The sequence below is a fragment of the Spiroplasma sp. SV19 genome, assembly GCF_030060925.1.
GTDB lineage: Bacteria > Bacillota_I > Bacilli_A > Mycoplasmatales > Mycoplasmataceae > Spiroplasma.
The window spans coordinates 346028-403698 of the sequence record NZ_CP045455.1 but is presented as its reverse complement, the minus strand read 5'-3'; the positions used below and the strand labels follow the sequence as shown (position 1 = coordinate 403698).

48 protein-coding genes, 7 tRNA genes, 3 rRNA genes, 4 pseudogenes and 1 riboswitch (2 of these 63 running past the window's edge) are annotated in these 57671 nt (G+C 29.1%); of the genes and pseudogenes, 53 read left to right on the top strand and 9 right to left on the bottom strand.

Annotation, left to right across the window (positions count from 1 at the left end; translation table 4 throughout):
- From E7Y35_RS01925 to E7Y35_RS01885, 9 genes are all read left to right on the top strand, one after another.
- Nucleotides 1-675 carry the 3' portion of a hypothetical protein gene (locus E7Y35_RS01925; RefSeq protein WP_283272661.1) on the top strand. 267 nt of this gene lie to the left of the window's left edge, so only the last 675 of its 942 coding nucleotides appear in the window; its start codon lies off the left edge, out of view; the stop codon is at nt 673-675.
- An 803-nt stretch (nt 676-1478) separates the two neighbouring features.
- Nucleotides 1479-1554 (top strand) — tRNA-Val (locus E7Y35_RS01920).
- Nucleotides 1555-1565: 11 nt separating this feature from the next.
- Nucleotides 1566-1641: transfer RNA gene (locus E7Y35_RS01915), tRNA-Thr, on the top strand.
- Nucleotides 1642-1646: 5 nt separating this feature from the next.
- A tRNA-Tyr gene (locus E7Y35_RS01910) sits at nt 1647-1730 on the top strand.
- Between the two features lie 15 nt (nt 1731-1745).
- Nucleotides 1746-1820 (top strand) — tRNA-Gln (locus E7Y35_RS01905).
- A gap of 7 nt (nt 1821-1827) precedes the next feature.
- Nucleotides 1828-1903: transfer RNA gene (locus E7Y35_RS01900), tRNA-Lys, on the top strand.
- A 16-nt stretch (nt 1904-1919) separates the two neighbouring features.
- Nucleotides 1920-2006: transfer RNA gene (locus tag E7Y35_RS01895), tRNA-Leu, on the top strand.
- 77 nt (nt 2007-2083) lie between these two features.
- Nucleotides 2084-2157: transfer RNA gene (locus E7Y35_RS01890), tRNA-Gly, on the top strand.
- 81 nt (nt 2158-2238) lie between these two features.
- Entirely contained in the window at nt 2239-2826 is a 588-nt protein-coding gene (locus tag E7Y35_RS01885) for a DxFTY motif-containing membrane protein (protein ID WP_283272660.1), read from the top strand.
- On the opposite strand, the gene E7Y35_RS01880 is transcribed toward E7Y35_RS01885, so the two are convergent.
- Nucleotides 2823-3626 (bottom strand): phosphotransferase, encoded by an 804-nt coding sequence (locus E7Y35_RS01880; RefSeq protein WP_283272659.1) that lies wholly within the window; start codon nt 3624-3626, stop codon nt 2823-2825. The genes E7Y35_RS01885 and E7Y35_RS01880 overlap by 4 nt on opposite strands.
- Nucleotides 3627-3687: 61 nt before the next feature.
- Between E7Y35_RS01880 and rdgB the strand changes: the two genes are divergently transcribed.
- From rdgB to rrf, 7 genes are all read left to right on the top strand, one after another.
- A complete protein-coding gene (rdgB, locus tag E7Y35_RS01875) occupies nt 3688-4278 on the top strand; it encodes an RdgB/HAM1 family non-canonical purine NTP pyrophosphatase (RefSeq protein ID WP_283272658.1) in 591 nt (196 codons plus the stop codon).
- 2 nt (nt 4279-4280) lie between these two features.
- Nucleotides 4281-4805, top strand: a complete 525-nt coding sequence (locus tag E7Y35_RS01870) for a tRNA (cytidine(34)-2'-O)-methyltransferase (protein WP_283272657.1) — start codon at nt 4281-4283, stop codon at nt 4803-4805.
- Nucleotides 4806-4904: 99 nt separating this feature from the next.
- Nucleotides 4905-5228, top strand: coding sequence for a single-stranded DNA-binding protein (locus E7Y35_RS01865; RefSeq protein ID WP_070406656.1), 324 nt, complete (start codon nt 4905-4907; stop codon nt 5226-5228).
- Nucleotides 5229-5511: 283 nt separating this feature from the next.
- On the top strand, nt 5512-7104 hold the full coding sequence (locus tag E7Y35_RS01860) for a Na+/H+ antiporter NhaC family protein (RefSeq protein WP_283272656.1): 1593 nt from the start codon (nt 5512-5514) through the stop codon (nt 7102-7104).
- Between the two features lie 327 nt (nt 7105-7431).
- Nucleotides 7432-8951, top strand: a 16S ribosomal RNA gene (locus tag E7Y35_RS01855).
- Nucleotides 8952-9228: 277 nt separating this feature from the next.
- Nucleotides 9229-12141, top strand: a 23S ribosomal RNA gene (locus E7Y35_RS01850).
- A 70-nt stretch (nt 12142-12211) separates the two neighbouring features.
- Nucleotides 12212-12318: ribosomal RNA gene (rrf, locus tag E7Y35_RS01845) — 5S ribosomal RNA — on the top strand.
- Together the 16S, 23S and 5S rRNA genes form the textbook arrangement of a ribosomal RNA operon.
- A gap of 74 nt (nt 12319-12392) precedes the next feature.
- Here the strand turns inward: rrf and E7Y35_RS01840 are convergent.
- On the bottom strand, nt 12393-13202 hold the full coding sequence (locus E7Y35_RS01840) for a GNAT family N-acetyltransferase (RefSeq protein ID WP_283272655.1): 810 nt from the start codon (nt 13200-13202) through the stop codon (nt 12393-12395).
- A gap of 198 nt (nt 13203-13400) precedes the next feature.
- On the opposite strand from E7Y35_RS01840, the gene E7Y35_RS01835 reads away from it, so the two are divergent.
- The gene (locus E7Y35_RS01835) at nt 13401-13874 is read left to right on the top strand and encodes a hypothetical protein (protein WP_283272654.1); all 474 of its coding nucleotides are present in this window, start codon (nt 13401-13403) and stop codon (nt 13872-13874) included.
- Between the two features lie 8 nt (nt 13875-13882).
- Here E7Y35_RS01835 and E7Y35_RS01830 read toward each other — a convergent pair whose 3' ends face one another.
- On the bottom strand, nt 13883-14518 hold the full coding sequence (locus E7Y35_RS01830; protein ID WP_283272653.1) for a hypothetical protein: 636 nt from the start codon (nt 14516-14518) through the stop codon (nt 13883-13885).
- A gap of 256 nt (nt 14519-14774) precedes the next feature.
- Between E7Y35_RS01830 and E7Y35_RS01825 the strand changes: the two genes are divergently transcribed.
- The 7 genes from E7Y35_RS01825 to E7Y35_RS01795 all read left to right on the top strand — a co-directional run bounded on the left by E7Y35_RS01825 (nt 14775) and on the right by E7Y35_RS01795 (nt 24891).
- Complete coding sequence (locus tag E7Y35_RS01825) at nt 14775-16382, top strand: hypothetical protein (RefSeq protein WP_283272652.1); 1608 nt, start codon at nt 14775-14777, stop codon at nt 16380-16382.
- Between the two features lie 141 nt (nt 16383-16523).
- Nucleotides 16524-16661 (top strand): hypothetical protein, encoded by a 138-nt coding sequence (locus E7Y35_RS01820; RefSeq protein WP_283272651.1) that lies wholly within the window; start codon nt 16524-16526, stop codon nt 16659-16661.
- A 137-nt stretch (nt 16662-16798) separates the two neighbouring features.
- Entirely contained in the window at nt 16799-18595 is a 1797-nt protein-coding gene (locus tag E7Y35_RS01815) for an ABC transporter permease (RefSeq protein WP_283272650.1), read from the top strand.
- Between the two features lie 81 nt (nt 18596-18676).
- Nucleotides 18677-19810 (top strand): tRNA 2-thiouridine(34) synthase MnmA, encoded by a 1134-nt coding sequence (mnmA, locus tag E7Y35_RS01810; RefSeq protein WP_283272649.1) that lies wholly within the window; start codon nt 18677-18679, stop codon nt 19808-19810.
- Nucleotides 19811-19825: 15 nt separating this feature from the next.
- Nucleotides 19826-21973 carry an SF1B family DNA helicase RecD2 gene (gene recD2 / locus E7Y35_RS01805; protein ID WP_283272648.1) on the top strand — a complete coding sequence of 716 codons (2148 nt, stop codon included), beginning with the start codon at nt 19826-19828 and terminating at the stop codon, nt 21971-21973.
- A 501-nt stretch (nt 21974-22474) separates the two neighbouring features.
- Nucleotides 22475-24028, top strand: coding sequence for a hypothetical protein (locus E7Y35_RS01800; protein ID WP_283272647.1), 1554 nt, complete (start codon nt 22475-22477; stop codon nt 24026-24028).
- Between the two features lie 107 nt (nt 24029-24135).
- On the top strand, nt 24136-24891 hold the full coding sequence (locus tag E7Y35_RS01795) for a hypothetical protein (RefSeq protein ID WP_283272646.1): 756 nt from the start codon (nt 24136-24138) through the stop codon (nt 24889-24891).
- 183 nt (nt 24892-25074) lie between these two features.
- Here E7Y35_RS01795 and E7Y35_RS01790 read toward each other — a convergent pair whose 3' ends face one another.
- The 3 genes from E7Y35_RS01790 to E7Y35_RS01780 form a co-directional block, all read right to left on the bottom strand.
- Complete coding sequence (locus tag E7Y35_RS01790; RefSeq protein WP_283272645.1) at nt 25075-25383, bottom strand: DDE-type integrase/transposase/recombinase; 309 nt, start codon at nt 25381-25383, stop codon at nt 25075-25077.
- On the bottom strand, nt 25338-25658 hold the full coding sequence (locus tag E7Y35_RS01785) for a hypothetical protein (RefSeq protein ID WP_283272644.1): 321 nt from the start codon (nt 25656-25658) through the stop codon (nt 25338-25340). Before E7Y35_RS01785 ends, E7Y35_RS01790 begins: the two co-directional genes overlap by 46 nt.
- Before the next feature lie 108 nt (nt 25659-25766).
- Entirely contained in the window at nt 25767-25982 is a 216-nt protein-coding gene (locus E7Y35_RS01780) for a hypothetical protein (protein WP_283272643.1), read from the bottom strand.
- A 119-nt stretch (nt 25983-26101) separates the two neighbouring features.
- Nucleotides 26102-26273, top strand: a riboswitch (cobalamin riboswitch).
- Nucleotides 26274-26674: 401 nt separating this feature from the next.
- On the opposite strand from E7Y35_RS01780, the gene deoD reads away from it, so the two are divergent.
- The 25 genes and pseudogenes from deoD to E7Y35_RS01655 all read left to right on the top strand — a co-directional run bounded on the left by deoD (nt 26675) and on the right by E7Y35_RS01655 (nt 50454).
- Nucleotides 26675-27385, top strand: coding sequence for a purine-nucleoside phosphorylase (gene deoD / locus E7Y35_RS01775; protein ID WP_283272642.1), 711 nt, complete (start codon nt 26675-26677; stop codon nt 27383-27385).
- Between the two features lie 19 nt (nt 27386-27404).
- Nucleotides 27405-28028 carry a deoxynucleoside kinase gene (locus E7Y35_RS01770; protein ID WP_283272641.1) on the top strand — a complete coding sequence of 208 codons (624 nt, stop codon included), beginning with the start codon at nt 27405-27407 and terminating at the stop codon, nt 28026-28028.
- Between the two features lie 45 nt (nt 28029-28073).
- Nucleotides 28074-30059: a transketolase gene (gene tkt / locus E7Y35_RS01765; protein ID WP_283272640.1), complete on the top strand. Its 1986-nt coding sequence runs from the start codon at nt 28074-28076 to the stop codon at nt 30057-30059.
- 3 nt (nt 30060-30062) lie between these two features.
- Complete coding sequence (locus E7Y35_RS01760) at nt 30063-30677, top strand: bifunctional 4-hydroxy-2-oxoglutarate aldolase/2-dehydro-3-deoxy-phosphogluconate aldolase (RefSeq protein ID WP_283272639.1); 615 nt, start codon at nt 30063-30065, stop codon at nt 30675-30677.
- 123 nt (nt 30678-30800) lie between these two features.
- On the top strand, nt 30801-31382 hold the full coding sequence (locus E7Y35_RS01755; protein ID WP_283272638.1) for a TIR domain-containing protein: 582 nt from the start codon (nt 30801-30803) through the stop codon (nt 31380-31382).
- Between the two features lie 271 nt (nt 31383-31653).
- Nucleotides 31654-32031 carry a hypothetical protein gene (locus E7Y35_RS01750; protein ID WP_283272637.1) on the top strand — a complete coding sequence of 126 codons (378 nt, stop codon included), beginning with the start codon at nt 31654-31656 and terminating at the stop codon, nt 32029-32031.
- Nucleotides 32032-32529: 498 nt separating this feature from the next.
- Nucleotides 32530-32916 (top strand): hypothetical protein, encoded by a 387-nt coding sequence (locus E7Y35_RS01745; RefSeq protein WP_283272636.1) that lies wholly within the window; start codon nt 32530-32532, stop codon nt 32914-32916.
- Nucleotides 32917-32941: 25 nt separating this feature from the next.
- Nucleotides 32942-37030 carry an FtsX-like permease family protein gene (locus E7Y35_RS01740; RefSeq protein WP_283272635.1) on the top strand — a complete coding sequence of 1363 codons (4089 nt, stop codon included), beginning with the start codon at nt 32942-32944 and terminating at the stop codon, nt 37028-37030.
- A 13-nt stretch (nt 37031-37043) separates the two neighbouring features.
- The gene (locus tag E7Y35_RS01735) at nt 37044-38006 is read left to right on the top strand and encodes a hypothetical protein (protein WP_283272634.1); all 963 of its coding nucleotides are present in this window, start codon (nt 37044-37046) and stop codon (nt 38004-38006) included.
- 175 nt (nt 38007-38181) lie between these two features.
- On the top strand, nt 38182-39627 hold the full coding sequence (locus tag E7Y35_RS01730; protein ID WP_283272633.1) for a hypothetical protein: 1446 nt from the start codon (nt 38182-38184) through the stop codon (nt 39625-39627).
- A gap of 127 nt (nt 39628-39754) precedes the next feature.
- Nucleotides 39755-41596 carry an ABC transporter permease gene (locus tag E7Y35_RS01725; protein ID WP_283272630.1) on the top strand — a complete coding sequence of 614 codons (1842 nt, stop codon included), beginning with the start codon at nt 39755-39757 and terminating at the stop codon, nt 41594-41596.
- A gap of 23 nt (nt 41597-41619) precedes the next feature.
- Nucleotides 41620-42666, top strand: coding sequence for an ABC transporter ATP-binding protein (locus tag E7Y35_RS01720; protein WP_283272629.1), 1047 nt, complete (start codon nt 41620-41622; stop codon nt 42664-42666).
- A gap of 351 nt (nt 42667-43017) precedes the next feature.
- Nucleotides 43018-43167: a hypothetical protein gene (locus E7Y35_RS01715; protein WP_283272514.1), complete on the top strand. Its 150-nt coding sequence runs from the start codon at nt 43018-43020 to the stop codon at nt 43165-43167.
- Nucleotides 43167-43415 (top strand): hypothetical protein, encoded by a 249-nt coding sequence (locus E7Y35_RS01710; protein WP_283272513.1) that lies wholly within the window; start codon nt 43167-43169, stop codon nt 43413-43415. The genes E7Y35_RS01715 and E7Y35_RS01710 overlap by 1 nt, the downstream gene beginning before the upstream one ends.
- A 216-nt stretch (nt 43416-43631) precedes the next feature.
- Complete coding sequence (locus tag E7Y35_RS01705) at nt 43632-43820, top strand: hypothetical protein (RefSeq protein ID WP_283272627.1); 189 nt, start codon at nt 43632-43634, stop codon at nt 43818-43820.
- Nucleotides 43821-44039: 219 nt separating this feature from the next.
- Nucleotides 44040-44204, top strand: a complete 165-nt coding sequence (locus E7Y35_RS01700) for a hypothetical protein (RefSeq protein WP_283272511.1) — start codon at nt 44040-44042, stop codon at nt 44202-44204.
- Between the two features lie 3 nt (nt 44205-44207).
- Nucleotides 44208-44501, top strand: coding sequence for a DNA adenine methylase (locus E7Y35_RS01695; protein ID WP_283272626.1), 294 nt, complete (start codon nt 44208-44210; stop codon nt 44499-44501).
- Nucleotides 44502-44536: 35 nt separating this feature from the next.
- On the top strand, nt 44537-45001 hold the full coding sequence (locus tag E7Y35_RS01690) for a DNA adenine methylase (RefSeq protein WP_283272625.1): 465 nt from the start codon (nt 44537-44539) through the stop codon (nt 44999-45001).
- Between the two features lie 278 nt (nt 45002-45279).
- On the top strand, nt 45280-45453 hold the full coding sequence (locus E7Y35_RS01685; protein ID WP_283272509.1) for a hypothetical protein: 174 nt from the start codon (nt 45280-45282) through the stop codon (nt 45451-45453).
- Nucleotides 45454-45462: 9 nt separating this feature from the next.
- The gene (locus tag E7Y35_RS01680) at nt 45463-45897 is read left to right on the top strand and encodes a DUF3627 domain-containing protein (RefSeq protein ID WP_283272624.1); all 435 of its coding nucleotides are present in this window, start codon (nt 45463-45465) and stop codon (nt 45895-45897) included.
- A gap of 153 nt (nt 45898-46050) precedes the next feature.
- The gene (locus E7Y35_RS01675; protein WP_283272623.1) at nt 46051-46254 is read left to right on the top strand and encodes a DUF2649 family protein; all 204 of its coding nucleotides are present in this window, start codon (nt 46051-46053) and stop codon (nt 46252-46254) included.
- A 356-nt stretch (nt 46255-46610) separates the two neighbouring features.
- A pseudogene (locus tag E7Y35_RS01670) lies at nt 46611-47622 on the top strand (hypothetical protein).
- A complete protein-coding gene (locus E7Y35_RS01665) occupies nt 47615-48013 on the top strand; it encodes a hypothetical protein (RefSeq protein WP_283272621.1) in 399 nt (132 codons plus the stop codon). Before E7Y35_RS01670 ends, E7Y35_RS01665 begins: the two are co-directional and overlap by 8 nt.
- Nucleotides 48013-48248: pseudogene (locus E7Y35_RS07130) on the top strand (hypothetical protein). The gene E7Y35_RS01665 and the pseudogene E7Y35_RS07130 overlap by 1 nt, the downstream one beginning before the upstream one ends.
- A gap of 12 nt (nt 48249-48260) precedes the next feature.
- Nucleotides 48261-50454 (top strand): annotated as a pseudogene (locus tag E7Y35_RS01655) (spiroplasma phage ORF1-like family protein).
- Between the two features lie 22 nt (nt 50455-50476).
- Here E7Y35_RS01655 and E7Y35_RS01650 read toward each other — a convergent pair.
- Nucleotides 50477-50677: a hypothetical protein gene (locus E7Y35_RS01650; RefSeq protein WP_283272619.1), complete on the bottom strand. Its 201-nt coding sequence runs from the start codon at nt 50675-50677 to the stop codon at nt 50477-50479.
- Between the two features lie 150 nt (nt 50678-50827).
- Nucleotides 50828-50908, bottom strand: coding sequence for a lipoprotein (locus tag E7Y35_RS07125; protein WP_502957513.1), 81 nt, complete (start codon nt 50906-50908; stop codon nt 50828-50830).
- A gap of 66 nt (nt 50909-50974) precedes the next feature.
- On the opposite strand from E7Y35_RS07125, the pseudogene E7Y35_RS07120 reads away from it, so the two are divergent.
- From E7Y35_RS07120 to E7Y35_RS01630, 4 genes and pseudogenes are all read left to right on the top strand, one after another.
- A pseudogene (locus E7Y35_RS07120) lies at nt 50975-51947 on the top strand (IS30 family transposase).
- Between the two features lie 551 nt (nt 51948-52498).
- The gene (locus tag E7Y35_RS01640; RefSeq protein ID WP_283272618.1) at nt 52499-55243 is read left to right on the top strand and encodes a glycoside hydrolase family 18 protein; all 2745 of its coding nucleotides are present in this window, start codon (nt 52499-52501) and stop codon (nt 55241-55243) included.
- Between the two features lie 67 nt (nt 55244-55310).
- Nucleotides 55311-56528, top strand: a complete 1218-nt coding sequence (locus E7Y35_RS01635; RefSeq protein ID WP_283272617.1) for a hypothetical protein — start codon at nt 55311-55313, stop codon at nt 56526-56528.
- Nucleotides 56529-56594: 66 nt separating this feature from the next.
- Nucleotides 56595-57197 (top strand): FMN-dependent NADH-azoreductase, encoded by a 603-nt coding sequence (locus E7Y35_RS01630; protein WP_283272616.1) that lies wholly within the window; start codon nt 56595-56597, stop codon nt 57195-57197.
- A 54-nt stretch (nt 57198-57251) separates the two neighbouring features.
- On the opposite strand, the gene E7Y35_RS01625 is transcribed toward E7Y35_RS01630, so the two are convergent.
- Nucleotides 57252-57671 carry the 3' portion of a hypothetical protein gene (locus E7Y35_RS01625; protein ID WP_283272615.1) on the bottom strand. 75 nt of this gene lie beyond the right edge of the window, so the window shows 420 of its 495 coding nt (coding positions 76-495); the start codon falls outside the window, past its right edge; it ends in the stop codon at nt 57252-57254.

The window sequence follows — 57671 nt, the reverse complement described above, 5'->3', positions numbered from 1 at the left end:
GCGATTAGCAGTAATGATGCCGAATTATGTGCTAACAAATGAAGTTTAGCTGTATTATCATTATCACTTGGTGGGTTTTTGGCACCTTTTGCCTTAACATGATTACCAGATACTGATGTTAAAGCAACAAAAAATGCTCGTGTTACAATTGTCCGTTACTTAGGAACTGCGTGATTAGTATCAGCGCTTGTTAGTATTGCTGCTATTATGATTTTTTATAACAAAGCAACAGTAAAAGTTTGAGTAGGCGATTCACAACGAAATTTTGCAATTATGATGGGAGTATTAGCTGCTGTTAGTGTTATAAGCTTAATTTTCGTTCCAGGATTTTATAGTAGCAGAGTTGTTGCTAATATGATGGCAGAAACTTCTTTTGGAAAATGATTACGCTTTGTGTCAACTATTTATACTGTTTTAGTAACAATGATGTTAATAATTCAAATTATCACCGCATTATTAAAACTAATTGAAGCATTTGGCCGTATGTTTCAAAAAGGACAAGATGGTTTATCAGTTTTTGCCAACATCTTAAACTTTACAACAACCTTAATTGGAACAATCTTTATGGTTTACTTAATAACAAAAGTAATTAAAGGATTATGACGTCGTGAAGATGGATATATGATTAATATTCCTCAATATAAAACCGAAGATCGTACGCAACGTCAATATTAATTGAAACTTAAAACAATGGATTTTATTAATTAATAAAATCCATTTTTTAGTTAAAACTGATATTATTTTGCAAGACAAATTCATTCATTTAAAGTTTTTATAGTTTTATTGGTGGAAGAATGTGATTACCAATTGGCAATTTAATAATATTATCTTATATTAACTAATTCTAAAATTAATATTTTTTTGATTATTACAATTTGTTAGAGTTTCACAATTTTAGTAAAAAAGAATGTATTATTAAATACATTCTTTTTCTTTTAGTGCTTCTTTTATTTTTCATCACAAATAGTTTGGTGGTTAGCATTGCAGGTCCCGAAGCATTTGTAATATTTTGGAATTAATTATGTTTTTATTGTAATATTGTTTTAAAAAATATTTTTTTCATTTTATATGAGTTTTAGTTGCCTTTATATTTTAACAAAAGGATGGGCCTTATTTTTGAAGCCTTTATTAATTTTAAAAGTAATAACCACCATATTACATTTTCTACTATTAATTTTTTAGCTTCTTTTAGTAATAAAACAAAAACCTTGTAAGATTAGAAATTGGGATGTTTAAATAAAAACTTTAGAAATAGGTGGCTTTTATTTTATAACTATTTACAGTATAACAATAATTATTATTTAAACTTCAATAATATTCATATATTGCATTTTAAAATTTATCTTGTTATTCCTCTTTAATAGGAGTGTTCTGTGATTTTTTTAAAAAATAATTAATTAATAATTATTTTAATTGACAAAAATTATTGTTTTATATAAAATTATAAAGGTTTTAACACAATCAATGTATTGTGTAATCGGGTGTTAGCTCAGTTGGGAGAGCGCCTGCCTTACAAGCAGGTGGTCAGCGGTTCAAGTCCGTTACACCCGACCATTAATGTTTGTGCTGGCTTAGCTCAACTGGTAGAGCAACTGACTTGTAATCAGTAGGTTGGGAGTTCGATTCTTCTAGCCAGCACCATTCTTGGAGGGGTAGTGAAGTGGCCAAACACATCTGACTGTAACTCAGCTCCTTCGGGTTCGGGGGTTCGAATCCCTCCCCCTCCACCATCTTTATTAAGATATTGGGCTATAGCCAAGCGGTAAGGCAAAGGACTTTGACTCCTTCATGCGCTGGTTCAAATCCAGCTAGCCCAGCCATTTAAGTCTCCTGTTAGCTCAGTTGGTAGAGCATCTGGCTTTTAACCAGTGGGTCAAAGGTTCAAGTCCTTTACAGGAGACCATTTATTAGATATATATGCCCGAGTGGCGGAATAGGTAGACGCAACGGACTTAAAATCCGTCGGTTTTACAACTGTACCGGTTCAAGTCCGGTCTCGGGTACCATTTTAGGTAAAAACAATTGACATCAAATTAAGACAGTGGTATATATATTATTGTGATTAATTATAAAAATTAAAAATGCGGGTGTAGTTTAATGGTAGAACTTCAGCCTTCCAAGCTGACTGTGAGGGTTCGATTCCCTTCACCCGCTCCATTACAAGATAAGTTGTTAGTTTAACAATTTTTTTTATGTTAAAATAGGAATACAAGAATCTTAAGAGGAGTAATTAATAATATGAAAGTAATTAAAAAGAATGACAAAAGGGATGATACTGACAATAATTGAGAACATTTACCACCAGAAGTACAAAATGATTTAGAGTTTCATGCTTCACGGACTGTTTTTTGAAAAAGTTTTTTATTTTTAATTATTGAAGCAGTAGGACCATTTTTGTTGCTATTTTTTTTAACTTCTCCAGATTTAAGTTTTACTCGTCATTATGATGTTGGGGCAGGAATTGGTTTTGGTTTGGCAATGGTTTTAGGGGTTTTTTTATTAACTTGTGGTGGTTTTTGATTAAAATTTCATCAAGCTGATCAGTTTACTTATACAATTACTTTATCTTGAACTTTATATGGCATTTATTTAACTGGTTATTGATGAGGATGAGATAAGATTTTATATCGTTGTTTAGTTTCTCTTCTGTTCTTATTACTTGCTGTTTTTTTTGGAACTTTTATGGCTGTATGAATGCGTAATTTACGTGGTTACTTACAACTGAAAAAAACTAGCGGCAAAAAACTAGATAATAATGATAATGACCAAAGTTTAAAAGAAAATAGTGCGGAACAAGAGTCACCATTACCACCTGTTGATTCCTAATTATTGTTTTGTAAATTAAGAAATTTTAACTTAATAATAGCTAAGAAAATATCGTTGTTTGTTTGTTCATACATGTAGTTTGCTCAAGCAATTCAAGCAATGTTTTGATAATACATTCAGGCATTAACTTTTTGTTGTTGTGTTGATGTTAGGTTAAAAAGACTAAACCAATATGCTTGTTCTGTTTTTGTTGTTAAAGTTTCTGAAGCAAAAGAAGCAATGTCAAACAGTTTATCGTTTTGCATCGCATATTCAAAATCAATTAAATAAAGCTGTTGTTCAAGAAAAACTAAATTTCCCCCGTTTAAGTCATTGTGGCATAAAACAAGGTCAGTTGTTTGTAATTGAGCATAATCAAGGTTTGCTTCATATCGTTGTAAGTCTACTAATGGGTTTTTTACCGCAGTTTTAAAAGTTTCTAAAAATTGTTGTGGTTGAAAAATCTTGATTTGATCATTAGGACTAATCTTAATTTGTCATAACTGTTGAATTGTTTTAGCAATGGTTTTTAGTACTTGTTTTGTTAATTTAATTGTACTAATTGGCTGTAATGTTGGATAGTATGGTGTTACTAAGAAAAAGTGATCATTATCATAGCCATATTCAATAATTGGTAGTGTCAATTTAGTATTTTTAATTTTTTCCAAAACAAGAATTTCATTTTGATGATCAATAAATAAATTGGTAAAAGGATTACTATAACGAATGAAAAGATTATCAACTGTTTGATAATTCTGATTAGTAATCCCTAAATTTAGTTTTGTTTTAATGTTGTATTTCATCATTTGCTTAAGTTCCATTCTGTCTTTTCTTAATTTTATTATACAATATATATAATCAAGAAAAGCGAGGAAGTAGGGAATGAAAGACATTTGGATTGCAACTAGTAATAAAAACAAAGTTCGAGAATTTAACGAGATGTTTCAGAATGTTAATATAACAGTTAAATCATTATTAGATTTAGAAATTCCTATTCCTGAAATTCCAGAAACAGGAACTACGTTTGAAGAGAATGCTTTTTGTAAGGCGGCGTTTTTAAGCCAAATGATTAACAGACCAGTTTTAGCTGATGATTCTGGTTTAGAGATTATTGGTTTAGATCATTTCCCGGGAATTAATACACGTCGCTGGGCCTATCCCATTACTGATAACAAAATTATTAATGATTTATTAATTGAAAAATGTGAATTATTAGAGCGCCGTGATGCGCAAGCTGTTTGTGTATTATGCTATATTGACCCGCTGAAAAAAGTAACAATGTACTTTCGGGGAGTCACAAAAGGGGTTATTACTGATGAACCAGTTGGTGTGAATGCCTTTGGTTATGATCCAATTTTTTTATTACCAGAAATTGGGCGAACTTATGCAGAATTAACTTTAACAGAGAAAAACAATTATTCTCATCGAGCAAAAGCATTTCGTGCTTTTAAGAAATGATGATTAGGAGAGTAAAGATGAAAACAACTAAGAAAATTAACATTGTTTTATTTGAGCCAGAAATAGCTCAAAATGTTGGAGCAATTATGCGAACTTGTGTGGCAATTAATGCAAAGTTACATTTAATTGAACCATTTGGTTTTATCTTTGATGAACGTTTTATTACACGGAGTAGTGCCAATTATATTGAGTATGCTGATTATGAGTTATATAATGATTGAAACCATTTTTTGCAATTAAATCCAAATTTAAAGTTATATTGTGCAACTCGGTATGCAAAACAACCACATAGTGCGATTGATTTTACGAAAGATGAGAATCTTTTTATCTTATTTGGGCGAGAATCAACGGGGATTCCAACCGCAATTTTAAAGGCAAATTTAGCGCGGACTTTTCGCATTCCAATGGCTGAACATGTTCGTAGCTTAAACATTGCTAATACGGTTGGGATTGTTGGTTATGAAATAATGCGGCAGTTAGATTATCCTGGTTTATCAAAAGTTGAAATTCAAAAAGGCGCTGATTTCTTAGAACAAGATTAACAATGCATTTTGTGAATTTTTTTCTTGTTTTTAAAAAAATTTTCTTATAATTTTTTTAGTATTGAGTTATATTGGTGTTTTTAGAAAGGATGATAAAATATGAATCAAGTGATGTTGGTTGGGCAAGTGGAAGGAACTTATGAAATTATTTATGATAAAAAAGAAGCAGAGCGAAAACTAATGAAATTTTTGCTAAAGATTCAACGCCCTTTTAAAAATAAAGATGGTAACTATGATAGTGATTTAGTTAATGTTAAAGTATGAACAAATAATATCGATGATTTAGATATTAGTCTGCGTGATAAAGCAATTATTGCAGTTAAAGGACGGATTCAATCGTTTCGTTCCAATAATTTTGATGAAGAAAATTATTATAACGATATAATTGCGGATCGTGTCACTTATTTAAGTAGTTTTAACTAGAATTACTTGACATTATTAACTTAATACAAATTAGCCATTTTTCGAAAAATGGCTTTTTTATTATTTTTTATAAAATTCAATAAATCTATAATATAATAAATAAAGAACAAATTAGGTAAAGGAGTAGAACAATGATATTTAATAATAATAAAAACCAAGACTTTCATAAATGATTGTTTTCTGCTCGTACCAATAACATGATGATGTGCCGTTAAGATACATAAATTTAATAATGTTAAAAATCAATAATCAATTATTTTAAAAAAGAAAGTAGTTGATTAGTATGCCGAAAAAACAAAAAAAAGTTGAAAAATTATTACAAGAACAACCCTTAACAACAAATTTATTGAACTTAAAAAAAGAGATTTCTTTTCGTGGTTTAGTACCATTGTTATTATTTGTTATTTTATTTATTTTAGTGGGAATTATTCTAGATATCTTTAAGCAAGAAATTTTTTCAAAAAACAATCCAATGGGGTTTTATTTAATATTTGCGCCAATTATTATTTTAATTCCAACGATTATTGGTTTTTTAATTATTAAAGGGAATTTTACAACCAAATTAAATGCTTTTTTAAAAGGAAGTGCTGATCAAAACATTTTAATTATGGTTTTTATTTATTTATTGTCTGGTTCATTTGCCCAATTAATGAATACAATTGGAGCTTCTTCAGCAATTGCTTTTTTAGGGTTTAAGGTCATTCCGCCAGCAATTTTAGTGGGAGGTGTTTTTCTAATTAGTGCAATTATTTCAACAGCAATGGGTACTAGTGTTGGTACAATTGTTGCGTTTGGACCGATTGCTTTTGGAATGGCATCGCAAGCACATTTAAGTTTAGCAATGGTCGCTGGAGCTTTATTATGTGGGGCTATGTTTGGTGATGATTTATCAATTATTTCGGATACCGCAATTGCATCATGTCGTACCCAAGATGTTACTCCACAAAGTCGATTTTTATTTAATTGAAAAATCTTACTTTTTGCCGCAATTATTACTATTATCCTTTTTTTCACAATTACTTATGTTAAAGATGCAAAAGTAACTAGTGAAATATGAATTTGGTGACGAGCATTATTAACAATTTTGCCATTCTTAATAGTATTGGTTATTGCCTTATGTGGTGTTAATGTTTTTATTGTTTTAATTAGCGGTATTGTTGCAGCTATTATTATTGGTTTTAGTTTAAGCCAATTTAATCAGTGAGTAACAGCAACTGGTGATTTAACATCTTCTTATTTGCCAAGCTTAACCCCAGCACATATGTTAAATGGTAATTTAGATCCAAATGGTCACTTATTAAGTGGTTTAGATAAGGTTTTAGTAGCAACAGATGCAATTAAAAATGGGATGTTATCAATGGCTGAAATTGCCTTTTTAGCTCTTTTTACTGGTGGTTTAGCAGGGCTAAGTGAACTATCAGGTGGTTTGGAATGAGCAACAGAGAAAATTAACCAAAGAATTAAGGGAAAAAAAAGTGCTCAATTTGGTATTGCAACTTTAACAAGTGTTGCTGATATTGCTTTAGCAAATAATACCATTGCTATTATTGTTGTTGGACCAATGGTTAAAGAAATTCGTCAAAAATATGATTTAAATAAAAATAAGATTGCGGCTTTTGTTTCAATTTTCCCCGCTGTGTTTCAAGGGTTAATTCCATATGGGGCTCAAATGTTAATTTTAGTTAGTATGGCAAATAACTATGTTGGTGCTAATCAAATGTCAATTTCTTTTCTTGATGTATGAAAATATGCTTGATATTTGTATTTACTATTTTTTTCAGCAATTATTTTTATTAGTTTCAATAGTTTAGAACGTTATTTAACAGCATCATGATGAAAAGGAATAACTAACATTTTTCGGAAAAAACAAGATTAAAATAACTATTTAACAATAGTTATTTTTTATGAAAAAATATTAATATTTTTAATAAAAACGCTTGCAAAAAAATGTGGATTTTATATACTTATAAAGGTGTCAGTTAGTAATACTTATTATTAATGAAGAATGAATATTTTCACACAATATCGCAAAAAATTATTGCAAAAAACATTAAAAGTTATTGACAATAATCACTAATTTTTGTATGATTTGAAAGGTGTTTTGTTGACACAAAAACGATCTTTGAAAACTAAACATAACAACAAAGATAATCATTTAATCAATGAATATCCGTCATTAAAGCTGGGAACAAAAACAAATTTTTTTAATGAGAGTTTGATCCTGGCTCAGGATGAACGCTGGCGGCATGCCTAATACATGCAAGTCGAACGGGGTGCTTGCACCCAGTGGCGAACGGGTGAGTAACACGTATCTAATCTACCCATTAGCGGGGGATAACAGTTGGAAACGACTGCTAATACCGCATACGACATTTTCTGGCATCAGAGAATGTTAAAAGGTCCGTTTGGACCACTAATGGATGAGGGTGCGGCGTATTAGTTAGTTGGTGGGGTAATGGCCTACCAAGACAGTGATACGTAGCCGAACTGAGAGGTTGAACGGCCACATCGGGACTGAGACACGGCCCGAACTCCTACGGGAGGCAGCAGTAGGGAATTTTTCACAATGGGCGAAAGCCTGATGGAGCAATGCCGCGTGACTGAAGACGGTCTTCGGATTGTAAAGGTCTGTTGTAAGGGAAGAACAGTAAGTATAGGAAATGATACTTATTTGACGGTACCTTACCAGAAAGCCACGGCTAACTATGTGCCAGCAGCCGCGGTAATACATAGGTGGCAAGCGTTATCCGGATTTATTGGGCGTAAAGCGTGCGCAGACGGTTTAACAAGTTTGGGGTCAAATCCTGGAGCTTAACTCCAGTTCGCCTTGAAAACTGTTAAGCTAGAGTGTAGGAGAGGTCGATGGAATTCCATGTGTAGCGGTGAAATGCGTAGATATATGGAGGAACACCAGTGGCGAAGGCGGTCGACTGGCCTATCACTGACGTTTAGGCACGAAAGCGTAGGGAGCAAATAGGATTAGATACCCTAGTAGTCTACGCCGTAAACGATGAGTACTAAGTGTCGGACTAAGTTCGGTGCTGCAGCTAACGCATTAAGTACTCCGCCTGAGTAGTATGCTCGCAAGAGTGAAACTCAAAGGAATTGACGGGGACCCGCACAAGCGGTGGAGCATGTGGTTTAATTCGAAGCAACGCGAAGAACCTTACCAAGGCTTGACATCCAGTGCAAAGCTGTAGAAATACAGTGGAGGTTAACATTGAGACAGGTGGTGCATGGTTGTCGTCAGCTCGTGCCGTGAGGTGTTTGGTTAAGTCCAGTAACGAGCGCAACCCTTGCCGTTAGTTACTCCATTAAGTTGAGATACTCTAACGGGACTGCTAGTGTAAGCTAGAGGAAGGTGGGGATGACGTCAAATCATCATGCCCCTTATGTCTTGGGCTACACACGTGCTACAATGGCCGGTACAAACAGTTGCGATCTCGTAAGAGGGAGCTAATCTGAAAAAGCCGGTCTCAGTTCGGATTGAGGGCTGCAACTCGCCCTCATGAAGCCGGAATCGCTAGTAATCGCGAATCAGCAATGTCGCGGTGAATACGTTCTCGGGTCTTGTACACACCGCCCGTCACACCATGAGAGTTGATAATACCAGAAGTCGGTATTCTAACCGCAAGGAGGAAGCCGCCCAAGGTAGGATTGATGATTAGGGTGAAGTCGTAACAAGGTATCCGTACGAGAACGTGCGGATGGATCACCTCCTTTCTATGGAGTTATTACTTTATAGTAATTTAACTAGTTTTAATGACCGTTATGTTTAGTTTTCAGAGATTAGTTTCTCTGACAATAACAAGAAAATGTTATTGCAATTGTTCTTTGAAAACTGGATAATAGACATCTAGTTATTTTAATCAAATGATTAAAATAACAATAATTCAAAATTTCTGTTATTTTTTAAAAATAACTAAAATTTCACAGTTATATTTGTAAATGATTCTCAAAACTGATTTAAAATCAGGTCAAATAATTAAATTAATAAAACTTTGAAGTTACAAAGGGCGTATGGTGAATGCCTTGGGAATAGGAGACGATGAAGGACGTGACTACCTGCGATAAGGTTCGGGGAGCTGGAAGTAAGCTTTGATCCGGACATGTCCGAATGGGGAAACCCGGTGAGATTAATCTCTCATCATCCTATAATGAATAAATAGTTATAGTGAAGGTATACCTAGGGAATTGAAACATCTCAGTACCTAGAGGAAAAGAAAGCGAATGCGATTCTCTTAGTAGCGGCGAGCGAACGGGGAACAGCCCAAACCAGATTTATCTGGGGTTGTAGGACCATATGAGTAGAGTTACAAAACTTGTTTATAGTAGAAATGGTTGGGAAACCATGCCACAGAGGGTGATAGCCCCGTATACGAAATGAACAAGACTCGAAATGGAATCCTGAGTACGGCGAGACACGTGAAATCTTGTCGGAATCAACGCGGACCACCGCGTAAGGCTAAATACTACCTATTCACCGATAGTGAACCAGTACCGTGAGGGAAAGGTGAAAAGCACCCCGGGAGGGGAGTGAAATAGTACCTGAAACCATATGCCTACAAGAAGTCGGAGCCCGTTAATGGGTGACGGCGTGCCTTTTGTAGAATGAGCCGGCGAGTTATGATAGCATGCAAGGTTAAGTAGAAGATACGGAGCCGTAGTGAAAGCGAGCCTTAATAGGGCGTTTAGTATGTTGTCATAGACCCGAAACCAGGTGATCTAGCCATGAGCAGGTTGAAGTTGAGGTAAAACTTAATGGAGGACCGAACCGACGTTCGTTGAAAAGACCGCGGATGACTTGTGGCTAGGGGTGAAATTCCAATCGAACCTGGAGATAGCTGGTTCTCCCCGATATAGCTTTAGGGCTAGCGTCGAGGTTAGCAAGTTGGAGGTAGAGCACTAAATGTATGATGGCCCCACCTAGGGGTACTGAATGCAATTAAACTCCGAATGCCAATATTGTATACTCGGCAGTCAGTACATGGGTGATAAGGTCCATGCACGTAAGGGAAACAGCCCAGATCATCAGCTAAGGTCCCAAAATTTATGCTAAGTGTGTAAGGATGTGAAGTCGCTTAGACAGCTAGGAGGTTGGCTTAGAAGCAGCCACCCTTTAAAGAGTGCGTAACAGCTCACTAGTCGAGTAACTTTGCGCCGAAAATGTACCGGGGCTAAGCATAATACCGAAGCTATGGGTTTTGTATATTTATATACAGGGCGGTAGGGGAGCGTTCTAACAGGGATGAAGGTAGACCGTGAGGACTACTGGACTGGTTAGAAGTGAGAATGCCGGCATGAGTAACGTTTGAGGGTGAGAATCCCTCATGCCGTTTGACCAAGGTTTCCTGGGCAAGGTTCGTCCACCCAGGGTTAGTCAGGACCTAAGGCGAGGCCGAAAGGCGTAGTCGATGGACAACAGGTTGATATTCCTGTACCACCATATAGAGCGATGGAGTGACGGAGAAGGATAGTATATCCCGGTTATTGGATTCCGGGCTAAGCACAAAGAGGGTAAGGTTGGCAAATCCGCCTTGCATAACCTTGAAGTGTGATGGGGAGCGAACGGTTCGCCTAGTAGCGAAGTATATGACTCCATGCTTCCAAGAAAAGCTTCTAGCACTATTTATATGGTGCCTGTACCTAGAACGAACACACGTGGTCAAGGAGAGAATCCTAAGGCAAGCGAGATAACTGTAGCTAAGGAACTCTGCAAAATAACCCCGTAAGTTAGCGAGAAGGGGTGCTCATAGCAATATGAGCCGCAGTGAAGAGGAAGGGGCAACTGTTTAGCAAAAACACAGCTCTCTGCAAAGTCGTAAGACGACGTATAGGGGGTGACGCCTGCCCAGTGCTGGAAGGTTAAGGGGATTAGTTAGCATTAGCGAAGCTTTGAACCGAAGCCCCAGTGAACGGCGGCCGTAACTATAACGGTCCTAAGGTAGCGAAATTCCTTGTCAGGTAAGTTCTGACCCGCACGAAAGGCGTAATGATCCCTTCGCTGTCTCGGCTGCAGACTCGGTGAAATTTTAGTACCTGTGAAGATGCAGGTTACCCGCAACTAGACGGAAAGACCCCATGGAGCTTTACTATAGCTTGATATTGGGTTTTGATATAGCATGTATAGGATAGGTGGGAGACTTTGAAGCAGCAACGCTAGTTGTTGTGGAGTCATCCTTGGAATACCACCCTTGTTATGTCGAAATCCTAACCTAGATCTGTAAGCCAGATCAGAGACAGTGTCAGGTGGGTAGTTTGACTGGGGCGGTCGCCTCCTAAAATGTAACGGAGGCGCCCAAAGGTACCCTCAGTATGGTCGGAAATCATACATAGAGCGCAAAGGTAGAAGGGTGCTTGACTGTGAGACTTACAAGTCGAACAGGAGCGAAAGCTGGGCTTAGTGATCCGGCGGTCCCGTGTGGAAGGGCCGTCGCTCAACGGATAAAAGTTACCCTGGGGATAACAGGCTGATCTCCCCCAAGAGTTCACATCGACGGGGAGGTTTGGCACCTCGATGTCGGCTCATCGCATCCTGGAGCTGAAGTTGGTTCCAAGGGTTGGGCTGTTCGCCCATTAAAGCGGTACGCGAGCTGGGTTCAGAACGTCGTGAGACAGTTTGGTCCCTATCTGTTGTGGGCGTAGGAAATTTGAAGAGATCTGTCCCTAGTACGAGAGGACCGGGATGGACACACCTCTGGTGCTCCAGTTGTCACGCCAGTGGCACAGCTGGGTAGCTATGTGTGGAAATGATAATCGCTGAAGGCATCTAAGCGAGAAGCATACTTTAAGATGAGATTTCCCATCCTTTATGGAGTAAGACCCCTTGAAGACGACAAGGTTGATAGGTTGGGTGTGTAAGCACGGTGACGTGTTCAGCTAACCAATACTAATAGGTCGAGGACTTCAAAAAAGCGAGAGCTTATTTACAAATTTTAGAATGTTTATTATCTAGTTTTGAGGGGATAATTCCACTCAAGTGATCTGGTGCTTATGGCATAGTGGACACACCCGTTCCCATCCCGAACACGGAAGTTAAGCACTATCACGCCGACGATAGCCGCAAGGTGAAAATAGGGCAGTGCCAGGTTAAAAAAGGCTTATTTAAAGCCTTTTTTATTTGTTAAATTGTATTTTTTGTTCAAGAATTAAAAAAATGCATTATTATTTAGGATAATGCATGGTATAAACATTAAAATATAAGTTTTGACTTTCAAACCCAAGTTTTTGATATAAGGGCAGGCCATGGGGAGTGGCAATTAAACCAGCATATTGGTAATTAGCTTGCTTCGCTTTGTTTAACAAATGAATTAACATCTCTTTTGCATAGCCTTGTTTTTGATGAGCACTATGTGTTGCAATATCATCAATGATTGCTAATTCTGGTTCGAAGTATAAGTTGCCAGTTGAAACTGGAATGTTATTTTTTGTTAGAATGGTTAAGTAACTAATTTTTTGATCTTGGTTTAATTCTCAAATTGATTGATATTTTGCTAAGTCAATTAATGATAAATCAAAGGCACTTTTAACAACTTTAACAACATCATGGACAGTAGTTTGGGTTGTTACTTCCTGGAATTGTTCATCTGCCGCTGCTCGATTAGTTGTAATAAACGTTGTTAAATCAATTAACATCCCTAAGGCAGTTTCAAAGTGTTGTAAGCCACATTTTTCAAAGAACAATTTTTCAGTTTGACTATTATCAACTGTGATGGTACATCACGTAAAAGGTGTTTTATCAGCGTGATATTGGTCGATAATTTCGCCGGCTTTGGCAAATTGATCAGCTGTTGTTAAGTGGGAACTAATAACAATATTTAAATTACTTTTTGAATCGCGAGAATCAATATGGTGAAAGAAATTTTTATAATCAGTTTCAATGATTTGTTTTCCTTCATTATGTTTAGGGTCCACCATATAATGGATAAAATTTGTTACTAATTTGTTTAGTTTTTGATCGTTAAAATTTAACATAGTTTGTCTCCTTCTTAATAAGTATAATTTTATCACTTTTTTATTTAACCAAAATCTTTTTTAAAATTTTATTTTGATAAAAAGGGTGATTTTGTTTAATTTTTATGATTTTTTGATATAATGGAAGTAGTCTATGTAAAAATATCAATAAGTATTTCTTATATAGGAACGAAACATAAAAAGATGAGGAGTTTATTTATGGCAGTAAAAAAGAAAGTTGTTGTGCAAGAAGAATTACCAGTAGTTGAATTAATAAATCAAATTATTGAAGAGGGTAAAGATTTAACTACTAAAACCGATGAAAAAGAAGCAAAAGAAAAATTAATCCGTGAAGAATGAATCAAAAAGAATAATGAAGCTTGTGCTGCTGCGGCAAAAAAATGAGAGGAAAAAATTACTTTAGCAAAACAAAAAGAAGTTAAAGCTTCTGCGAAAGTAAAAGATGTTGATAAAATTGAACAAGAACGAATTCTTATATTAGAACAAAAACGCAAAGAAGAAATTGCAAAAAATAATGTGTTATATGAAGAACGTGCCAAAAAACAAGCACGTTTAACAAATATTGCCCGTGTTAAAAGTGCAATGCGTGAACGTAAAATGCTTTTATCAAAAGAATCATGAGAAAAAGAAGCACAAAAGTGGCAAAAATTATTAGATCAAGTTTCACGTTAATTAACAACTTACACTGATGTTTTATCAGTGTTTTTTTTCGGCAGTTTAATTTGAAAGTTATAACCTGTTTCATCTAAATAATTCAAAAAACCACGGTTAAATAAAAAGGGATATTTATTCGCAAAATAATATATCATTTTAATAAAAGGAACTAAAACAGCAGTTGTTAAGGCGGTTGATGTTATAGCAGAGATGGTATTATTAATTAACCAAAAAATTCAAACCCCAATTGCTTGACTAATATTACCAAAAATGACCCAATTATATAAAAAAATGGCAATAAAATATTGTAAGTAAATTAAGAGAAAAACTAAGATGGGGTATAAAAAGTAATATTTAATTAAACAACGGCGCATGAAAAAAATAATGGTAACAATTAAATTTCAAGTAAAAAAAGTAAAAAAGACAAAAATAAAACCAAATCCAGCATAGTATAAGCAGATTAAAAAAGCATAAACATTGCAAATTATATAATTCAGATATCAACGAAAGTAGATTGCTCAACTTGTTAACAAAAGATAGTCAAAGGTAATATAGTTTAAGGATAAAACACTAAGTAATCGAAAAACAAATGCTAATGTTGCTAACATCACCGTAATTGTGATAACCATAATTGTTTCAAATCCATTATTTTGTTGCTTCATTGGACTTCCTTTCTTTTTAATAAAATTATTATGTTTAATTTTATTTTGTAAGTACTTTTCATAAACAATTTTATCTTAATTTTGTTAAAAAATAAATTAATTCAGAGATTTATTAAAGTTTTAAAAATAATAAATTGTTTTATATAATGAGTTAAATTAGGGCCACTTGTTTTTTTTATTTACAATTAATAGTGTAGAAAAAAATATGTTAAAACTTAGTGACCTATAGACATATTAAATAAGGAGAACTTAATAAATGAAAAAAATATTGAGTTTATTGGCAACATTAGGAATCGCCAATGTAGGTATTAGCAGTATTATTAGTTGTAAACAATCAAACACACCATCTGACATTGATTCAGATGATTTAGAATTACAAGTAGCAAAGGATATCAAAGTTTTAAATGATATTTCATTACGAGTCTCACAAGGAATTCAAACATTTTTAACTGAAAAAAATATTTTACTTTCAACAGATTATACAGGTAGTGATATTTTTAAAGAAGTTTCGAAAGAAAAACCTGATTATGATGTTGTTAAAGAAGAATATTTAACGGGATTAAAAAAATTATCAGATCAATTTCAAACATTTATTGATATTTTAAATCGTAAAATTGCTCATGAGTATTCAAACTATTATTATGATAGTTTGCCAATTGAATTATCTTATGATAAAACTTTTAAACTATCATATGTTGATTTAGAATCCCTAAGTAGTCTTACTGGTGAAAAACTTACTGATATTTTAGCAGCAAGATTAGTTCATCGGATTTCTTATAAAATCCAATATAAGTCGTATTCAGCGAGTGCTAGTTTAAATTTACAATTTATATTAACAAATGATAAAGAGACAATGGAGCGAGCATTATCAGGAATAATTTCTAAGATATCAACAGTAATAGCAAATTTTTTAAATAATAATAAATTAGTTGGTATTGATAAAAATCCTGATTTTATTGAATTATTTAATAATTTTGATATTAATTATAGTGTTCATCACAAAAAATTGGATGAAATATTTCAAAATATTTTAAAAAAAGAATTAAAAAACAACCCGGATACTGTTAAAATCTTAGATAATCTTACATACGTAAATGATCAAACAATTGTAAATTTAATAACTGGAAGCGCGTCAAATGTAAGCAATATAGACGCCCAAACTGTTGGAACTCCAGGGGCATGAGATTATACAACATGGTCTTCATGAACTGGGGGAGAAGGTCATATGAGTAATCTCAGTCCAGAAAGTTTTATTAAAATGTTTCGTAAAAATGTTAAAATGTTTCATGGGGTTAAAGAAACTGATAATTTATATTTAGGAAATTTTAATTTTAATTTATCAGCAATATTAATTGCTGGTGTTCCACTATCAGGATTAGTTACTTCATCTGATGAGGTTCCAGTTCAAATTACATTATATATAAGTGCTGATGGTTTACATCAAAAACTCTTAAATTATGCCAACATTATAATAGCTTTTTATAAATATTTTGAAATTGAGTCAGCAGGTTATTATAAGTTTAGTACTGTCAAGATTTCACAAGATGTATATCATAAAATTGTTAATGATGGTAAATTATTATGAGATAATGCCATAAAATATTTAAGAGATGATTTTAAAGCCTCTGAGTTTGCGAAAGATTTAACTGATATTAATTTATTTGCATTAGGTAACCGTGATAAAGTCCTTGGTGATGCTTATTTAACTGTGACTAATAATAATACCTTAGAAGTCAAATCTTTACGGGATAAATCTCCACGTTGAAGATTAGACTTATTATTTGGTGATTTAACTTTTAATAATTCAATTTTCTATACGCCATGAACAGCGACTTATTTTAAAATTTCGTTTCAAGTTAAATAAAGGTTAACATTATTGTTTATAATATTTTCTTAAACATTTATCATAATTTGATATAACAATTAACAAGATTAAATCCACTTTTGCCACAATTAATTCTTTTTAAAAGTAAGTTAGAATTAAATTAGAAAAGTGGTTTTTATTATGTCAAAATTAGCAGAAGAGCAAAAAGAGAAAATGATTAGTTTTTTTGTTGTTGTAAAAATAGCATACCAGTGATGAAATATAATTAACATAAGGGGAAAAGTCTTGCTTGATATTTTTATCCATCAAAAACATTAAATTTATGTTTCTTAAACAAACACTTACTTTATTCCAACTTTTAAGCGGTGAATTACTAATAACCCTTTATTTTTTAGTGATTTTAGGATATAATTAATACATAGAGTTTTGGGGTTAGTTAAAGTGGGTGCTAAATAATGAAGAGCAATGACATTAAAATTTTAAAGATTAAACCAATTAAACAAGGCCTTCGTAACAATCGACATTCTAGTTATCAAGAGCCTTCTTTAATTACTAAATCGCATTTTTTTAGTGGTGAAAATAGTCATTTTTTTAATAATGGCTATTTTGCAATAAAACCATCTGTTTCAGAACAAATAATTGAACAAAATTACCTTTCACCATTAACACAATGCCGTGAATTAAATTTAAATCTTGATAATCCTGATGCTTTAAGAGTTTTGCATACACAAGCAGAAAAGTTGGAACAAGAAAAAACAAATTTTTATCAACGCTTAGATAAAATTAAAACAACATTTGATGAAAAAGCACCTTTCCATAATGATAACCATTTACAAGAACCACCAATAATAACTAATAAGGTTGATTTAATCCATTTTAATAATAATAGTCCACATCGTGCTATTAGTAGGGATGACCGGATTGATGTTGATCGTGCAGCATTAAAAGAACAAGCACGTGCTATTGCTCAAAAAATTATGCAAAAAACAGCACACAAAGAACCCAGTAAGATAATTGCGCCCGTTGAACAGGATGAAACTATTTCAAAACCAAAATCAATTTTGACAGCACATTTTCCTAAAATTACCACTGTAAATCCAACTCCTAAAAAAGACATTATTGTAACGCAAAGTTATAATAATAAAACGCAAAACATAGCAAGTTCTTCTGGAAAAAAATCACAGCTACCTTTTGTTAGTAAGATAAATTTAATTAAAGAAGAAATGAAATTTGAGCAATCAAGTGAACCTGAACAATCAGTTGTTAAACCCGTAGAAAAAGGTATGAATATAAAAGTTTCAACCGCTCGTGGTTCGGAAGTTTATGATGAACTTGATGTTATGGAATGAGATATTACAAAGCGACCAAATTTAGGCCTTGATCATACTACTAATAAATATTATCATCAAGAAGAAACAACTGTGCGAGAAGAAAAGATAGCACCTTTACCAGTGCTTCCAAAAGATGATGTAGAAACACCGCGCACAATTGAAATTGATGAACCAGTCGGGAGTTATCGAATCAATAATTTTTATGCTAGTTTATTTGATTCGCCACTACCTGCGACGAAAGCGACAAACCCAGTGATAAATGCTAAAATGAAGCGAATACGAGCAAAGAAGCAAAAGAAGCAAGAAAATCTTAATGATGAAAATCTAAACCAAGAACATCAAACAAATCATGTTCAACCAGCAACCGTTTTTAGTAATAGTTATAAAATCCAATTACTACCAAACGGAAGACAACGAATTAGTAAAATAAAAAAAAATAATATTATCACATGACGTAATCCAATTATCTTAACTGCTCGGATTATGGCAGTTGTTGGTCTAATTATTTTATGTAGTGCTTTTTTAATATTTAATAATTGGATTAATAATTCATCATTAGACTTATATAATTTTGCTACAATAACTTTTGGAAAATTTAATTTTATTCAAACTAACCAGGATTATCTTTTGGCCAATCGCGTGTTTATGATTATCTTCCTTAGCATTTATGCCATTATAATTATTTTACCGTTTTGTGTAGTTTCTAATTTTAAAATTCAGTTGTATCTTTTTTTACCCTTTGGTTTATTGTTTTTAGGAAGTTTCATTGGAATTGCCTTATACGGTTATTTTTATAAGAATAATAATTTTGTTTTAACAAGTAATATTATGCAAATTATTAGTTATGGTTTTTTAATATTAGCAAATATCTTAATGTTAATAGGAATTTTATACTTAAAACTTCAAAAAAGACCGCACTAAGTTTTTTAAACTTAGTGTTTTAATGTTAAAATAATATTGCTAATTTATATGACTAATTATTAATAAGGGAAGTGAATAGAAATGGAAAAAGTTGTTGTTGGCTTATCGGGGGGTGTTGACTCTTCTGTTAGCTTATATTTATTGCAACAAGCAGGTTATCAAGTTGAAGGACTATTTATGCGAAATTGAGATAGTCAATTAAATAATGATATTTTAGGAAATAAAGCAATTAATAATGAGATTTGCCCGCAAGAAGTTGATTATGATGATGCTGTTAAAGTTAGTATTGCTTTAAATGTGCCATTACATCGAGTTGATTTTATTAAAGAATATTGAGAATATGTTTTTAAATATTTTATTAGTGAGTATCAACGGGGACGAACACCAAATCCAGATATTTTATGTAATAAATATATTAAATTTGATTATTTTCTAAAATATGCTATTAATAACTATCAAGCTGATTTTATTGCAATGGGACATTATGCCCGAGTACGATTTAATGAAGAAATAAATGAATATCAATTGTTACGCGGAGTTGATAGTGATAAAGATCAGACTTATTTTTTAAGTCAGTTAAATCAACAACAATTAGCAAAAACAATTTTTCCATTGGGAGATTTAACGAAAAAAGAAGTGCGGGCAATTGCTAATGCACAGAATTTAATCACAGCAAATAAAAAAGATTCAACGGGAATTTGTTTTATTGGGGAACGTGATTTTAAAAGTTTCTTACAAAATTATATTCCCAACCAAAATGGTGAAATTGTTGATATTGAAACAAAGGAAGTTGTAGGAACTCATAATGGGATTATGTACTACACAATTGGTCAACGACGAGGGCTAAATTTAGGGGGGATGACAGAACCTTATTTTGTTGCTGGTAAAAATGTTACAAAAAATATTTTATATGTTGCTAAAAGCAGTGAAGAAAAATGATTATATTCAACTAGTTGTCTTGTAACAGATTTGAATTGAATCAATACCCTTAAATCTGACAATTTCAATTGTACGGCAAAATTTCGTTATCGTCAGAAAGATATTCCCGTTAAAGTAACAGTTTTAAGTGAAGATAAATGTCTTGTTCATTTTGAAAGTAGAGTTAAAGCAATCACTCCTGGACAAGCTGCTGTTTTTTATAATGGTGTTGTTTGTCTTGGTGGGGGAATAATTGATGAAGTTTATTTAGATGATCAAAAACTATGTTATTTATAAGGAAGGATTATTGTGATGGTTGAGAAGATACGAGGTTATTTAAAATTAATTGTTTTTGAATCAAAAAATGGTTATCGAATTTGTAAATTTCAATTAGAGAAAGATAAGACCCACTTTATTTTTATTAAAGGTTTTTTATCAGTTTTACAACCTGATCAATTATATGAATTAACAGGCGAATTTGTTTATAATGAGCGATATGGGGAAAACTTTGAAGTAAAAGAATTAAAGCAAATTGCGCCCCAAAGTAATGATGAAGTTTTAAAATATTTAACAAGTAGCTTGTTTCCAACGATTGGGCCAAAAACAGCACAGCTTATTATTGATTATTATCAAAACGATGTGGTTAGTAAGATTAAGGAAAATATCTCACAATTAAAACAAATTCCAGGTGTTACTTCTAAACAGGCCGCTATTATTGCAAAATCATTTCAGGAAATGAGTCGCGATGATGAATTAAACCATCAATTTAACCAAAAAGGATTGTCTCTACAAGTTTTATCATTATTAAAAGCAAAATACAATGTTGATCAAATTTATGCTTTACTAACAAAAGATCCTTATTCATTGTTATTAAAAGATAACATTTCGTTTCGGACAATTGATAAAATTTATTTAGCATTTGAACAAAACCCACTTAGTAATATTCGAATTGGATATTATGCTTGGTATTTAGCAAAAGAATTTTGTAATAATACTGGTGATACTTATTTAACATTAGATGAATTAACAGTCATTTTACAAAAACATTTTAATAATTTAACAAAAGAGTCTATTTTAATGGGATTAAAATATAGTAAGGAAATTAATTTATTAATTTTTAAAAATGATAAAATTTATGTTGCTGAAATATATCATAGTGAATTAAATATTGCCACAATGTTAGGCAGTTTAAATTCCATTGAACAATATGATGAAGAAAAATTAGCAAGCCAGGTGCAAGAATTAACAGCTAAGAAACAAATAAGTTACAATGCAAATCAAACAAAGGCGATTAAAGCAGCTGTTCGTTCTAATTTTTTAGTAATTATTGGTGGACCGGGAACTGGAAAAACAACAGTTGTTGATGGAATTGTCAGTATTTTAAAAAAAGTCTATTCACAATCAAAAATTGTGTTGGCGGCTCCAACGGGTAAAGCAGCAAAACGGTTACGAGAAAAAACTGGTCAAAAAGCGTTAACAATTCATAAATTATTAAAATATGATGCTATTACAAACCAGTTTTTTTATAATGAAAGTAATCCGTTGGAAAATGACATTTTAATTTTAGATGAAGTTAGTATGGTTGATAGTTTATTATTATCACAAATCGCCAAAGTTGGTTTAAATTTGCGGAAATTAATTTTAATTGGTGATCCAAATCAGTTACCTTCAGTTGCTTGTGGCGATATTTTGCGAGATATTATTCAGAGTGATGTTTTTAATGTTATTAAGTTGGAAGAAGTTTATCGCCAAGAAGCGGGAAATGATATTTTGGAATTAAGTTATGCGATTGAACAAGACCATTTTGAATATGATTTATTAAATAAAAGAGACTTAACTTTTATTGAGGAAACTGACCCACATTTGTTATTAACAACAATTGGTAATTTATATCAAAAACTAAATGAAGAAAAAGCAGGGGATTATAATGCAATTCAAGTAATTGCACCAATGTATAATGGCCCTGTTGGAATTAACATGTTAAATACTTATTTACAAGATAAACTAAATCGTTCTTATGGTCAAAAAGAAATTAAAATTGGTCATCGAATTTTTCGGGTTAATGATAAAGTAATGCAATTAAAAAATCGACCAGAATTAGAAATTTATAATGGTGATGTTGGTATTATTGTTGATATTAAAAAAGATAAAAACCTTAATGATGTTTTACTAATAAAATATGACAATATTGTTGAATATACGAAAGAAATGTATTATGATATTGCTTTAGCTTATGCATGTAGTGTTCATAAATTACAGGGTAGTGAATATGATAATATTATTTTTGTTATTACCAAAAGTTTTTGAATTATGTTAAAACGAAATTTAATATATACGGCAGTTACACGGGCAAAAACAAATTTATATTTAATTGGCGAACAAACTGCTTTTTTGCGAGGAGTCAATAATTTACCACAAAAACGACGAACAACATTACAAGAAGTTATTAAAAATTATTAAATGAAGAATTTTTATTTCCTTATCATTTTAAATATACTATAAATAATTAAGTTAGTTATGTGTCCGGATTTTTAGTAAGGAAGCAAAACAAAATAAATTATTTTTTTGGTCAAAACAGTTTTTTTTTTTTTTTTTTTGTTATAATGGTAGTGCTTAAAACTAAAACTATAGCAGTTTATTTTTAAGCAAACATAGAAACATATTTTATAGTTTTCATTAGTTTATATTTGGAATGTGTAATTAAAAATAACTTTAGTTACACATTTTATTTTTTGGTTTTTAATTAACTGTGTTCCGCAAGTAGTTGTTTTTGTGTTGCTTTAGGTTAAACAATTCTTTTCAAATAGTATTTATCTTTTTTTTTTTTTTTTTTTTGGTACACATCCATCTCGCAATCACACATAATTAATTATTTTCTAAGTCAGTACCTATTGCTTTTTTTTTTTTTTTTGTCATAATAAAAATTATATAGCAAAAATATAATAAAAAGGAGACAAAGAAATGAAAAAATTAATGGCGTTATTGGGGATTTCTGCTTTTAGCGTAACTGGGGCTAGTACAATTGTTGGTTGTCGTCAACAGCAAGAAGAACCAGATGACTCAAATACTGGGGCAACAAAAGATTTAGAAACTTTAAATAAAATTTCACAACAAGTTTCAAATGCATTTTTAGAATATGCGAGTACTAAAAACACAATTGATAGTACAAATTATCAAACAACATTTGATGAGTTATATACTATTGTTAATGAAACAACACCAAGTAAAGAGTTAGATCAAAAGGATCCAAAAGTTATGTCGGCGTTGCAAATTTTGAAAACTAGTTTTATGGCAGTTTTTAATAACAATAGTCAGGAAATTATTAATGAATATTCAAATTATTATATTGATACTAAACCAATTATTTTATCTGAAGAAAGTTTCAAATATAATTTAAATTTTATTAATACCAAAAAAATAGCAGATTTATTTCAGAATCCGACTGTGAAAAATGCTAAGGCAGTTCGGTTAGATTTTAGTTTTAGTTTTACAGTTAAGTTTAAAGAGATCTCAACTACTTCTAGTTATTTTATTCAATATGTGATTACTGATAATCCAACGGCTGTGAAAGATATTTTAAATGGTGTTGTTCAAAAAATTTCAAAAGTAATTGTTAAATTCTTTAATACTGAGGGAACATTCCAAATTGACAAGAATAATGATTTTAAACCAATTTATGATAATTTTAATGTTAATTATACTGCAGGTTTTGCTGATTTGGATAACATTATTTTTACTAAATTGCAAACCGCACTTGCTAATGATGCTGATTTAAAAGACCTTATTGGCAGTATTAAATATAATAGTTCAATATCATTATTAACATTATTAATGAGTGCAATTAATAATAAAACAAATGGAGTTGATTTTGTAAAAGAATCAACAGCTTCTTATGTTTGAGCAGGGATGGGTTATCAACCATATCAAATTACGCCAGAAAATTTTGTTAAATTTTATCGTTCATTAGTTGATATTTTTAATACTGATAAAAATTTAAATTTAGCTTCTTTTAATGTAAATTTATCGAAAATTCAAATTGCTGGACTGCCATTATCGGGGGTAGTTATAAATGGTGGAGAAGCATTAACAGTGCAAATTCAAATTACAAAAGATGGTTTAAATAATAAATTAATGGAATATGGGAAATTAGTAACAGCTTTTTATAAGTATTTCCGTATTGAATCAAATAAAAATTCGGGAGTTTTTCATCTTAGTGAAACGGCATTTAATAAAATTTTAGCTTTATCAGAATATAATTATCGAAAAGTTTTAAGAATTTTAATTGATGATTTTAAGGCGTCTGCTGATGCAAAAAACTTATCATGATTAGATATTTTTACAACAGGTAATTGAGTAAAACGAGAACATAATCTTACTTTAAATAGCACAAAAGATACCTTTTCATTACGTCGTGGTGCAGTATGAAATTTTGACTTAACATTTGGAACAAATAATGCTGTGTATTATACTGGTTGAACATCGACATTATTTACATTAGAGTTTACTAAAAAATAAAGATAACCAAAAAAGCAAGAAAGTTCTTGCTTTTTATTTTGCAATAAAATTGCTTTTTTTATTAAGAATTATTATAATTAATATCGAATAAATGAAAGGAAGAAAAAATGAAAGTAATTAAAGATAAATGGTTTTATTATCAATTATGTGTGGGAATCCTTATTATTAGTACATTATTTTCTGTTTATTTATACCATATGATTATGCAGAAATGATTACGAAATATTGATTATCCTTTTTCACCAATTTTATTTCAAGGTCAATTTTTTAGCTTTTTTACTTATCAAAGTAATTTTTTGTTAGGAGTTTGGTTTTTAGCATCAGCCTGGACGTTTAATAAACCGCAATATTGATGAAAAAACCAATATACGAGAATTGCTATTACTTCTTATATCAGTGTGACTTGTTTAACTTTTATGGGTTTTCTTTTACCAACTATGTTAATAAATAAAGTAGTTAATGTTGGTGGTCTTTTAGTGGGATTATTTTTTCATTTAATAACACCAATCTTCATGATTATTTATTTATTCATGCACCAAGAAAAAATAACAATGACTCCCCGCCAATATTTTAAAAAAGTTTTTTTACTTTATTTAATTTATCCGGTTTTATATACTGTCTATTTATCATTTCGGTTTGGAATGTATTTAAATGATCCTCTGTTGGGGGATATTCCATATGATATTGTTTTTCCTTATGCCTTATTAACCTCTAAAGGTGGGGTATGGAATATTATTGGTTCTGCGTTTGACTTAGTTTTTTCTTTCATTATTGTTTTTATTATTGCTTATGTTTTATTTATTTTAGTTAATATAATGTATTTTTTCATTATTAAAGCAATTAATAAAAGACAAAAAGTGTAATACACCATATACATTTTAGACCAGTTAGTCTTTTAAAAATTTTAACACAGCTTGGGCAGGTGTTAAAAGATTTATACTTTTATGGCGTCAAACTTTGTTATAATAATCTAGAAAGATTACAATTTGTTTTCGAATATCATCAATATCTTTAAGATATCTTGGTAAATATTCAAAAAACTTATTTTAATTACGATGAAATCTTTCAATTTTCCCATTACTTTGGGGAGAACGAATTGGAGTTGTCTGATGAACAACTCCTTTTTCATTTACTGCTTTAGTAAACTCACTTTTATGATGAGCATAATTTGTTCGATGATTATAAACATATTCAATTCCGTTATCTGTCCGAATTCTTTTCATTTTAATACCTATCTTATCAAATTCAAAATAAGCTTTTTGAAAAAGTCCTGCCACAATATCTTGTGTTTTACTTTCCGTTACATAAACTACTGCATACCGAGATTTCTCATCAATATAATCAAAAATATACAAATCTCTTTTATATCCGTCATATTTTTAGTTAATACTTTAACATCATGTTGGATATGCCCTAATTCATGCATTTCATAACGTTTATAAAATCTCTTTTTCCGTTTATTTTTAAAATATTGATTAAATGTTTTATCTCATTTCATTAATGTTTTAATATTATGTCTAATCGGCTTATTTTGATATGTAAAATAATTTGCCAATGTTAAATTATAAAACTCATAAATTCCTGTGCCATAATTTTCACGATAATTTTTAATCATTTGTGCTACTTTCATTTTATAAGATTTATCATAAACATAATAAATAGTTTTTGGTTGTGTTGAATGTTTTTTAAATCACTCAAAACTATAAGAATTTTTTAAAAACTCTTTAATTTTGTTTGATTAATTGTAAAATGTTTGTTTCTCTCTATAAAATAATTTAATTAACTGATTTAATGAATGGGTTTTAAGATAATATTTATGACATAAATTAAAATAATTCGATGAATTATTATAAATATAATTTGTTTCCTTAGTTGCTGCAACTTGCCCATATCATTTTTTAAAACCACGATGTAATTTATATAACTCGTTTTCTGTAATAATACTTGCTATCATTTTAAACCTTCTAATTTAATTTTAAAGATTTAGGTGGTCTTAAATGTGTATGGTTTTCACAAAAAAGTTTAATTTTAACTTGCATTTTAAAAATAAACTTTATATTATTACTTTAACAACTTTAAAAAGCAATTTTGGATGTTACGGGAATTAGGTGCAAGTCCTAGGCTGTCCCAGCAACTGTAAAGTGGATGAAAGCTAACATTATGCCATTGAGAAGATACTTCTTGAGAAGGAATAGCGAGTAAAGTGAAACTGAGCCAGTAGACCGATCTAAAAAACATTGATATTTTATCAGTGCTGCCTTTATAGTTATTATCCCTGGGGTTGGATAATTAATTTATTTATTAGTTAAAAACTATTAAATAATAATTTGAAAGACGTCAAAAAGCGTTTTTTAGTTGTTAATTTAAAGTGATAATCCTATTAAGGCATTATTTAAAATATAATAATTAGAAAATTTTTAAGTTTAATAAAATTAATTTTAAAATTCTTTATAATTTTAATTTTTTTATTAACTTAATTTATGAAATAAAAATAAAACTGTTAATTAAACATTTCTTATATGAATATCTTAAAATATTCCTTTTCGTTTTGTTTAAATTTATTGTTGAAACCAAAATTTTAAATAATAACTTAATTAATAGGACTGTTAATCCAATCAAAGGATAAATAAAGGAAGGAAATACAAAATGACACCACATATTAATGCAAAAGAAACAGACATTGCAAAAGTTGTTTTAATGCCTGGTGATCCATTACGAGCAAAAGCAATTGCTGAAAAATATTTAACAGATTATAAGTTAGTTAATGAAGTTCGAAATATGTTCATATATACCGGAAAATATCAAAATGTTAAAATTACAATTGCTGGAAGTGGGATGGGTTGCCCCAGTATTGGGATTTATTCATATGAATTATTTAAATTTTATGATGTTGATTATATTATCCGTATTGGTTCTGCGGGTAGTTATAAAACAGAGTTAAAATTATACGATATTTTTAATGTTCGTGAAGCATTTGGAGAAAGTAATTATGCCAAGATTGCTGCAAATATTGATTCAAATCTAATTCCTGCAAGTGAGACCTTATTTAATACAATTGAAGAAGTGGCGGTAGCGCAAGGAATTAAAACACATACTGGGATTGCTCATGCTGCTGATGTTTTTTATCGTTATGATAGTTCATTAGCATTTACCAAAGAACATAATTTAGATGTTGTAGAAATGGAATCATATGCTTTGTTTGCTAATGCAGTTGTTACTAAAAAACAGGCAGCAACATTGCTAACTATTTCTGATAATCTTGTGACAAAACAAACAGCTTCGGCAATGGAACGTCAAAATAATTTTATGGCAATGGTGCAATTGGCTTTAGCAACGGCAACGCAACTAATTAAATAACATAAGGAAGGAATAGAAAATGAAAATTGCTGTTTTTGGGACTGTTGGTGCTGGTAAGACAAAAGTTAGTGAAGCATTATGTCAACAGTTAAATTATAATTTATTTAAAGAACCCGTAGAAGAGAACCCATATTTTAATGATTTTTATCAGGATATGAAAGGTTTTGCCTTTAAGATGCAAATTTATATGTTGACAACGAGAATTGAACAATTTTTTGCAATTGATAATTTAACAAATACTGTCTTTGATCGAACAATTTTAGAAGACCCTGTTTTTGTTCGGGTTTCACATTTGCTAGAAATTATGAATGATGTTGATTTTAAAGTTTACAATCGTTTTTTTCAAAATGTTATTACCCCAATTTTAAAGCAGAAATTAGGATTTGATGTTATTATTTATTTAAAAGTTTCCACAGCAAAAGCTGTTGAACGAGTTAATAATCGGGGTCGAGTATTAGAATTAGAGACTCCATACTATTATTGAGAAAAATTAAATGAACAATATGAGGTTTTATATCATGAATTAAAAAATGATTATCATTTCATTGTTGTTGATGCTGATAATGATAATTTTGCAGAAAAGATGGCCTTTATTATGCAGAACTTGGTAATGATAGATAATAAAGTTTTTTGTTTAATTTAAAAATAATTATCGGTAATATTTTAGATTTATGAGGAGGAAAAGTAAATGAAAGATACAAATAATAATATTGAAACAAAAAGTTTAAGTAACTTACGAATTTTAGGTTTAGATCCAATTATCTATAATAAAACTGGTCACCCAGGAATTGTTTTGAGTGCAGCGCCAATGATGCAAGCAATTTATTTAAATAATTTAATTGCTAACCCAGCTGTTCCTGACTGAATTAATCGTGATCGGTTTGTTTTATCACCAGGACATGCTTCAACGCTGCAGTATGCGATTTTACATTTTGCTGGTTATGATTTAACAATTGATGATTTAAAAAAATATCGTCATATTAATTCAAAAACACCAGCTCATCCCGAATATGGAGTAACCCCGGGGGTTGATAATTCATCGGGACCATTAGGACAAGGAGTTGGCTATGGGGTTGGAATGGCATTAGCTGAACAACATTTAGCTGCTAAATTTAATAAACCAGGATATGACATTATTGATCATTATACTTATGTTTTGTGTAGTGACGGTGATTTACAAGAAGGGGGAGCACTTGAAGCAATCCAGCTAGCTGGAGTATGAAAACTAAATAAGTTAATTATGTTATATGATTCAAACGACTGTCAATTAGATACCAAATGTGAGGAAGTTTTAAAAGTAAATTATCAACAGTTTTTTGAAGCTCAAAATTGAAATTATATTCTTGTTGAGAATGCGGATGAGGATTTAACAGCAATTAAAAAGGCAATATCAGTCGCACAAAAGAGTGATAAACCAACTTTAATTGAATGTAAAACAATTATTGGTTATGGTCACCCAAAACAAGGTTCACCAATGCATTCATCACCATTTACTCCCGAAGAAATGCAACAAGTTCAAACCTTTTATGATTTTGAACATCCCCAATTTTATGTTGACCCAGATGTCAAAACTTATTGAAATGATACTTTTATTAAACGTGGTGAAAAAGCATATCAAGGATGATTAACAAAATTAGCAGCTTATCAAACTGCTTTCCCACTAGAATATGCACAATTATTTAATTCACCAGTTGTTGATTTAACAGCTTTTAAATCGTTATTAACAACTGATAAAAGTAAAAAAGCAGGAACACGAATTATTATGGGTGATGTCTTTAAACATTATCAACAAAACTGTTCTAATAATATGTTTGGTGGGAGTGCTGATTTGGGTACAGCCACAAAGATTATTGGTTATAATGGATCATGAACAATTAATAGTCCCCAAAATAATAATATTCATTTTGGTGTTCGTGAATTTGCAGCGGGTACAATTAGTATTGGAATTGAATTACATCAAGGGTTAAAAAGTTTTAACTCAACATTTTTAATTTTTTCTGATTATATGAAACCATGCCTTAGAATGGCATGTATTCAAAATTTACCTGTTATTTTTGCTTATTCACATGATTCAATTGGGGTTGGTTTTGATGGTAAATCGCACCAACCAGTTGAACAATTAGCAATGTTACGGAATTGTCCAAATTTAAATGTTTTACGTCCAGCAGATATTAAAGAAGCAATTGGTTGTTTAAAACTTGCTGTTGAAGCAAAGTCAACTCCTAGTGCATTAATTTTATCGCGACAAGATACACCATATCAGTTAACAGAGACTTGTTATGAACAAACTTTACAAGGAGGATATATTGTTGTGTCTGAAGATACGACAAAACCATTAACAGCAATTATTATTGCAACAGGAACAGAAGTACCGGTCGCAATTAATGCTGCGAAAGCAATTAACGAAAATATCCGTGTTGTTTCCATGCCTTGTGTTGAACTATTTGAACAACAACCGGGGGACTATCAAGAAAAAGTACTTCCAAAAAACTTTGCAAAAGTAATTGCGATTGAGTTTTCTAATGATTATGTTTGATATAAATTTGTTGGCAAAACTGGTTTGGTGATTGGTGTTAATGACTATGGTTTATCAGGGAGTGTTGATGCCGTTATTAAATACAAAGGCTTGGATCAAGATGCTATTATTCAAAGAATTAAAAAATATATCGGTTAAGCAATGAATCTTTTTGCCAAAATTTTAGAACAGAAAGTTTTTTATGTCATTCGTAATCAAGATTATAATGTTGCACAAAAATTTTGTGAAATGTTAATCAATTTGCAAGTAACATGTTTAGAATTAACTTTTACAATTCCCAAAGTTGAATTATTAATTAAAACATTACGAAAAAAATACCCATCAATTTTAATTGGGGCTGGAACCGTTTTAACATTAACAGAGGCAATGCAAGCTGCTGAAGCGGGGGCGCAATTTTTAGTTGGACCTATTTTTAACCGTGCTATTAGTGATTTTTGTCATCGCAAAGGACTAATATATATTCCAGGAGCAATGACGTTGCAAGAAGTAACTAATATTGTTAATGCTGACTGAGAAATCATTAAGATTTTTCCAGCAACTGCTTTTAAATTAAATTTTATTCAAACAATAAAAACCTTTTTTCCAAACAAAATATATATGGCTTCTGGTGGGATTGATTTAACAAATTTAAAAGAGGCAAAGGCATTAGGATATGACTTAATTGCAGTCGGAACTTTTGTAACAGGTAATATTAATAATAAAATTATTGAACAGGAAAAAATCCAGACAATAATTAATACAATTAATCTAAATTAAGTTTGATTTTAAAATGTAAAAATAAAACTATTTTTTGAAATAAATATAATATTTATTTATAAAAATTATAAAATATTGTAATGATAATGTTTAAATATAGAAACAGTAAGGAGAAGAATAATAATGCAAGATAATAAAAAAGTAATTTATAATGCTGGTAGTATGTTTACTGAAGCACAATGAAATACTCGCAAAGCAGAAGGAGAGCAGTTACGAGTAATGTTTCCAAATTTTATTATTGGTAATCCGGTTGATTTTGAAACAAACAAAGCAGTTCGACCAACTAATAAAGCAATTTTTGACTTAGATTATGCTGGGTTAACTGCCGCGGATTATGTTATTTTGGAGTTAGATGGATGAGATGCTGGGACGCATATGGAATTTGGATTAATGGTGGAACAAGCAATTCATAATCCGAAAAAATATTTATTCCCAATTATTTCTGATTTTCGGTTACAACAAGGAATTTTAAAAGGAGAATGTCCTGGGTTTGGTTTAAATGAAATGTTAACAGGAGCATTATATTATGAACCACTAAATTCTGGTCCTATCCCTCAAATGACATTATGTAGTTCACATGCTATGGCACGTGCAGCAATTAACGCAATTGAAACAGGGGATGTCACTGATTATCGCCAAAAATATGACATAAAAGAAATCTTTAAGGAAAACAAATTGTATCATGGCTTTGATTGTCACATTTAACCTAGTGATTTTAAGTTGATAATATTGAATAAAAAGCAATATTTTATAATTAAAGAAATAAAATATTGCTTTTTTGATGTTAAAATGTTATAGTTTAATCGTGTCAAACATTTGATTACAAATTAAGTTATGAAAAAACTAATTTTTATCAATTGTTTTAACTTTGTTCTTTAATTTAATATTAAGAACCAATAAGCAAAAATAAAGTAATAATAAGTTATACTGTTGATTTGTAAATTATAAAAATATTAAAGGAGGATATTAAATAAAAATGGATCCAAATTATATCCAAGAAAATTCTTTTGAAGGAAAAAAACCAGATAATTTGTGCCGAGCTGGTTGTATTTTATCAATTATTATAGCTTCAATAATACTAGGAGTTTTTATCATTCTTGCCTTATTAACGTTAATGATGACAACTGGTATTTTTGCTAGTTTAGGGGTATTAACTGCTGTTATTTACTTACTAATTGGAGCAGTAGAAATTGCCCCAATCGTGTTATGCACGTCTGTCTTAAAGGGTAAAGCAGAGTCACATATTGCTGCTGGAATTGTTTCATTAATTTTTTCATTTTTAATTGGTGGAATTTTAATTTTAGTTGGTAAATATGAAGGTGAAAAACTACGTCCAAATGTCATTAATCAATAATATTAGAGATGTTATTAAGAAAACTATTATTGTAAAATAATAGTTTTTTTGTTGCTATTTTTGGTGGAATAATGCTAATTTTATGGTGTACATTATTTTAATATTAATGTTATAATGAAATGAGCAAAATGTGATGAAAGTTATGGTGATGAAAATGAGAATAAATTTTATTACAAAATATCAAAAATTTATTAATGCTTTCTTTATTATATTCTTAGGATATATCTTTTTCTCATCATCTTTTTCTATTATTAATCTTGAAGATAATTATAGTTTTTTAAATATTACTTTAAATTTATTATATTTATTTTTATCAAGTATTATTTTTCTCTTTTTACTGGAATCTTAGCTCAAATATTAGTTAATTTTCAGAAAATTAAAAAAGAAACGCTTTCTACTTGAAAAGTAATTTTATATTCGAATTGGCAAATTATTATTTTATGATTAAGTAATATCTTCTTAATTTCATGTCTTTTATTTTTTGGTGAGACTTCATTAATGATGCAACTAAAAATAATAATTATTTATAAAGCAATCTATTCTTTTCTTGTTATTTTTTGTTATGTTTTTTATGCGATTTTTACACTTAGTTTTATTGTAATGTTATTATTATTTCGTTTATATATTGGCTATTTAAAAAACATTAATGATGTTATTTTTTCTAGTTATCAAATGTTTTGAGAAGTAACATTCATAAATAATATTGTTTGTCATCAACAGTTACCATTTTCATTTTTATTAATGCTATTGTTAGGCTTTGCACGAGACCGTTGGATTCTTAAATGTACTAGTTTGATTGATAATTTACGAAAAACAGAATTATTAATACAATTTAAAAAACAATCAACACCACCTGTTTTATTTTTAACTAAATTCAAATATTAAAAAATAAAAGAAAGAGTGTGAAAAAATGCCTGGTTTTAAGTTATTATTTAAAAACAATTTTAGAAACACAGTTAAAAATAAAATTCAGTTTGTTGGATTAGTTATTTTAGTGTTTTTAACTAGTTTTATTTTTACAATTATTGAAGTTTCAAAACAACGTGTTGAAAATAATTACAATAATTTTATTTCTGAACAAGTAAGTAATCAACATGATTTTGTTGTTAATTTTAATCAAACTAGTTATATCAAGAACCCAACCGGGGGTGCTGATCAGTTTGAAAATATTACTGATGGTAATATTCGTCAAAATGCTATTTTAGAGTTTATTAAACAACAAGTTAATAACAGAGCCGAAAGTTTTTCTTATGACCGTGTTGAAGCACGAACATTTAGTTTGGGGAATAATAAAATTATCAAAGCGGTAACATTAAATCCAAAACAAACAATTGATCGGTTTATTGTTTCTGTTGGGATGCCAATTACTTTTTATGAGCAATATTGAGAATCAATTAATCGTGAAACAATGCATTGAATTTATTTAACACCGCAATTTGCGCAGAAAAATAATATTAAAATTAATGATATTATTAGATTACAATCAGATCGTTATGGAACAACAATTAAAGTTGCGGATAGTGAGTTGCAAAAAGTTGATTTAACGCCATATGAGCACCAAGATATTAATAAATGGTTGCCAACATCACAATATAGTAATGAAAATTGATTTCGGGTAGTTGGTTTTGGGCATTCTGCTGATTATATTACACCAATTATTGATGCATCGCATCCATTTCCGAACATGAATAACGAGGGAATTGCTTATTTAGATCCACGTTTATTTGGATTAGTTGAAACAGAAGTTGCTGATACCACAGGTCAGCGTTATCAAGTAACATCGTTAGATTTAACAAGACAAGTGCTAATTCCAGAAAGTCAATTGGATCGCGAAATTTATTATGTTGGAAAATTTAGTCAAACTAATAAAGATCAAATCCGGAGTGTCTATAGTCAAACGATTAATAATTATCTTAATAGTGACCAAGGTCAACATATTGGGTTACATTCATATTATGTTAAAACATTATCAACTGGCTTACCAGTTGCCACTTTTCGAACGGATAATCGTTATGAATTTGCAAAACGAATTACTTACTTTACAACGACATTAAATGCTTTTATTAGTGGGTCATATATTTTAATTACCGTTTTATTAATTATTTCCTTTTTTGTCTTAATTTTAGTTGTTCGTCGTCAAATTGATGCAACAGGACCACAAAACGGATTATTACGAGCATTAGGATATCGCCGTCGCGTATTAACCCTAAGTTATATTTCTTATCCATTAATGATTGCTTTAATTGGAGGAGTTATTGGCTATGCTAGTGGAATTAGTGGTCAATTTACAATTAAATACTTATTTGGTTCATATTTTAATTTACCATATGGCAATTTTGTTTTTGCACCGTTGGCATTAATAATTTGTGTTTTATTTATTTTCTTTTTATTAACTTGTGTCACAATGATTAGTGGAACAATTATGATGGTGTCACGAACACCATTACAATTAATTCGCAAGGAAAAAACATTTTCAAATGGTCGTTTAAAAAAAGCAGTTTATAAAATGTTTACTATTCGTAAAACATTTGATGCTCGTTTTCAAGCGGTACAATTATCAAATTCATTAGGAAAAATGGTTGGTGTTTCATTAACAATGATTATTAGTACGATTATGATTACAATGTCGACAACAATTCCAATTATTTTGCAAAACAATATTCGTTATTCATATGAAGGAGATAATTATAAGACATTAGTTGAATATAATAGTCCAGTTTATAATTTACCAACAACATTTTTAAAAACTTATGACCCAACACAAAAACCGTGAGATAGTACGAAGAGTTTTTTGCCAAATACTAATATGACAAATGATTTAAACCAGTATTTACGAGATTTTGAAACTGGACAAATTAATCCCGAAAACTATGCACCAACATATAATGCCGAAGATATGCGATCATTATTGTATCGTAATATTTCAAAAGAGTTTTTAGAAAGTAAAAAACTCCAATCAAGGGATCCTGGTTTGTCAAAAGCAATTTGTACAACTTCATGAGCTGATTACAAGGATTATGGTTTAAGTAGTTTGACAAAAACAACAATTGAACAATATTTACGAACAACAGAAACAGCACGAGAAAATATTAGTGCTTTAGAAAATTATCGGTTATTTTATTGAAAATATCGTGATACTGTTGCTTTAAATATTAAACGAGATAATTATTTCAAGAATGGAAATATTAATTTAGATGATAGTTTGAATCAAGAAATGTTTACACAAGGTGATTATAAAAGAGATTTTGGGCAAGGGAACGCTATTATTGTTCTAGATGATAATCATTTTCGACCAGCATTAGAACAACCATTAGCTACATCATTTTATGATGTACTTGATTCAGGAACAGGAAGTGATTTTAATACGCGGTTAAAAAAACCAATGTATGATTTATATAACTGAATTTATGCTTATTTTGTCGATAATGTTAATCAATGTTTTATTCAGGGTGTTTATTCACGTTCACCACAGACAGTTCGGATTAAAATGCAAAATGCTTTTAAAACACCAAACAATAATTTTAACTTAGCTTTTGGTGTGATTCCTTTTAATCCGTTAACAGATGATCGGGGAACAATGGTTAATGCTGAAATTAATAGTATTGATTTTAAAATGTATGGAATTAATCAAAGCTTTAAAAATCAAGCATTAACTAATAAAAATAAGGAAGATTTAAAACCAAAATTATTTGAATCAAATAATAACATTGTCTTAAATGAAACATTAGCAAAACGTTTGGGAGTTTCGGTGGGAAGTAATATTGATCCAAGCATTATTCAAAGAGCATTAGTGGCAAGTGATCGTAGTATTACAACGGATAGTGTGTTACAAGGATGAAATGCAGAAGATGTAACTGGTGCTGGACCTGGGCAGGTCGGTCATGTTGGAAAACTAATGTTTAATGGTGATAATAAATATAAAAATAGTGTTTTAGATAAGACAGATGAATATGTTTTAGAAAGTAAAATTGATGTAACTGACCCTAACTTTACAAGACCAACAATTTTAAACGATAAGATTGTGGATGGAAGTTATAGTATTACTAATAAAAGTAATTCTCAGCAATTTAAAGTTGTTGGAATTACTAACCAATATGGTGCTGCTCGGGCTTGAATTAACGAAGAACGTGCGCAGCAGTTGTTGGGATATGATAAAACCCGCAATTATTTATTACGGTTATTCTTAAATGAATGAACAGTTTCTTTTGCCAAAGGTCATTTATCAGGACCAAATGAAAATAGTTTAAACCAACTAGAAACTTTTATTCAACAACATCCCGCTACGGCAGGAAATGATTATTTATGAGATAAATTTGTTGAATACTGAAAAACAACTTCAAGTAGTATTAACTGAATTGCTGTCTTTCAAAATGAGTATCCTATTTTCAACTATAAACTTTCAGATAGTAATAAAATTGATGATATTGAAGCAGGACTAGGAACAAGTCAATTATTTGGTGACTATAGTTTTTATGGTTTAAATGGGGGAATTAAACCAGCCACAGGAATTTCTTATCCTGCATATTCAAATAGTGCTTTTGGTACTTTAATGCCAATTGAACAGGCTAAAGAAATTTTAGGAAATATTGCGAAAGCTGTTAATGGTGTTGTTTTCTTTATTATTGGGATTTCCTTTGTATTAAGTTTTATGATTATTATTTTAACAAGTAATATTGTTATTGCTGAAAACCAAACAATTATTGCCACAATGAAAGTATTGGGGTATCGTAACCGGTATATTACAAAATTAGTTATTGGAATGTATATTCCGATTATTATCATTATGACAATTGCTGGTTTTGGCTTTGGTTGTCTCTTCTTAACCGTTTCAAATATGATTTTAATTAGAATTGGTTTAGTCATTCCATTATTTATGAATATCATTATTCCAATTATTGCAATTGGAAGTGGATTATTATTATATTTTATTGCTTATTTAATTAGTTGGTTTAATATGAATCGCATTAATCCATTAATTGCGATTATGAGTGCCGATTAAGAAGGGGATTAGAATGAAAAAATTGTTAGTAATTTTAACGATTGGTGTTTTAACAATCACACCAGTGACAACAGTTATTAGTTGCAATAAAAATGATAATTGAAATAATATTCCAGTTGACCCACCAGTATTGCCATTAGAAGTAACTGGTTTTGAGGGCATTAATTTTAAAACAATTAATCCCCAAGATTCAAAACAGACAATTCCAAAGTTATTAGAACAGTTAGCTCAGTTATTTCAGGGATCAAAATGAGATTTTAATCAATTAGTAAAAGATTATAAATTTAATAATCAATCAAAACTACCAACAGAAATTGACTTATACCGCAATGGTAATTATGAGTTAAATTTTAATGATGGAACAACAGTTAACACTTTAAAGATTAATAAAACAGTTATAACTTCTAATAATCTTGCTGATAAAATAAAAAGCATTGATTTAGGAGTTATTGATGATGCGCGGCCAAAAACAATTTTAATCGCAATTGTTTTTAACAATATGCAACTTATTTCAGAATTAGATAAATTTGGTGAATTTTTTATTGGACCACAAACACCTGAAATTTGAAATCAACAAATTAGTCAAGTTCCAAATATTGAAGTTAATAAGGACCAAACTGGTGCTACTTTAAAAACAGGCAAGGACCATTGAACAGAGCATGATGATCCAGCGAAGGATTACTATGGTTCAGTTAATATTCATTTTTCAGTCAAAACACCGACTCCCCCAACTGAAAAAGAGGACTTAGGAGCAATGAAATTAACAACAAATTTAGGGAAATTACCAAAGGTGACAATTTTGCAAATAATGATGATGTTTATTAGCGCTAACTTTGTTAGTCAATTAGATCGATTAAGTGCATTATTAAATGATTTATATTTAACGATTGATGCTGATAAAAAAGGGGGAACAATTTTTGCTTATAGTAGTCTCTCTAAATATTATACTGGTCAGGTTAAAGTGACTTTTAGTTAATTAGCAAAAATATTTTGAGAAAAAAACTTTTAATTAATTTTTTTATTTTTTTTATTTAAAAATATGGTATAATATATGTAGAGAAAACTGTTGTATTAGAAAATACTATGATAGAAAAATATAAGGCCCTTTTATTAAGTTTATTTGAATTAATTATTTAAGGGAGGTTTTTATATTGCCAAAAGATATTTTTTATACTGCCAAAGAAATGTGCAATAAATGTTTAGAGCAATTAATGCAAACTATTACAACTATTAAAAACAATGATACTGATAATATTAATGATTTAATGTTTTACCAGTATAATAATGAAAAGGAAATTAAAGCAATTACGACTGATACCATTTTTACGATTAAATGTCGTAATAAGTTTTATGCTTTGTTTTGAAAACAAAATTTATTGAAACCAAAGGATAAGCCTTTTAAAGAGAATGGTATTAAGCCAGAACATGTTGCGGAAGTTTTAGCTTTTAATGAAATGTTAGCAAAAGATATGATAGCAACTAACCAGAAGGGTGCTATCAAAAGTGGAGGATCATTATCGTATCCAATTGCAAACTCAAACCAACAATTACTACAAATTAAGAATCCAAAAAGAAAGATCCATCATTGAGTGTGAATCGTTCTTGTTATTTTATTATTAATATTATTAGCTGGTGGTGGTGCAATTGGATATGAATTTCATCGAATGTCAACACGAACTAGTTTAATTAACTCTAATATTATTGAAGATGATAACATTGCGGTTGTTGATGATAAAGATCAAGATAACAAGGATGATAACGATGATAGTAAAGATTATCGAGATAATGACAATAGTAAAGATGGTCAAGATCAAGATAATAATAAGGATGATCAAGATGATAACGATAACAAAGATAAGCAAAAAGAGATCTATGATATTAATATTTCAAAATATAGTTTTGATTTTACTCAAAATAAAAATAACTTAATTGAAGTAGATAAGTTAGAAGTTAATTTAATTAAAGCAAAATTATTGGAATTAGAAGATGTTTCTATTCCATTACAAGATTTACTTAAGAATGATAACCTTAAAATAGCTTTAAAAAAAGAACAAGAAACATTACCAGAAGTTATTATTATTTTACAATTAGATGCCACCGAACTAGAGGGTTATACTGGTCAAGCTAGTCTTCGCCTTGCAGTTAAAATTAAACAAGAGGTGCTTAATGATGTTGTTCAAATTAACGGTGTTGCTAAATTAAACAAAGGGGCGAATGGTGTTTATGAAACAACTAATTTCAAAAAACATTTTGAACCATTATTAAAATGATATGAAAAACCAGTAAAATTTATTGTTGAAACATGAACTGGATTTTTACCTATGATTGGAGCATCAGTTGCCCTTTCACAAAACGCAAGAAATATGTTAATGTCAGCTTTAAATGAAAGATATTTGCCAAATCGTGAAATTGTTAAAATTCGTAAAAATGGGGATGTTAAAAATTTACAAATTCAATGAATATTTAGTAAGGAAAACAAAAAGGATAAGATTATTGAAATTGTTCCATATGTTTTTGAACAAGCTTTTGACCAATCGCATTTTCAAGCAGATTTTAAATATAATTTAAAAATTAGATACACAAATAATATTACCTAACGGGTAATATTATTTGTTTTTTTGGTTCCTATCTCTTTTTCTGAAGTGAAAAATCAGTATTAAAAATCATCAAAATGTTATATAATATATATGTGTAGCAAATTATTAAAAGATTTGAGGGGTGTAGGTGACAAGTAGAACATTAAGATCAGGTAAATCAAATTTATGATGGTCGTTGATTTCTTTTTCAATTTTCAAAATACGCCGTTCAATGGCGGTTTGAGTTTTATTTATTTTATCAGTTGCCTTATTTGGGGCAGTTGCCATTACTTTATTTTCTTCTTCAAAAAATGTTTATGAATTTTTTAAGAATTTTCAGTATGGAGTTTTTATTTTTAATAATATTTTATTATTGTTATTTATTTTATTAGTGATTATTAAGATTTTTGGTCGTGAATTTGAAGATGGAACATATTTACTATTGATTTCAAAACCATACTCGCGTTTTGTTTTATTTTTATTAAAATTAATTGCGCTTTGAATTTTAATTGTTCTTTTTTTAGGAACAATTATTGTTTTTGCTTTTGGAATTGGTTATTTAGGCAGTGTTTTTAATGGCGATCCTGAGTATTTACGCGTTTATCAAAATTTATTGTTAAAATTATTTATTTATTCAATGACATTATCCTTTTTTGCTTCAAGTGGAATTTTATTTGTGGTAACATTTTTAAACTCACAAGTTGTCTTATTAATTGTTGTTATTTTCTGTAGTTTGTTTTTGGTTGGTGGGATGCCATATTCATTAATTATGAGTTTAGCAGATAAAGTTGAATTAACATTTGCGAATGACAGTATCACACAAAATTATCCAGTTCCAATCGTCAAAAGTACAATTAATTTTAAAAAGAATCTTAAGAACGATTTAATTAAATATCCGCATTTAACAAATGCAATTTGAGACTTTTATAACCAATGAACTTATAATGACTTAAACTTAGTTTTTAAGAACGATGATTATAAGGACATTAGCAGTGATCCAACATTACGTCTTAAACGATTAAATTTTTATAAAAGTTTAGGGTTAACTATTCCTAAGGAAGAAGACTTTGAAATTAAAAAACTTAAAACATGAGATTCATCAACAAAATATCTTTATGATAACAAACTTGAAGATCTTAAAGCAATTATTAATAATGTTGGAGCGGCAACTGGGGAAGATGTTTCAATGAAAGTTAATTTTGCAACAGATTATTTTTTTAAACCACAACAGCAACTAGACCAAACTCAACCAATCCAAAAAGAACTTGCAGATTATATGGAAGTTGTTTCAAAAGCAGCGGATTCATGAACAAGTTATATTACAATGAATCTTTTTAGTGGAACATCATTATTTTATTTTAATCCAGATGCTTCATATTATAGCTTATCAGCTCCGAAAGATCCTAAATTAGTGACAGTTGATCGAAAATTATCGGACGGGAATTCATTTAATCCTACTGATGTTTTTCGGTCAGAATGAGATAATGAATATAAAGGAACATTGTCAGATTACAACAATGGTAGTGATTTTAGAGAATGGATTTTAGATTATTTTGACTCTCCAACAGTTTTTGTTCTTCGTGAAATTGAAATTGATATTTTAAAAAAAATAATGGACTATAAATTGCTTGAAGAACAACCAATAAAAATTAATAATGAGTGAATTAAATATGATAACTTAATGAATACTTATGGTTTAATTTCAAAATTTAATATTATTGAACATTGAAACCAAATTTGAACTGCTTCTTTAAAATATACTCCATATTGATTTGAACCACTGCAACGAAGCAACATTGATTTTAGTGTTCAAAATAACTACTTAATGAGTTATCAAGATTTTCGGTTATCCTTAGGGAATGATAAGAAAATTGATGTTGATCCAAAACCATTTTTAGACATTAACTTAATTTTATATATTTATTTAGGTTTATCAGGGTTTTTTTTAATATGTGCTTATTTAATCTTACGTCGTAAAAATATTACTTAAAAATTGAAAGGGGAGGCTAAGAAATGAATAATAATGCCTTAGTTGTGAGTGAAGTTGCAATCTCATCACGAAATTTTATCAAAAAATTTAAAAATAGTGTTGTTGGCCCTTTTAATTTTAATGTTGGTCGGGGAAAATTACATGCGATTTTAGGAGCTTCTGGAAGTGGAAAAACAGTTTTTATTAAATCTTTAATTGGTGGATTAAAAGGTTTTAAGGGTGATATCTCAATTTTTAGTAATAAAGCAACCAAAGTTGGAATGAAAAAAATGATTGGTTATGTGCCAGAATTTATTACTTTTCCCGAAAACATTAGTTCGTATAACTTTTTAAAATATATGGGGAAAACAAATGGTTTACGAGGAAAATATTTACGTGAGCGAATTGAATATTTGATGAAATCATTAGAATTATGAGAACATCGTGACAAAGATGTCAATTCTTTTTCATCAGGAATGAAGAAAAGAATTATGATCATTCAAGGAATTATTCATGACCCCGAAATCTTAATTTTAGATGAACCAGAAGCTGGTTTAGATATTAATAATCGGAAAAAAATTATCTTTTATTTAAAACAGTTAACTTTACGAGGAAAAACAGTCTTTTTTTCCTCACATTTACTAGATGAAATTAAAGAGTATATTGATGAATTTACTATGGTTATGAATGGAACTCAAATTTATAGTGGTCAATTAGCGGCTTTTAATATTAAAAACAGCTACTTTCTTGTTACTAATAATCCACAAGCCATGATCCGTTATTTTAACTCTAATCGGGTGCCAAATTGATATGACAAGACAAATAATTCTTTAAATTTTGTATTAAATTCCCCGTTACATTTATATTATGTTACCCAGTATGCTTTAAAGAAACGAATCAAGATTACAAAAATTAGTGAAGTTGAATTTTCATTTGATTTCTTACTTCAAAAATTAAATATTACTTTACCGCCCAATATGACGACAAATCGAAAATTACGGAAAAAGCAATATAAAAATAGTCAAAAATTTTTACCTGGGCCTGGGCCTGGAATGGGTCCTGGTTCTGGTTCAGGTGGATTTGGGCGTTAACGTATTTTAAAATTAAGAAATATTTTTAAAGTAAACAAAAAATTTTAAGAATATTTTTTTTTTTTTTTTTGTATTTGTAAACTGTAATATGAAGTGCAACAAATCAACTCGGAAAGGAGTTGATTTTTTAATGGAAAAGAAACATTATTTTATTTTGCGGTCCTTAGTAACTAAGTATGGAAAAGATAGTGTTATTAATACTGTAAATAAGATAGTAATTAATAATGTAAAAGAAAATGAATAAATTATCCGCTAATAAATTACGCGGATAATTTATTCAATATAGTTTATTTTGAGCGTAGCGAACACGCGAAGCGTGTCGCGGGGTTAATTTTTAGGAGGAGTTAAGTTATGCCAGTATGGTTAACATGAATATTTAGTATTCTTATTTTACTAGGTATTTTTGCTTGAATTGGTTTGTCAATTTATCAGAAAGTTCGCCAAATTCGAGGAAAAAATAAAGAAAAGAAAGAAATTGAAAGTAAGGAGGATAAAAAATAATGTTGGGAATTTATTTAACAACAGCAATTAATTTTTTAGCAGTAGATACACCTACTATTTCTGATGGAATGGGTTCTATGTGAAGTGGTATTGGACAAGCTATGATGAAAGTTAAAGAAGCTGTTTATGCGGTTTTACCACAGTTAATGGCATTTCTTGGTGATGCTTGAATTATTTTAATTCCATTTGCCATTTTTGTTATTGTTAAGATTTTGAATTTCTTTAGAGTTATGGTTAAAGGATTCTAGTATTTTTCTTGATCATGTACATTAGCTAAGGCACACTAGCTTTGTTATGTGATTATTTAATTTTATATTAACTATTAACTTGTTTAATAGTATTTTTCAGTGTGCCAATTTTGTATTTTTGTTTTTTATTACATTGTTTATTAACATTGTTTATTTAACAATACTAAGTTACATTAATACAACATTGGTTATTACAGTAATTTAAGGAGTATTTTTATGAAAAAAATTATAGATAGTATCGAGCAAATAATTTCAGTTTGTGGTCAAGATTTTACAAAGTGACCTAATAATATGGCACCAGATGTTTTGAAGGCAACTTATGAAATGTTGAAAGAATATCAGGAACAATTAAGTGGATACAAAGCAGATGAAGTATTTTCTAAAAATGATCAGAACAAATTTTAGAAAAAGTAAAGAGTTTTTATGAAAATAAACTTGATGAAAAAGATAAAGAAATTGAAAAATTAAAGTATGATAACGCAATTTATACTGATGAATTATATAAGAAAGATGAAAACAATTAAAGAAAAGTGATTTTGAACTTTTAGAATCTTGTGGTGCTTGTACTAAAATACATTGAATGTTAAAAGACAACACAAAATATGAAAGTTTGGAGGAATAGTTATGCAAGATTTGTTAGATGAAATTAAAATGAAAATTAAAACTATGCAAGCTACTTTAATTCAATTAGATCAATATAAAATTCATCATGAATCGATTAATATTATTCGAAAAGAAATGAGTTTTTATCAGTATATTGTGCAAGAAATGGAAAGTAAGATTAAATAACTTATGAAATTTATTAGCCCATTATCTTGACCTGATGGAAAGGCAAAGCATTTTGATAAAATTAAATCATTTTTGCCGGGTAAATTTAATATATTTATTGATCTATTTTGTGGCGGTGCTTCAGTTGGTTTAAATGTGTTAGATCAACAGTTATGTACAAAAGTAATTTTCAATGATTTATACAGTGATTTAATTTATTTTTGACAACAAGGAATCCATTTTATTGAATTAGACTATTTGGAAAAACTAGCATATCCTAATTCAAAAAGTATTAATGAAATGAAAGAAAAATGCTAGATGATTATTGTTTAAATGAAGGAGAAAAGTTTCTAATGAAAAATGCTTTAACTTTCAATGGTAAAGAATGAGGAACTTGGACAAATAAAAGATTACAACAAAATTTTAATATTAATAAATTAAAAAGGGTTGAAAATGTTAGAAAGCTATTGGTTAATCCTAAATATGATATTAAATTTTTCAATTCAGACTATAAAGATATTATTAATAAATATGGTAATGACGAAAATATTATTTGGTATTTAGACCCACCATATTATTACAATAAGGGAAAACCATATAAGCATTCAAAAATTGATTTTCAAGAGTTTAAAGAAAATATATTAAAGATTAAAGGAAAGTGAATTTTAAGTATTGATAATTCTGAATTCATTAAAGAGTTGTTTAAAGAATTTAATATTTCTGAATTTGAGTGAGTATATAGCTCTAGTAATTGCCATAATAGAAAACCAAAACTTGGCCAAGAACTAATTGTTACAAATTTTAAGGAGTTAGATTAATTATGTGTGAGTGTCAAGAATATAGTTGTGATATTTGCAAATTGGAAGTTGAAAAAGGCAAAAGAAATAAAAATTTTGTTTGTCGTATGATTTTGTGTCCTAGTTTAGATTGTATTAATAAGGGTGGTGTTAAATTATGTTAGGAATTTGAATATTTTTTATTAAAAGGAAATGTCAAATTTGTTACTCTATTTTAAATAGGAAATTTGTTGGTCGTTTATATTTTAAGTTAAACGTTTGTTCTATGCAGTGCAATCGAAAGCGAGTTGATTTGAATAATGTATCAGAAACCAAATTATAATAAGTCGCCTACTCCTTTTAATATTATTAAGACTATTGATATTGAATGATTTATAAATTTTAATGGTTTTCAATCTTTTCGTAAAATAATTGAAAGTAAATGATTTGCAGGTATTAATACTAGTAAAAATGAATTATATGTGTGAAAGTAAGGTGATTGTGTGAATTTTTATAAAAAAAATATTAATGTAGCAAATTATTTTATTCTAAAAGAGTTTATTGTTTTTACAACAGAAAAAGCTTCCTTTATAAATTTGCCTAATCATAATCGACATATTGGTTTTTGGTTGAGTAATAGGTTTATTTATCCTAGTAAAGCACATTCTAATCAAGTAGCTATTGGTTTGATTTATGATAATTCTTATCCTATTTTTAAATATGATGAAAATTTGAAACGATATATTTGAAAATATTTAACTGGAACAGAATTGATAAATTTGTACGATCAATATAAACAAAATTATTTTGCCCGTATGAAAAAGCTCTTTATCCTGATGAACCTAAAAATAAAAATAAAGAATAATAATGATAATTTAACAAACTGAAGTGTTGAACAAGAACAAGAATTATTTAATGATTGAGAAGACTTAAATTAAGATGAGTTTATATGATTATTGAGTACAGTTTGTAAGTTATATTATTGGTTCAAATGCTCCGGAATTTTTATATGTTTTGTCGTTTGTATTATTTATAATTTTATTTTTTGGTACTTTTTTTAAAGTTATTCAAAAAATTTTAAGTTTTTAAATATGGCAAAAGATTGAGAAAAATTAAAAGAGTTTTTTGTTCATGTCTTTTTGTTTATAGATAAATCTAAAGTTGAAGAAATTACAACTTGAAATTTAACTCAAAATGAATATTTAACTCTTATGGTTGGTGTTTGAATTGTTATTTTATTTTTAACTTGGTTTTTGTTGTGAATGGTTTTCAAAATAGTTAGTTGTCTTAAGTAATTAAATTTTGTTGTTATTATGGTTTTCTCTCCCCACAAACTTTTATATAAATATTGATATTATTCTTTTGATTATTATTCCTGCTCCTATTAAAACTGAAATAATAATAAATCAAATAAATGTTAGGTCATTAATTTCTATTGTATTGAATAATCATATTATTTTATCTAATATGAATAATTCTTTTCCAAAAGGATTAGAACCTAAAAATAATAATATATAGGGCATTATTGGTGTAAATGCCCGTAGTATTCATAAAAAATACTAAAAATATTTTATTCACTCTCCTTTTTGATTTGTGGGGAGAGAAAACCATAATAATACTAGTTTAATTATAAATAACTATTGGAGGTAAAATGAAAAAGTTTATATTTTTCTTAAAAAATTATTGTTATATTAGTGGTTCAATGGTTTTATTTAGTTTAATTGATCTGCTAATTTGAATTGTTTCATTAAATTATACTGGTTTAATATTTTGATTATTATTTGTTTTGCAATGTCTTTATTTTATTTGGTGATTATGAAAAATATTTTTATCAGTTAAATGCTTTTCGTTTAGTAAATTTTGTTTGAGATAACCCGTTGTCAGTTATTATTGGTAAATTAGGAACTGGAAAAACATTACTTTTAACTTATTTATCAGAAACAATGAAATTATTAACAGATAAGATTTATAGTAATTATCCATTAGAAGATGATAAAGTTAAAGTTTTAACATTTAAAAATTTAGACTTTACTGATCGAACAAAAGCAGTTCCCCCTGATGACAGTTTAATTTTGTTTGATGAGAGTTTTTTGTATATTGATGGGACAAGCCCGCATGATGAAAAAGTAACTCACCGTGGCAAAATTCCTTGAATTGTGTTGGCAAGACATTTTGGACATCGTGCTTTATTTACTGCACAACGCGAAGGTATGCTTTGAAATAATATCCGTCAATTAGCTAGTGGAATTATTATTCCTATTTCCCTTAAAAAACCTATTACTAAAAAAGGAATTAATTTTTTTAATAGATTCTTTATTATGCGAATTGGTATTTTTCAAGATATTACTGATTATGAAATTTGAAAAACAGAATCTGTCAAACGTACAGCGGAAGGTAAACGTGCAAAACATAGATCTGATGTTGGATTAGGAATTCGGTTTTTTAAAATAATTATCCCATTAGAAATCGCCCAAAAATATGAAAGTAAATGATTATCATTTGTTCGTGATTTAAAAAATGATGATGTTCCTGTTACTAAAGAGTATTATTGAACCCAACTTAAAGATTTAACAATAAAAGAACGTTTAGAGTTATTAGATATTGATATTCTTAAAAAGAATTTAAAACCTAAAAAAGAAAAAGGAAGTGATAAAAATGGTTAATATGTTAGCTGAAAATAGTAATTGGGATAAGATTTTTGCATTTATTTTTGATATATTTTTGTTTATTTTTGATGTAATTTGGAATACTAAATTACCAATGACAAATACTACTATTGCTTATTTTATTATATTTTTTATGGTTGTGAAATTATCAATTTATGCTATACATGGTACTTCGACACAATATAATGATTTAGGTTCAACTGTTCAAACTAGTGTTTCAAATGTTTATTCTGCAACTGCTCGTGGTGTTTCTGATACTAAACAAGGTTTACAAAAACATTTTAAAGAACGTAAACAGTTTAAAAGTAATCGTAATAAACAACAGCTATCAAATTTAGCTAAGCAAGCTAAAACTCGTGAAGCTGCATTTAAAAGAATTAATAAATAATGATTAAATTAGTTTTATTAGTTGCAGCAATCGCTATTTTTGGGACAGGTTTTATTACGGTTATTATAAACCAATTGACGTCAGCAAAAATATAATTATGGATTTGTATAATTCAGATACCTGGTTACTTTCATTGTTTGGTAAAATGGCAATTTTATTTAGTCATCCCTTAATGTTGACAATATCAAGTTTATATATTGTTGGGTTTATTGTGTCAAAAACGTTATATAGTTAGGAGTAGTTTAGTATGAAAAAAGTGTTATCTTTATCTCTAATAGTTATTTTAGGTTTTTTAAGTCTAGTAATTCCTTTTATTACTTTAACAGCGTTTAAACCATTAAATCAGCAAAATTATACTGTTAAGCAACAAGCAACAGGAATGAATGAAACAGATTTTATTAATACAATGTTTTTACGAAGTACCTTTTTTGAGAATTGATCAGAAACAAATTATTTTATTAATCCGACTTTAAAAACATCACGAACATTAACTTATAATGATAAGTGATATTTAGACTTTTTAAAGGATAGTTATTCAACCGGGGTTTCGTTTGACAAGCCAAGTGATGAATTTATGGATTTATATAAGAATTGAGATACTTATGCTAAACAATATAATATTGATAAATTTTATGACATTGATAAAAACAATTTTTAAAAGAGTTAACTAATTTTTCTTATTCTTTTGCTAAGTATTTTAATACTGTTGAGATTATAAATAAGTTAGAAAAAAGTGTTGGTAATTTACAACAAATTCAATTAAATTTTATGTATTTAACATTAATTAAGTCATCTGAATTTGTTAATGAATTTCAAAACCCAAATAATAAATGATATATTGGAATTTTTCCAAAAATGTGATCACTGGGGCAACCAGTAAAACCATATAAAGTTTTTAAAGCTAATAATAATGGTAAAGATATTAATGTTTATGGTCGTTTTGGTGATGGTATTTATACTTCAAATGATATTATTTATCGTTGAGATAATAATAATGAGCCTATTAAACCTGATATTAATTCTGATACAGGACAGTTTAAATGGTATACTGAATATTGGGAAAGTGTACGTTCTTTTTGCTAAAATATATTAATGTAATTGTGCAAGAAAATATTAGAGTACAACAAGGTGGTAATCCAGATTATGATGATCCAAGATTGGGTAGTCAAAGAATTATTTTTGATTTTGAAATTATTAATAATTTAGATAAAATTAATAATAATACTATAACTAGAAAATCAATTTATCGAATGATTTTAACGATTGATGAACGTAAAAATATTATAGCTGGGAGTTTAGAATTAACTCATTTAAAACAATATTGAAATGGATATGATTATAATAGTTATCGATATACTGATGATTTAGGTTTTTTATTTTCTTTTATGAAAGAAAAAGAAGATACATTTAATTTTAATGCTGAAACTTATAATTATTATCCGGGTAGTACTCCAAATACTAATAAAGTAATTTTTGAACAGATGAAAGGTCAAATTGAGATTAATAAATTTTTAAAAGCTTTTTTGCACATGCTTTAGTACCAGTATTCCAAAATCGTAGTAATTTTATTGAAAGTGGTTATATTGATAATTTAGAATATGATACTGTTTTAATTAACTTTTTTGGTTTAAAATTAGTTAATTTCAGAAATGTTTTAATTAATGAAAATAATACTAATAAAAATCAATTTGAAAAAATATTGAATAGTATGTTTACTGTTTCACAAAACTTTTATAAGGATTATTTGCGGACAATTTTTGATCTAGAAAATAATACTTATGTTCAAGGTTATAATAAAAATATGGTTTATTAGCTAATAATGGTTTTAAAATTTATCCACGTTATTTTTATTTTTCTGATAAATATAAACAATTAGATATTAAATTATATTCAGCATTTAAAAATCGTTTTTATACTACGAAGCACGGTAACATTTTTAATTATGATTTTTCAGTTTCAAGTGATTATAATATTAATCAGAATGAAGGCTATATTTTTGATGGTACTTTAAAAGATAAATATGGTTTAAAATATAAAAAAATTGAAGAACAAAAAATTGGTTATAATGTCTTTGAGTTATTAGCTCAAAAGAAAATGATATGTATCGATATTATGATTTTAATTTTGGAATTTATAATTGACAAGAGATAAATAATGGTGGCTTGTTCCCTGATGGACAATGATGACAAGCACAGTATGAAAGTTGTAGTTGATATAATTTAGCTTGTCACATGCGAAATGCTGCAATATGAATTGTAAATAATATTCCTGGTGTAAAACAAGTAAATGAATTAGCAAGTGGTGTTGGTCGCATTTTTCAAACAATATATAGTTTTTTTAATCAAACATTTGAAGTGTGAAAATTTAGTCCAGCATTGTATAGTACAATAACAAATATATTCTTATTAATTATTTTTATGAAATTTGTACGTTTAATATAAAAAGGAACTATAAAGTTCCTTTTTATCCTTTTCAATTGGTAATTTGTCCTGTATCAGAATTAATATCAGGTTTAATAGGCTCATTATTATTATCTCAACGATAAATAATATCATTTGAAGTATAAATACCATCACCAAAACGACCATAAACATTAATATCTTTACCATTATTATTAGCTTTAAAAACTTTATATGGTTTTACTGGTTGCCCTAGTGATCACATTTTTGGAAAAATTCCAATATATCATTTATTATTTGGCTTTTGAAATTCATTAATAAATTCAGATGGTAGAATTAATTTTCAACTGCTATTTTCTGGTGGTAATTCTGGATTATAAGGTGGTTTGGTATATTATTATCATTATTATTTGTGTTATTTTGAACATGATATTAAATTTGAAGTAGTAATGGTTGTTAAACTTATTGCTCCTAAAATACTTAATATTTTTTTCATATATTTGTTCCTTTCTTTGTTAAATATATAATCATTATAACAAAAATTTTAGAAAGGTATTAAATAATGAGTTATAAACATTTCAGTGTTGATGAGCGTGTTATATTAAGTCAATTATTAGTATCAAGATTGTTTCAAAAGAAAAATGGTAAACCAAATTTGGCTAAAATAGCAAAGGCAATGGATAAACATCGAAGTACTATTTTACGTGAAATTAATCGGTTTTATAATGAAGAATATAATCCTATTAAAGCTCACAAAAAGTATCTTAAAAACCGTAAAAAGTCAGTTAAACATATTAAATTTTCGTATGAACAATTAATTTGGTTAGATGAAAAGTATAATAAATTTCGTTGATCACCAGAAATTATTTGTTATGAATATAAACATAAATTTGGAATTAAGTTTCCGATTTGTTTTAAAACTTTATATAAATATATTTATTTAGGATTGTTTAATTTGAACAAGAAACATTTATATTTTCACGGTAAACGAAGAAAAATAAAAAGCATTAGATAATCGTGGAAAATTATCTAATTATAAAACTATTGTAGAAGCTAAGCATAGTAAAAATGAATTTGGTTGATTTCAAATGGATTGTATAGTTGGAGCAGATCATAAATCAGCTTGTTTAACGTTAACAGAAGAAGTTACTAAATTTACGATTTGTAAAAATTAAAAGAACAAACAGCTAGTGAAGTTGTTAAAACCTTAAAAGATATTTTCAAAAATCGATTATTGAAAAAATGTATTAAAGGAATAATAACTGATCAAGGTAAAGAATTTAGTGAGTGAAAAGAAATAGAAAAAAATAACTAATTCTAATCTTTACTTTTGTAATTCAGGAACACCAACACAAAAAGCTATTGTTGAACGTATTAATCGTGATGATTTAAGACATTGATTTCCTAAGGGAATTGACTTAGATACTTATTCACAGCAATATTATGATGAAATAGTTAACATAATAAACGAGAAACCACGGCCATGTCTTAATTGAAATTCTGCAAAAACTGTATTTCTTCAATTTTTTAACTAAAGATTAGAAAGTTTAATGATGAAACGAGCAGTGCGTAGGTTTTGGTAAAATTTTGAAAGGGACTAGGTAAAATTTGACAAAAAAGAGAGAACGTAGTTCTCTCGTTAAACAATTGACATTTATAAGAAAAGTAATATAATATTGATAATAATCATTGCAATGCGAAGTGTTTTGATTATTTTTTTTGTCATAATTTTGCCCCCTTTCGAAATTTGGTTTACCAAAACCGAAGGCTGCGAGGGAGTAAAATTTTTTGTTTTTTAAATTGTTTATGATATTATTAAGTTAATAGATTTGTTGCACTTGGATTTACAATTTACATACAATAATAAAATTCCACAGAAAGGGAAAAGAGCAATGAAGAAAATATTGTATATTTTAGGGTGTATTACTATTTTAAGCGGTTCTGCAAGTTCAATTATTGCTTGTAGGCAAGTAAAAAAACACGCGATGATTTAAAACAAAATATTTTTCACAAAAAATACTGATCACGCTTAAATAATAGTGACTCAATTATTAATACTGATTTTTCAAAATTAAACTCAAAACAAATGCAATCATTAATAAGCAGAAGTACATATTCATATACAATGCCAACCACAACAAAGGTTCTTAAATCAACTTTAGCAAACAAAATTTTGGATAATAAAATCCGTGATTTAGAATATAAGCCTTATGTTGATATTGGAATTGTAGAAGATAACGTTGAGTATTTATTAAAAGATAAAGGAGTTAATGGGGCATATCGAAAAGAAGCGTTAGCATCAATTGAAAAACGAAAAGGTGAACAAATTATTTATAATGATTTAGCATATTTTAAAAATAAGGGAATTGCATCTAAATTTGTCCTAGGTTTTATGCAAAACGATAGTAGTTTACCTGAATTAGCACCAGCTTGAAATGCAACTCCTGTTCATGATAGTAATCAATCCGGAAAATGATATCAAGATCGTTTAGATAAATGACAGCAAAATGGTCTTAATCTACAAAAAGATATTACAATTTCCTTTGGACCATTTGCTAATTCATTTTGACACACTGCTTATTTAAACAATTATACTGAACTTGACTTAGCGAATGCTTTTAGTGAAATTTCAAACAAATATCAAACAAAATCATTTGATTTTTATTTTGCTGCGCCTTATAATCGCATTAATAGTGAATATGCTGAATCAACAAGACTTTTAGCTGGCGCATTAAAAATTTTACTTGAACAAGATCAAAACTATCAAATTCGATTATCAATTATTACCGGAAATGATGGGTTAGTTATTCCAACTCCAGAAAATACACCATATAATGGTTCAAAAAAACAAGTTGGGAGTGATGTTTATCCATTATATGAATTTACCCGTTTTTTAGGACTTAACTTTACTTTAAACTTAGTTTCTGCATATTTACAACCAAATAAGAATAATACAATTAATGATCGTTGAGAAGTTCCTGCTTTAAAAACCGCGATTGAAGCAACTCATAAAACTTGAAAAGGAATGTTGAGTGTCTTTTCACCAGAAAATCCAGCAACTCAAAATGACCAATTAATTTATAATCGCATGGGTGTTACGCCATGAATTGGAACTCGAGCAGAACTACCATCATATAAATTTGATGCCACAGATGCTGTTGAAATTCGCAAGTTTGCTCTGGCAAAAGGAATGGCTGATATGTCAATGTTCTACATTTCACGTGATTTTCCATCTCATTTTCAAGCAAATGACATAGGAAATGCTGATCAAAATCCTTTAGATCAAAATATTCGTTCAGGAACAGGATATGAGGCTTTTACTTATTCAAAAATTTTAAGTGGTCAAAAAATAGTAGCTCCAAATGAAGTAACTGACCGTAATCAAATTTTAGCATTATCAGGAGCATTAGATTATGATCGAATTATTCGAAACAATCAAGATTTAGACCAATATACCAATCCTTCAGATAATTGAAGTGGGGGAGAAGACAGTTCAACAGATCCCAAAGAATTTTGAAAAGCAAGAAAAAATCGTTATTTTTCATGAGATGAAGCTAATCCAAACCGTTTAAACGGAACAACTGCTAACCATATTACTACTAAAACAAACGCAGTAAGTTCAACTTATTTTACACCATACATTGATAATGGATTATGAGAAGGAAACGATCTTCACGGTATGATTAATGGTAAACAAGCCCCTGATTATACTCAACAAAATGTTCCTAATTTTAATAATAAAGTTAATAATTTTGAAGCTTTAACATTATCATTTGTTCAACAAGTTAAAAACCATAACAATTACTTAGACTTTTCAATTGCGGGAATTGAAACTGGAAATGATGGTTACGAATATTGAGAACAAAACCAATTAAAACAAAAAGTATTAGATCCACTTGTTAAACATAAAACCTTTGATAAATTACGTGTTTCATATGGTGGGTTATCAACGGGGCATAATCCTGGTGAAAATGCTTGAAATGTCGCTTATAATAAGTATTATAATGAAAATGAACCTAACATGGATACTGCTGTTAGTATCTTAGCAGAAAGATTTACAGCATTTAATCAAAACTTAGCAACTTTAGCCGGTTATAGTAATCCAGAAGCAGCTCGCGCAAATATGCCAATGTCATTAGATTTTGATATTGAAGGAGCAGCACAATTTACATTAAAAGAAAATCGATTATTAGCTAAAACATTAGCTTTTATGAAAAAAAATAATCCTAAATGAACTTTTTCTTTAACTTTACCAGTTATGCCAGATGGTTTAACTGATATTTGTAAAAAATTAGTAAAAATATTTATTGAAGAATATCAAAAACAAGGCTTAAGTTCAGATGTGCTTCCAATAATTAATATTATGGCAATGGACTATGGTGATGGAATTTATGCACAAGCTCGTAACCACGGTCAAACAAATTTTGATTTAGCAAAAGCGACAACAATAAGTACTCGTCGCAATTTAAAAGAAATTATTAATAAAGTATATAATGTTAATATTAATAATAAAATATTAAACCGTTTCTTAGGTGTAACACCAATGATTGGTGTTAATGATACTGTTGAAGGCGTTTTCACATTAGAAGATGCAAAAGAACTTTATAACTGAGCACATGACGAAAACTTAGCATTTATTAGTATGTGGTCAGTAAATGATGATAAAGGGTTTAATAATCAACAACCAAGTGCAAAGACAATTACTTCGCATGGTTTAAATTATCTTCGTGAATGAGACTTTATGCGTGCCTTTAATGGTGACTGACAAGAGTGAGTCAAACAACCAGCTCGTAATCCTTTTAAAAACAAAATAACAGGAATCTTATCTTAAAAAATAAGATTTTCTTTTTTTATTAAATATAGTATAATTTAAGTATTAAAAAAGGTTGGGGGAAGCGATGATTAATATTGGTCCTGTCGTATTATGACAAGTTATAATTTTTGTCTTATTAGTCCTTGGACTAATAATTGGTCTTTTAGTTAAAACTCTTGGTGGGTTATATTTTATGGGCGCAAATGTTATTCTGTTAGTTATTCTCTTTTTTATCGCGCCTTTAATTATTCCTCCTTTGGGAAATAGCTTAAATAATGCTATTAAACCATTGCTTAATAATATTCCTCAATTGCAAACTGCTTCCATTATTGTGGCAAATTGATTAGCAATTATTATTTTATATGGAGTATGAATTATTGGAACTAACACTATTTTGTTTTCAGTTTATATCCCAGTTCTTCGTAAGCAATTTAAAAAAGTACAAATTAATCGGCCAATTAATTATATTTTAGGGGCGGTGTTTGGTTTTTGTACAATGATGATTTTTACTTATTTTTTAACAAACTTACTTTCAACAAATGTTTTTTATAACAAAAATAATTTCTCACAAGATTTACCAACAATGATTAATGCAACACAGAATGATAATGATAAATATCCTAATCAATTCCGCCATAGTGCTGCTAATAAAATGTTTAATTGATTGCCATCTTGACAAGTCCAGAAATCTGGAGATGCGATTGCGTATTGGTTCTGAATGGCAATTACTTTAAAAAATAGTTCATCATTATCAGATATTATTGATGAAATTTCTAATTCTGATAATTTTATTAATAATATTGATGATGCTTTAAATGGATTATCTGATAATGAAAAAAATAATGTTGTTAATGAAATTATTGGTCCAATTGTTGATAAAATTGATGAAAACACTAATAATTTACCTGAAGCCAAAATTACTTGAACTGATATTAATCAATCTGTTACTAATTGAAAAAATAACAACTCTAATCAATCATTTAATGGGGCAGCTATTGAAACAATGATGACTTCTCAACCAAATGATGAAAGTAATCCCTATTATTATTTTGTCAAACTTCGTGAATATGGTGAAACTACTAGCAACAATAGTGACTTTTCAACTATTCTAACAAACGGAAATAAATTTTATACAACCTTAAAAAACATTTATTTATTAGGAAAAATTACGCCAAATGCAGATACGATTCAAAGTTTTAATGCTATTGTTAATAAATATGTTACCGAAATGACAATAATTAATCCTGGCGAAAATAGTCCGTTATATGCAAATTATCAACAATTGTCATCTTGATTTGCCTAAAATGATAATCATTGCAAAACCCAATCTTGAGTTATGATAAAATAATATCAGAAAGGAAAGATAACAATGTCAAATAAAGTATTAGTAATTTATGGAACTGTTAGTCCTGATGATAAATCATATTCAAAAGCTTTAGCGGCTCGTTTTATTAAACATTATCAAGCATTAAATTCAGATGATGAAATTATTCATTTAGATTTAAATAATACCGCAATGGCATTAAAAACATTAACACGTGATAACTTTGATAGTTATTTTAATGCCGAAGATGCTGATGTTTATATTAATCAATTAAAAGAAGTACAAAAGGTTATTGTGGTTTGTCCAATGAATAACTTTAATGTTTCTGGTTTAATGAAAAATTATTTAGATCATGTGTTAGTTGCCAATAAAACATTTTCATATAAATATTCAAAAAAAGGGGATGCGATTGGATTATTACCACATTTAAAAGTGCAAATTTTAACTACACAAGGCGCACCTTTTGGTTGATATCCATGAGGAAACCATACTGAATATTTAAAAGGAACTTGAGAATTCGTTGGAGCAACAGTTAATAAACCAATTTTAGTTGCTGGAACAAAAGTCGCTCCAACAAGTTCATTAGCACCGGATGAATTAATTGATCAATATGATGAAGAAATTCAAAAAGTTGTTAAAACATTTTAAGTGAAATGATAAAAATAATAAATATGGTGTAATTGTTATTTTAATAAAAAATAATTATTGTGCTCACACTGATGTTATGACATTTGGAACAATCCCAATTAAATTAATTCCAACACCATTTCCATTATCATATGATGGAATATTTCAAATATATCATTGGGCAATCAAAATTGCAGCGACAATTCCCGCAACAGCGGCAATTTCTGGAATAGCAGCTAATAAAGCAGCAACAACACCACCAACTGATCCTAAATCATTTTGAATTGTTGTTGTCAAACTATGATTTAAATATAAGTGTGAATAAACAAAGTAATAATCTCATTCATTAACACCATCTTTTAAATTTTTAACTTTTGTCAACGTATTATTTAATTTATTATCTTGATAAAATGCTTGGTACTGTAATGCTTGTGTTGTTGTTTGACCAAGTTTTTTTTCAACCTTATTATATTTATTATGAATATTTGACGAATT